Annotated in this window: 57 protein-coding genes and 3 pseudogenes (2 of these 60 running past the window's edge); 24 read left to right on the top strand and 36 right to left on the bottom strand. The window is 58.8% G+C overall.

The window, feature by feature from the left end; translation table 11 throughout:
- The 8 genes from modB to moeA all read right to left on the bottom strand — a co-directional run.
- A protein-coding gene (gene modB, locus H3L94_RS05830; RefSeq protein ID WP_182123053.1) for a molybdate ABC transporter permease subunit crosses the window boundary here: on the bottom strand, positions 1-480 show its 5' portion. The gene continues 192 nt to the left of window position 1, outside the view; the window shows 480 of its 672 coding nt (coding positions 1-480); the start codon lies at positions 478-480; its stop codon lies off the left edge, out of view.
- Positions 481-503: 23 nt separating this feature from the next.
- Positions 504-1,256, bottom strand: a complete 753-nt coding sequence (gene modA / locus H3L94_RS05825) for a molybdate ABC transporter substrate-binding protein (protein WP_182123052.1) — start codon at positions 1,254-1,256, stop codon at positions 504-506.
- 334 nt (positions 1,257-1,590) lie between these two features.
- Positions 1,591-2,028 (bottom strand): molybdenum cofactor biosynthesis protein MoaE, encoded by a 438-nt coding sequence (locus H3L94_RS05820; RefSeq protein ID WP_182123051.1) that lies wholly within the window; start codon positions 2,026-2,028, stop codon positions 1,591-1,593.
- Position 2,029: 1 nt separating this feature from the next.
- A complete protein-coding gene (locus H3L94_RS05815) occupies positions 2,030-2,290 on the bottom strand; it encodes a MoaD/ThiS family protein (RefSeq protein ID WP_182123050.1) in 261 nt (86 codons plus the stop codon).
- Positions 2,274-2,747, bottom strand: coding sequence for a cyclic pyranopterin monophosphate synthase MoaC (gene moaC, locus H3L94_RS05810; RefSeq protein ID WP_182123049.1), 474 nt, complete (start codon positions 2,745-2,747; stop codon positions 2,274-2,276). Before moaC ends, H3L94_RS05815 begins: the two co-directional genes overlap by 17 nt.
- Before the next feature lie 47 nt (positions 2,748-2,794).
- Positions 2,795-3,424, bottom strand: a complete 630-nt coding sequence (gene mobA / locus H3L94_RS05805) for a molybdenum cofactor guanylyltransferase (protein ID WP_182123048.1) — start codon at positions 3,422-3,424, stop codon at positions 2,795-2,797.
- 1 nt (position 3,425) lies between these two features.
- Positions 3,426-4,403 carry a GTP 3',8-cyclase MoaA gene (gene moaA / locus H3L94_RS05800; protein WP_182123047.1) on the bottom strand — a complete coding sequence of 326 codons (978 nt, stop codon included), beginning with the start codon at positions 4,401-4,403 and terminating at the stop codon, positions 3,426-3,428.
- Complete coding sequence (gene moeA / locus H3L94_RS05795; RefSeq protein ID WP_182123046.1) at positions 4,400-5,626, bottom strand: molybdopterin molybdotransferase MoeA; 1,227 nt, start codon at positions 5,624-5,626, stop codon at positions 4,400-4,402. The genes moaA and moeA overlap by 4 nt, the downstream gene beginning before the upstream one ends.
- 259 nt (positions 5,627-5,885) lie before the next feature.
- Here moeA and H3L94_RS05790 point away from each other — a divergent pair, with 259 nt between their 5' ends.
- The 3 genes from H3L94_RS05790 (at position 5,886) to H3L94_RS05780 (ending at position 8,352) form a co-directional block, all read left to right on the top strand.
- Positions 5,886-6,098, top strand: coding sequence for a hypothetical protein (locus H3L94_RS05790; protein WP_182123045.1), 213 nt, complete (start codon positions 5,886-5,888; stop codon positions 6,096-6,098).
- An 85-nt stretch (positions 6,099-6,183) separates the two neighbouring features.
- Complete coding sequence (locus H3L94_RS05785; RefSeq protein WP_182123044.1) at positions 6,184-6,966, top strand: cysteine hydrolase family protein; 783 nt, start codon at positions 6,184-6,186, stop codon at positions 6,964-6,966.
- A gap of 114 nt (positions 6,967-7,080) precedes the next feature.
- Positions 7,081-8,352 (top strand): O-acetylhomoserine aminocarboxypropyltransferase/cysteine synthase family protein, encoded by a 1,272-nt coding sequence (locus tag H3L94_RS05780; protein WP_220457326.1) that lies wholly within the window; start codon positions 7,081-7,083, stop codon positions 8,350-8,352.
- Between the two features lie 79 nt (positions 8,353-8,431).
- On the opposite strand, the gene H3L94_RS05775 is transcribed toward H3L94_RS05780, so the two are convergent.
- From H3L94_RS05775 to H3L94_RS05760, 4 genes are all read right to left on the bottom strand, one after another.
- Positions 8,432-9,133 carry an SIMPL domain-containing protein gene (locus tag H3L94_RS05775; protein WP_182123042.1) on the bottom strand — a complete coding sequence of 234 codons (702 nt, stop codon included), beginning with the start codon at positions 9,131-9,133 and terminating at the stop codon, positions 8,432-8,434.
- A gap of 128 nt (positions 9,134-9,261) precedes the next feature.
- Positions 9,262-9,990, bottom strand: a complete 729-nt coding sequence (locus tag H3L94_RS05770) for an amino acid ABC transporter ATP-binding protein (protein WP_182123041.1) — start codon at positions 9,988-9,990, stop codon at positions 9,262-9,264.
- On the bottom strand, positions 9,983-10,795 hold the full coding sequence (gene rsmA / locus H3L94_RS05765; protein ID WP_182123040.1) for a 16S rRNA (adenine(1518)-N(6)/adenine(1519)-N(6))-dimethyltransferase RsmA: 813 nt from the start codon (positions 10,793-10,795) through the stop codon (positions 9,983-9,985). The genes H3L94_RS05770 and rsmA overlap by 8 nt, the downstream gene beginning before the upstream one ends.
- 78 nt (positions 10,796-10,873) lie before the next feature.
- On the bottom strand, positions 10,874-11,281 hold the full coding sequence (locus H3L94_RS05760; protein ID WP_182123116.1) for a YqaA family protein: 408 nt from the start codon (positions 11,279-11,281) through the stop codon (positions 10,874-10,876).
- A gap of 34 nt (positions 11,282-11,315) precedes the next feature.
- On the opposite strand from H3L94_RS05760, the pseudogene H3L94_RS12425 reads away from it, so the two are divergent.
- Both H3L94_RS12425 and H3L94_RS05755 read left to right on the top strand, forming a co-directional pair.
- Positions 11,316-11,478 (top strand): annotated as a pseudogene (locus H3L94_RS12425) (lipoprotein signal peptidase).
- A gap of 90 nt (positions 11,479-11,568) precedes the next feature.
- Positions 11,569-12,408: an SDR family NAD(P)-dependent oxidoreductase gene (locus H3L94_RS05755; RefSeq protein WP_182123039.1), complete on the top strand. Its 840-nt coding sequence runs from the start codon at positions 11,569-11,571 to the stop codon at positions 12,406-12,408.
- Positions 12,409-12,455: 47 nt separating this feature from the next.
- Here the strand turns inward: H3L94_RS05755 and H3L94_RS05750 are convergent, their stop codons facing one another.
- Positions 12,456-13,340, bottom strand: coding sequence for a DMT family transporter (locus H3L94_RS05750; protein ID WP_182123038.1), 885 nt, complete (start codon positions 13,338-13,340; stop codon positions 12,456-12,458).
- 177 nt (positions 13,341-13,517) lie between these two features.
- Between H3L94_RS05750 and H3L94_RS05745 the strand changes: the two genes are divergently transcribed.
- The 3 genes from H3L94_RS05745 to H3L94_RS05735 all read left to right on the top strand — a co-directional run bounded on the left by H3L94_RS05745 (position 13,518) and on the right by H3L94_RS05735 (position 16,908).
- On the top strand, positions 13,518-14,144 hold the full coding sequence (locus H3L94_RS05745; RefSeq protein WP_182123037.1) for an RlmE family RNA methyltransferase: 627 nt from the start codon (positions 13,518-13,520) through the stop codon (positions 14,142-14,144).
- 104 nt (positions 14,145-14,248) lie between these two features.
- The gene (ftsH, locus tag H3L94_RS05740) at positions 14,249-16,249 is read left to right on the top strand and encodes an ATP-dependent zinc metalloprotease FtsH (RefSeq protein WP_182123036.1); all 2,001 of its coding nucleotides are present in this window, start codon (positions 14,249-14,251) and stop codon (positions 16,247-16,249) included.
- Between the two features lie 320 nt (positions 16,250-16,569).
- Positions 16,570-16,908 carry a GIY-YIG nuclease family protein gene (locus tag H3L94_RS05735; protein WP_182123035.1) on the top strand — a complete coding sequence of 113 codons (339 nt, stop codon included), beginning with the start codon at positions 16,570-16,572 and terminating at the stop codon, positions 16,906-16,908.
- 207 nt (positions 16,909-17,115) lie between these two features.
- Here the strand turns inward: H3L94_RS05735 and H3L94_RS05730 are convergent, their stop codons facing one another.
- The 4 genes from H3L94_RS05730 to H3L94_RS05715 all read right to left on the bottom strand — a co-directional run bounded on the left by H3L94_RS05730 (position 17,116) and on the right by H3L94_RS05715 (position 20,980).
- Positions 17,116-17,946, bottom strand: a complete 831-nt coding sequence (locus H3L94_RS05730; RefSeq protein WP_182123034.1) for a PHP domain-containing protein — start codon at positions 17,944-17,946, stop codon at positions 17,116-17,118.
- An 81-nt stretch (positions 17,947-18,027) separates the two neighbouring features.
- Complete coding sequence (gene serS / locus H3L94_RS05725) at positions 18,028-19,320, bottom strand: serine--tRNA ligase (RefSeq protein WP_182123033.1); 1,293 nt, start codon at positions 19,318-19,320, stop codon at positions 18,028-18,030.
- Positions 19,321-19,411: 91 nt separating this feature from the next.
- Positions 19,412-20,221, bottom strand: a complete 810-nt coding sequence (locus H3L94_RS05720) for a lysophospholipid acyltransferase family protein (protein ID WP_182123032.1) — start codon at positions 20,219-20,221, stop codon at positions 19,412-19,414.
- 9 nt (positions 20,222-20,230) lie between these two features.
- Positions 20,231-20,980, bottom strand: a complete 750-nt coding sequence (locus H3L94_RS05715) for a GNAT family N-acetyltransferase (protein WP_244958849.1) — start codon at positions 20,978-20,980, stop codon at positions 20,231-20,233.
- 328 nt (positions 20,981-21,308) lie between these two features.
- Here H3L94_RS05715 and H3L94_RS05710 point away from each other — a divergent pair, with 328 nt between their 5' ends.
- Entirely contained in the window at positions 21,309-21,935 is a 627-nt protein-coding gene (locus tag H3L94_RS05710) for a lytic transglycosylase domain-containing protein (protein WP_182123115.1), read from the top strand.
- Between the two features lie 85 nt (positions 21,936-22,020).
- Here H3L94_RS05710 and H3L94_RS05705 read toward each other — a convergent pair whose 3' ends face one another.
- Both H3L94_RS05705 and pssA read right to left on the bottom strand, forming a co-directional pair.
- The gene (locus H3L94_RS05705; protein WP_182123030.1) at positions 22,021-22,830 is read right to left on the bottom strand and encodes a sulfite exporter TauE/SafE family protein; all 810 of its coding nucleotides are present in this window, start codon (positions 22,828-22,830) and stop codon (positions 22,021-22,023) included.
- Positions 22,831-22,926: 96 nt separating this feature from the next.
- Positions 22,927-23,682, bottom strand: a complete 756-nt coding sequence (gene pssA, locus H3L94_RS05700; protein ID WP_009118187.1) for a CDP-diacylglycerol--serine O-phosphatidyltransferase — start codon at positions 23,680-23,682, stop codon at positions 22,927-22,929.
- Between the two features lie 132 nt (positions 23,683-23,814).
- On the opposite strand from pssA, the pseudogene H3L94_RS12995 reads away from it, so the two are divergent.
- A pseudogene (locus H3L94_RS12995) lies at positions 23,815-24,029 on the top strand (ATP-dependent exonuclease).
- A gap of 72 nt (positions 24,030-24,101) precedes the next feature.
- Here H3L94_RS12995 and H3L94_RS05695 read toward each other — a convergent pair.
- The 4 genes from H3L94_RS05695 to H3L94_RS05680 all read right to left on the bottom strand — a co-directional run bounded on the left by H3L94_RS05695 (position 24,102) and on the right by H3L94_RS05680 (position 29,640).
- Positions 24,102-24,371 (bottom strand): HU family DNA-binding protein, encoded by a 270-nt coding sequence (locus tag H3L94_RS05695; protein ID WP_009118184.1) that lies wholly within the window; start codon positions 24,369-24,371, stop codon positions 24,102-24,104.
- A 218-nt stretch (positions 24,372-24,589) separates the two neighbouring features.
- A complete protein-coding gene (lon, locus tag H3L94_RS05690) occupies positions 24,590-27,025 on the bottom strand; it encodes an endopeptidase La (RefSeq protein ID WP_182123029.1) in 2,436 nt (811 codons plus the stop codon).
- 113 nt (positions 27,026-27,138) lie between these two features.
- Positions 27,139-28,107, bottom strand: a complete 969-nt coding sequence (gene rfaE1 / locus H3L94_RS05685; RefSeq protein WP_182123028.1) for a D-glycero-beta-D-manno-heptose-7-phosphate kinase — start codon at positions 28,105-28,107, stop codon at positions 27,139-27,141.
- A 198-nt stretch (positions 28,108-28,305) separates the two neighbouring features.
- Entirely contained in the window at positions 28,306-29,640 is a 1,335-nt protein-coding gene (locus tag H3L94_RS05680; protein WP_182123114.1) for a replication-associated recombination protein A, read from the bottom strand.
- 181 nt (positions 29,641-29,821) lie between these two features.
- On the opposite strand from H3L94_RS05680, the gene H3L94_RS05675 reads away from it, so the two are divergent.
- The 6 genes from H3L94_RS05675 to mutY all read left to right on the top strand — a co-directional run bounded on the left by H3L94_RS05675 (position 29,822) and on the right by mutY (position 35,206).
- Positions 29,822-30,088 carry a hypothetical protein gene (locus tag H3L94_RS05675; protein ID WP_182123027.1) on the top strand — a complete coding sequence of 89 codons (267 nt, stop codon included), beginning with the start codon at positions 29,822-29,824 and terminating at the stop codon, positions 30,086-30,088.
- A gap of 57 nt (positions 30,089-30,145) precedes the next feature.
- Positions 30,146-31,558, top strand: a complete 1,413-nt coding sequence (gene thrC / locus H3L94_RS05670) for a threonine synthase (protein WP_182123026.1) — start codon at positions 30,146-30,148, stop codon at positions 31,556-31,558.
- A 170-nt stretch (positions 31,559-31,728) separates the two neighbouring features.
- Positions 31,729-31,995, top strand: a complete 267-nt coding sequence (locus tag H3L94_RS05665) for a hypothetical protein (RefSeq protein ID WP_182123025.1) — start codon at positions 31,729-31,731, stop codon at positions 31,993-31,995.
- A gap of 95 nt (positions 31,996-32,090) precedes the next feature.
- Positions 32,091-33,446 (top strand): prephenate-dependent tRNA uridine(34) hydroxylase TrhP, encoded by a 1,356-nt coding sequence (gene trhP, locus H3L94_RS05660; protein ID WP_182123024.1) that lies wholly within the window; start codon positions 32,091-32,093, stop codon positions 33,444-33,446.
- A 211-nt stretch (positions 33,447-33,657) separates the two neighbouring features.
- The gene (locus H3L94_RS05655) at positions 33,658-34,065 is read left to right on the top strand and encodes a DUF4870 domain-containing protein (RefSeq protein WP_083813955.1); all 408 of its coding nucleotides are present in this window, start codon (positions 33,658-33,660) and stop codon (positions 34,063-34,065) included.
- 88 nt (positions 34,066-34,153) lie between these two features.
- Positions 34,154-35,206 (top strand): A/G-specific adenine glycosylase, encoded by a 1,053-nt coding sequence (gene mutY, locus H3L94_RS05650; RefSeq protein WP_425325937.1) that lies wholly within the window; start codon positions 34,154-34,156, stop codon positions 35,204-35,206.
- A gap of 175 nt (positions 35,207-35,381) precedes the next feature.
- On the opposite strand, the gene speB is transcribed toward mutY, so the two are convergent.
- The 8 genes from speB to H3L94_RS05610 form a co-directional block, all read right to left on the bottom strand.
- Positions 35,382-36,353, bottom strand: a complete 972-nt coding sequence (speB, locus tag H3L94_RS05645; RefSeq protein WP_182123022.1) for an agmatinase — start codon at positions 36,351-36,353, stop codon at positions 35,382-35,384.
- A 90-nt stretch (positions 36,354-36,443) separates the two neighbouring features.
- Positions 36,444-37,091 carry a DedA family protein gene (locus H3L94_RS05640; protein WP_009118066.1) on the bottom strand — a complete coding sequence of 216 codons (648 nt, stop codon included), beginning with the start codon at positions 37,089-37,091 and terminating at the stop codon, positions 36,444-36,446.
- Between the two features lie 22 nt (positions 37,092-37,113).
- Positions 37,114-38,445 (bottom strand): phosphoglucosamine mutase, encoded by a 1,332-nt coding sequence (gene glmM / locus H3L94_RS05635; RefSeq protein ID WP_182123021.1) that lies wholly within the window; start codon positions 38,443-38,445, stop codon positions 37,114-37,116.
- Between the two features lie 177 nt (positions 38,446-38,622).
- Positions 38,623-39,480, bottom strand: a complete 858-nt coding sequence (folP, locus tag H3L94_RS05630; protein WP_182123113.1) for a dihydropteroate synthase — start codon at positions 39,478-39,480, stop codon at positions 38,623-38,625.
- An 83-nt stretch (positions 39,481-39,563) separates the two neighbouring features.
- The gene (gene tsaC / locus H3L94_RS05625) at positions 39,564-40,127 is read right to left on the bottom strand and encodes an L-threonylcarbamoyladenylate synthase type 1 TsaC (protein ID WP_182123020.1); all 564 of its coding nucleotides are present in this window, start codon (positions 40,125-40,127) and stop codon (positions 39,564-39,566) included.
- A gap of 247 nt (positions 40,128-40,374) precedes the next feature.
- Positions 40,375-40,800, bottom strand: coding sequence for a hypothetical protein (locus H3L94_RS05620; protein WP_182123019.1), 426 nt, complete (start codon positions 40,798-40,800; stop codon positions 40,375-40,377).
- Positions 40,801-40,833: 33 nt separating this feature from the next.
- Positions 40,834-41,244: a hypothetical protein gene (locus H3L94_RS05615; RefSeq protein WP_182123018.1), complete on the bottom strand. Its 411-nt coding sequence runs from the start codon at positions 41,242-41,244 to the stop codon at positions 40,834-40,836.
- Positions 41,245-41,410: 166 nt separating this feature from the next.
- Positions 41,411-42,190, bottom strand: coding sequence for a DeoR/GlpR family DNA-binding transcription regulator (locus H3L94_RS05610; protein WP_182123017.1), 780 nt, complete (start codon positions 42,188-42,190; stop codon positions 41,411-41,413).
- A 208-nt stretch (positions 42,191-42,398) separates the two neighbouring features.
- Here H3L94_RS05610 and H3L94_RS05605 point away from each other — a divergent pair, with 208 nt between their 5' ends.
- On the top strand, positions 42,399-43,772 hold the full coding sequence (locus H3L94_RS05605) for an NAD-dependent succinate-semialdehyde dehydrogenase (protein WP_182123016.1): 1,374 nt from the start codon (positions 42,399-42,401) through the stop codon (positions 43,770-43,772).
- Positions 43,773-43,890: 118 nt separating this feature from the next.
- On the opposite strand, the gene H3L94_RS05600 is transcribed toward H3L94_RS05605, so the two are convergent.
- Complete coding sequence (locus H3L94_RS05600; protein ID WP_182123015.1) at positions 43,891-44,829, bottom strand: hypothetical protein; 939 nt, start codon at positions 44,827-44,829, stop codon at positions 43,891-43,893.
- A 134-nt stretch (positions 44,830-44,963) separates the two neighbouring features.
- On the opposite strand from H3L94_RS05600, the gene H3L94_RS05595 reads away from it, so the two are divergent.
- From H3L94_RS05595 to H3L94_RS12420, 4 genes and pseudogenes are all read left to right on the top strand, one after another.
- The gene (locus H3L94_RS05595) at positions 44,964-45,212 is read left to right on the top strand and encodes an NGO1151 family protein (RefSeq protein ID WP_040659928.1); all 249 of its coding nucleotides are present in this window, start codon (positions 44,964-44,966) and stop codon (positions 45,210-45,212) included.
- 17 nt (positions 45,213-45,229) lie between these two features.
- A complete protein-coding gene (gene ygfZ / locus H3L94_RS05590; protein WP_182123014.1) occupies positions 45,230-46,090 on the top strand; it encodes a CAF17-like 4Fe-4S cluster assembly/insertion protein YgfZ in 861 nt (286 codons plus the stop codon).
- A gap of 38 nt (positions 46,091-46,128) precedes the next feature.
- Entirely contained in the window at positions 46,129-46,470 is a 342-nt protein-coding gene (locus tag H3L94_RS05585) for a hypothetical protein (protein WP_182123013.1), read from the top strand.
- A gap of 45 nt (positions 46,471-46,515) precedes the next feature.
- Positions 46,516-46,736 (top strand): annotated as a pseudogene (locus H3L94_RS12420) (hypothetical protein); the annotation flags it as partial.
- Positions 46,737-46,754: 18 nt separating this feature from the next.
- Here the strand turns inward: H3L94_RS12420 and prfA are convergent.
- The 4 genes from prfA to gmk form a co-directional block, all read right to left on the bottom strand.
- Entirely contained in the window at positions 46,755-47,831 is a 1,077-nt protein-coding gene (gene prfA / locus H3L94_RS05580; RefSeq protein ID WP_182123012.1) for a peptide chain release factor 1, read from the bottom strand.
- Between the two features lie 122 nt (positions 47,832-47,953).
- Positions 47,954-50,482, bottom strand: coding sequence for a RelA/SpoT family protein (locus tag H3L94_RS05575; RefSeq protein ID WP_244958848.1), 2,529 nt, complete (start codon positions 50,480-50,482; stop codon positions 47,954-47,956).
- Between the two features lie 21 nt (positions 50,483-50,503).
- Positions 50,504-50,710 (bottom strand): DNA-directed RNA polymerase subunit omega, encoded by a 207-nt coding sequence (rpoZ, locus tag H3L94_RS05570; protein ID WP_009118051.1) that lies wholly within the window; start codon positions 50,708-50,710, stop codon positions 50,504-50,506.
- 106 nt (positions 50,711-50,816) lie between these two features.
- Complete coding sequence (gene gmk / locus H3L94_RS05565) at positions 50,817-51,425, bottom strand: guanylate kinase (protein WP_182123011.1); 609 nt, start codon at positions 51,423-51,425, stop codon at positions 50,817-50,819.
- 173 nt (positions 51,426-51,598) lie between these two features.
- Here gmk and H3L94_RS05560 point away from each other — a divergent pair, with 173 nt between their 5' ends.
- From H3L94_RS05560 to glyA, 3 genes are all read left to right on the top strand, one after another.
- Positions 51,599-53,230, top strand: a complete 1,632-nt coding sequence (locus tag H3L94_RS05560; RefSeq protein ID WP_182123010.1) for a CTP synthase — start codon at positions 51,599-51,601, stop codon at positions 53,228-53,230.
- 171 nt (positions 53,231-53,401) lie between these two features.
- Positions 53,402-54,037, top strand: coding sequence for an alpha/beta hydrolase (locus H3L94_RS05555; protein WP_182123009.1), 636 nt, complete (start codon positions 53,402-53,404; stop codon positions 54,035-54,037).
- A gap of 131 nt (positions 54,038-54,168) precedes the next feature.
- On the top strand, positions 54,169-55,101 hold the 5' portion of the coding sequence (gene glyA / locus H3L94_RS05550) for a serine hydroxymethyltransferase (RefSeq protein ID WP_182123008.1). Its footprint extends 318 nt past the window's final position; the window shows 933 of its 1,251 coding nt (coding positions 1-933); it begins with the start codon at positions 54,169-54,171; its stop codon lies beyond the right edge, outside the window.

Genomic DNA, 55,101 nt, shown 5'->3' with positions numbered 1-55,101 from the left:
GCCCAATGCGCGGGCAAACGCCAACAACAGGCCCACCAACAGGCCGCGCCAGGCCAAAGGCAGGGTCACGCGCAGAAAGACGGCACTTTCCGATAAGCCTAGCGTGCGGGCAGCCTGTTCCAATTGAGGATTGACGCCTTCAAACGCGGCTCGGGCGGGTTTGAAGAGCAGAGGAAAAGTCACCACCATTGCGGCCAGGACTGCGCCCTGCCACGTGAAAATCAAACGGATGTCGAAGCTGTGGCTCAACCATTGGCCGATGGTCCCGTGACGGCCGAATAAAACCAGCAGGTAGTAGCCGAGTACGGTGGGCGGCAGCACCATGGGCAGGGTCAGCGCCGTATCGATCAGGTCGCGGCCGGGGAAACGCCGCCGGGCCAGCAGGAAACCGACGGCAATGCCCAGCAGCAAATTGAGGAAAGTGGCCCAGAAGGCCACTTTTAAGGACAGGCCGAGAGCCGGCCAAACATCTTGCCACATGTTTCAGGCTACCTGAAAAAAGTTTACGGGCGGCTGAAGCCGTATTTGTTCAATACTTGGCGGCCTTGGGGCGACAGCACGAAGTTGAGGAAACGCTGCGCTTCGACCTTGTTGCGGCTGTCGGTGCTGACGGCAATCGGATAGGAAACGGGGGTGTCGAGCGCTACGGTGGCGGTGACCCGCACTTTTTCCGGCATCAGTGCCGCATCGGTGCGATAGACAAAGCCGGCATCCACTTCGCCGCGCGCCACATAATCGAGGGAGTGGCGCACGTTTTGAGTGGTGATGATTTTCGGCCGCAGGGCGGCGAACAGGCCGGCTTTCTCCAGCGCGGCTCTGGCATAACGGCCCACCGGCACGCTTTCGGGATTGCTCAAAGCGATGCGGCTGACGGCGGGGCGGTTCAGGTCTTGTAAAGAGGGAGCGGACGTGTGGCTGTTTTTCGGTACGATCAACACCAAATCATTGCGCACAAAAGTGCGGCGGCTGACCCCGTCCACCGCATTCTTTTCCACTGCCATGTCCATGGTTTTTTGGTCGGCAAAGGCCACCACGTCCACCGGTGCGCCTTGCAGCAGTTGTTGCAGCAGGGCGCCCGATCCGGCAGTGTTCAGTTTCACATCTACCTCGGGATGCAGGCGTTCGTATTGGGCGGCGATTTCCTGAAAAGCGTCTTTCAGGCTGGAGGCGGCGGAAACGGTCAGGTCTTTGGCTTGCAGCGACAGGGTGACAAGCAGCAAAGCGGCCAAAGCCGTGATGCGGGGCAGACGCTTCATCTTGCGATCCTTGCAATGAAAAAGAATGAGAGGGGCAAGATAGCAAAAGCCTTATCCGACAGCTATTGGCGAAAGGAGTTAAACGGCCGCTTAATACCAAAGGAGTAGCCGTCACGGCGGCTAAAAAGAGACGGGTTGGGAAACGATGAGTAGCTGCAAGGGCAGGTGCGGTATGTTGGAGCGTATGTTGCCGTTTTAATCGGTCACGTTTGCTGTAGCCGGGGGGAAAAGGCTGCGGGCTACCTGAAAAGCATGGAGCGGAAAAGCAAAACCGCCACGGCTTGTAGTCGGACAAGGCGTGGCGGCAGTATGCCGTTTGCGGGAAGGGCGGTAACTATTCCGCCGGCAGTCCTTCGGGATTGGCCAGCCAGGCCGATGCTTGGCCGTCGCTGTAGAACTCCTGTTTCCAAATCGGCACTTCGGCTTTGATGGTGTCGATAATGAAACGGCAGGCGGCAAAAGCAGCATCGCGGTGTCCGGCGGTGACGCCTACCCATACCGCCATTTCGCCCACTTCCAGGTGGCCGTAACGGTGGACGCAAACGGCGTCTTCGATGGCAAACCGCTGTTTGGCTTGTGCCAATACCGCTTCGCCCTGTTTGCGGGCCAAGGCTTCATAGGTGCTGTACACCAAGTAATCCACCCGGCTGCCGTCGTTTTGGCGGCGTACCCAGCCTTCAAAACAGGTAAATGCACCGCATTGTTCGTTGTCGAGCAAATGCCGGCGCAAAGCAGTGGCGTCTATGGCTTGTTCGGTTAGATCAAAAAACATATCAGCCTCCGGCAATGGGGGGAATAAAGGCAACGGTATCGCCGTTTTGTAAAGTTTGCTGCCACGGGCAGAAGGTGTGGTTGACCGCGGCGCGCAGGCGGCTTTGCGGCAAGTCCCAACCGTATTCGGCGGCCAGTTCGGCGTAGAGGGCGGCCGCATCCGCGGCATGGGTGAGCCGCTCTTCCCGTTCTTTGCCGCTTTGCTCGCGCAGGGCGGCAAAATAGAGAACGGTGATGCGGCGGGGTTCAGCGCTTGAAGTCATGTTTGCCTCCGGATTTGTGAACCAGGCGGATTTGTTCGATGCGGATGTCGTGGCTGAGCGCCTTGGTCATGTCGTATACGGTCAGCGCCGCCACCGATACCGCCGTCAGCGCCTCCATTTCCACACCGGTTTTGTGCGATACCGCCACTTCGGCGCAGATGTGCAGCCGGTGGGCATCGTCTTCATAGTTTAAGTCCACCCGGCAGCGCTCCAGCATCATCGGATGGCACAGCGGAATCAGCTGGGCGGTGTTTTTGGCGGCCATGATGCCGGCCAGACGGGCCACCTCGATTACGGCGCCTTTGGCGGTTTGGCCGTTGGCGGCCTGGATTTGGGCATACACATCTGGCGGGAAAACTACCCAGCCTTCGGCGGCTGCCACGCGGCGGGTGCTGGCTTTATCGCCAACATCCACCATGCGGCTGCGGCTGTGTTCGTCTAAATGGGTGAGTGACATCCAATCCTCCGTTTTTTCAGGTAGCCTGATGCGGCTCGGGAAGTTTTTCAGGTAGCCTCGGGCAGCGCTTGGGCGGCTGCTAGGGCGTGTTCGAAATCGACAGGCGTATTGAAATTGGATACCGCCTGCCAAGTTTGGGGCATGGTAATGGTTTGGCAGGTCTGCGTATCCAGCCAGGCGCTGACTTTGCGGCCGCCTTGTGCCAGATACGCCTGTAAATCCTGCCGCACAGCCGCCGACCAATGCGACATCAGCGGATGAATACGGCCGCTGTCCGCATCGGCCAACAGGGTAATGCCCTGTTGCCAAGCAGGGCGGCCGGCGCCTTGGGCCAGCAGTTTGATGATTGCTTCGGGTTGCAGCAGGGTGTCGCAGGCCAGTACGTAAATGCCGGCTCGGCCTTGGCAGTATGTTTCTTGCAGTGCCGGCAAAATGGCGGCCAGCGGGCCTTGCCGTTCTGGCAGGGCGTCGTGGAGATAATGTGCGCGGCCGGTGTCGGCATAGCTTTGGCCGGCAGCGGCCAGCCAGATGGGGCGCTGGGGGTGGGTTTGCGAGACCAGTTTGTGTATCAGGGTGTGGCCGCGGAAGGGCAGCAAGGCTTTGGGCGTGCCCATGCGGCGGCTGAGGCCGCCGCAGAGAATCAGCAAAGGCTCGTATTGTGTAGCAGTGCCGGCCATCTCAACCGCCGATCATCGACAAATCGCGGATTAGGCCGAATTTGCGGTCGTGCAGGAAGTGATGTTCCGGTTTTTCCGCCATCAGATCGTGTAGGTGCTGGCGCAGGCCGGTTTGGTCGCCGCTGCGCAGCCAGGGACGCAAATCATAGGCGATGCCGCCGAACAGGCATAGGTGCATTTTGCCCTGTGCACTCACGCGCAGGCGGTTGCAGCTTTGGCAGAAATCTTTGCTGTAAGGCGCAATGAAGCCGATGCCGCCGGCAAAATCGCGGTGGCGGTATTCCCTGGCCGGGCCGGCATGCGCCGAACGCGGCACCAGCTGCCAGCCTTCGGCTTGTAGGCCGGCTTCCAGGGTGGCGGCCGAAAAATGCTGTTCGCCAAAAAAGGCCGTATTGTCCCGGGTTTGCATCAGCTCGATAAAGCGCAGGGTAACCGGGCGGTGGCGCACGAAATCCAGGGCATCGGGCAAGGTGCGCGCCATATAGCGGCGCAGCAGCAGGGTGTTCACTTTGATGCCGTAAAAGCCCTGTTCCAAGATGCCGTCCAAAGCGCGCACGATGTTGCTGCATTCCCGTTTGCCGGTGATTTGGTAAAACACTTCCGGGTCGAAACTGTCGATGCTGATGTTCAATTTGTCGATGCCGGCGGCGCGGTAGGCCGGAAACAGTTTGGCCAGCTTGTACGCATTGGTGGTCAGCGCCACGCTTTCGATTTGCGGTTGGGCGCGGCAGATGGCAATGATGTCGGCCAAATCACGCCGCAAAGTGGGTTCGCCGCCGGTGAGGCGGATTTTGCGGGTGCCGCTTTGGGCGAAGGTTTGAATCAAAGTCTCGATTTCAGGTAGCCTCAGTTCGTCAGGCTTGGCTTTGCCGGCATAGCCTTCGGGCAGGCAATAGGTACAGCGGTAATTGCACAAATCGGTTACCGACAGGCGTAAATAAGTGAGCCGCCGGTTGAAAGGATCGGTCAGCGGATTCATAAGAAAGCCTCGGTGAACGGTTGGACGGTAACGGTGCTGCCAGCCGGCAGGTTGCCGGATTCGGCCGGCAAAACAATATAACCGTTGGCTCTGCTGACGCCCCACACACGGTGGGAATCCTGCTCGCCGGCAGGCGCGGCTTCCCATGTGCCGTCGGCGGTTGGCGTGAGCACGGCGCGCTGGATGTCCATGCGGCCGGGCGATTTTTTTACCGCTTGGGTCAGATTAGCTTGCATACGTAAAGGCTGGGGAATTTCCTGCGCGCCGCACAGCTGCCACAAAGCGGCTTTCAAAAACAGATCGAAGCCAACATAGCCGGAAACCGGGTTGCCGGGCAGGCCGAAATACCAAGTTCTCAACATTTGGCCGAACACAAACGGCTTACCCGGCTTGATGGCTACTTTGTAGTGGTGGATGGCGCCCAAGCGGTCAACCGCTTCGCGCATATAGTCGTACTCGCCCACCGATACGCCGCCGGAAGTGATCACCACGTCGGCCAAGCGGGCGGCTTCGTCTAAAGTGTGCAGCACGCCTTCCAAGTCGTCGGCCGCCTGCCCCAAATCCAAAATTTCCACCGGCATGGTCGCCAAACGGGCCATCAGGGTGTGGCGGTTGCTGTCGTACACTTGTCCGCAGTCGGTAACCGGCGTGCCCGGCTCGTGCAGTTCGTCGCCGGTGGACAATACCGCCACTTGGATTTTGCGGTAAACCGGCACTTGGCCGATGCCGAGGGCGGCCAAAAGCATCACGTCGGCAGGGCGTAGAATGCGTCCGGCGCTGAGGACGGTATCCCCTGCGGCCACTTCCTCCCCGCCGTAGCGGATATTGGCGCCAGTGGCAACTTCTTGAGTGAGTAAAATAGCGTCGCCGTCGGTTTCGGTATGTTCCTGCAAGACCACGCAGGCGCAACCTGCCGGCACCACAGCGCCGGTCATGATGCGGATGCAGCCGTCTTCGGGCAGACTGCTGAAAAAAGGTTTGCCGGCAGCAGATTCGCCGACTACCCGCCAACGGCTGCCGGCTGCGGCACCGGCAGGCAGAGCATAGCCGTCCATGGCGGAGATATCGGTGGCGGGGATGTTGAGGGCGGACACCATGTCGGCCGCTAAAACACGCCCGATGCTTTGGGCAACGGGGAGATGTTCGGTTTCGGGCAAGCGCGGGGCGCGGGCAATGTGTTCGCGGATCAGGGTTTGCAGTTCGCTAACGGATGTGAGTGCCATGGTGTGTGTCTCCTGCTGCGGGCCAACTCTCGGTAGCCTGCCCGGGCTTGATTGATGCGGCCATACCGGCCTGATGTCCGCATGGTAAAGCAGGCCAAATCAGATTTGAATGCATACAAAGCATGGCAAAACGGCGAAAAGAGATAGCTAGACTACTACTTTCGACGTAGCCATCATGTAAAAGCACCCCAAGCGCACTCAAGATAAAAAATTATCCCGAATGTCCTTTGGGCCGCGGTTTGTTGTGGGTGAAGGTGGAATGGGTCTAATTGAAAGGAAAAATGCCGAGAAGCAATTTTGCGGTTTGGCATCTTGGGTCTTTCTGATTTTGTTTGATGCCGTTTTGAGCTGTGTCGCCAACAGGCGTGTGCTGTGGGCTTTTGAAGGTTCAGCCTGTATGGCAAAGCGTTTTGATGCTATGTGCACGCTCTTTAAAGATAGCGCTTTGCCTTTATTTGAGCAAATAAATTAAAGTCAATGCTTGTTTGCATATTAACTCTATTTAACTATAATATCGCTAAATTAACTATTATTTATATTACTTAAAGGAAGTAGTCATGTCGATTATCTCCATTGATATCAATGCCCAACGGGCTTTTTCGCCTTTTTGTCCGGATGAATTGCCGGTGGCCGGTGGGGATTTGATTGCTCCTGAGTTGAACCGTAACGCCGCTTTGGCACATTGGCGCGTTTTGACCCGAGATGCACACGGCCCCAATGCTGTGTGGGTGGTCGAGCAACCCGAGCAGATGGGGCGCAAATTGGATTATCCCAATGCGGATCAAACTTGGGTGCGCCATGCTGAAGTAGGGACGGCGGGCTTTCTGCCGCTGCCAGGCTTGCCCCAACCCGAAGAATATGATTTTTTGGTACACCAGGGCCTGGATAGAAATATGCATCCTTACGGCTGCTGCTTTCATGATACTGCGGAAACGTTGAGCACCGGTTTGTTGGAGTGGTTACAGGTGCGCCAAGCGGATTGTTTGATTGTCGGAGGTTTGGCAACCGATTATTCAGTCAAAGAAACCGTGGTGCAGCTGTGCCGTTACGGCAATTGGCAGGTTTTGGTGAATCTGGCGTCCTGCCGCGGTATTGCCGAAGATACCGTGGCGGCGGCTTTGCAGAAAATGCGTGAAGTCGGTGCGTTTTTATTGGATGATGCCAATGCCGTGGCCGATTGGCTCAAGCAGCACCATTGCCCATCGGCACTGCGACACTTGGATGATGCGCATCGCTTTGTTCCCCACCTCCCTTGCGCCAAATATGCCCCCAACCATCCGGAAAAATGTACCCACCGCATGAGCGGATGTAGTGACGGTTTGGATTGCGGCACGGAATAAACCATTAATTTTTGTTATCATCTGTGTATAGCGGCTTGTGCTTTAGCACACCTGCCAGATCCGAATACTGCCAGCGTATCATGCTGCTTATTTTTTGTTATGGAGACATTATTCGTGAAACTCGAAACCCAAGCCATTCACGCCGGCTACCAGCCCGATCCCACCACCAAAGCCGCCGCGGTGCCGATTTACCAAACCACCAGCTACGCCTTCGACAACACCCAGCACGGCGCCGATTTGTTTAACCTCAACGTGGCCGGCAATATCTACACCCGCATCATGAACCCCACCACCGCCGTTTTGGAAGCGCGGTTGGCGGCCTTGGAAGGCGGCATTGCCGCCTTGTGCGTGGCCAGCGGCATGGCGGCGATTACTTATGCCATCCAAACCATCGCCGAAGCGGGCGACAACATCATCGCCACCAAAACCTTATACGGCGGCACCTTCAACCTGTTTGCCCACACCCTGCCCAAACAAGGCATCGAAGTGCGCTTTATCGACCCGGCCAAGCCCGAAGACATCGCCGCCCACACCGACGCGCGCACCAAACTGGTTTACTGCGAAAGCATCGGCAACCCTGCCATCAATGTGGTGGACATCCGCGCCTTCGCCGAAGCCGCGCACGCGCAAGGCCTGCCTTTGGTGGTGGACAACACCGTCGCTTCGCCCGCCTTGTGCCGCCCGATTGAGCTGGGCGCCGACATCGTGGTGGAATCCCTCACCAAATACATCGGCGGCCACGGCACCAGCATCGGCGGCGCGATTATCGACGCAGGCAAATTCGACTGGACCAAAGGCGAACGCTTCAAAGTGCTGACCACGCCCGACGTGTCTTACCACGGCGTCAATTACAGCGAACACTTCGGCTCCGCCGCCTACATCGCCCGCGCCCGCGTGGTGCCGCTGCGCAACACCGGCGCCGCCATCAGCCCGATGAATGTTTTCTTGATTCTGCAAGGCCTGGAAACCCTGGCGCTGCGCATGGAGCGCCACAGCAGCAATGCTTTGAAAGTGGCTGAGTTCCTGCAAAACCACCCGCAAGTGGCTTGGGTCAACTACCCCGGCCTTTCAGGTAGCCCTTACAAGGCTCTGATTGAACGCGATTTCGCCGGCAAGGCCTCCGGCCTGCTCAGCTTCGGCATTAAAGGCGGCATTTACGCCGGCGGCAAGTTTATCGACGCGCTGCAACTGTTTACCCGCCTAGTCAACATCGGCGACGCCAAATCGCTGGCCACCCACCCGGCCAGCACCACCCACCGCCAGCTGAACGCCGAAGAACTGAAGGCTGCCGGCGTGAGCGAAGACATGGTGCGCCTGTCTATCGGCATTGAGCATATCGACGATTTGCTCGCCGATTTGGAGCAGGCTTTGGCTGCCGCCCGATAACACCGCTGGCGTTGAGAATAGGAAAATACCGCTTTCAGGCTACCTGAAAGCGGTATTTTGGTCTGAAGAACGGCCAAACCTATTGATACTGCACCCGACCGCTGGCGGTTTGGCTGACGGTGGTTTGCCCCGGGGTATCGAAAGCCTGCTCGGGAGCGGGCGGCGTGGCGGCGGCATAAGCCATGTCGTGCGCCCGGTAGGCCCGGCTGCCGGCCTGCATGGTTTGCACCAAGTCCACCTCCACCACTTTGTAGCTGCTGCCACCCATGGTTTGGCTGAGGGCTTGTGCCCGCTCTTGAAAGCGGCGCAGGGCTTCGGTGCTCAGGGTTTCGACAATCCGTTGGCGGGTAGCCGGTTTGAGCGAAAAGCTAACATTATCCACCACCGCTTCGCCGCTGCTTTGCGCCAGCAGCTTGCCTAAGGCTTGGAAGTCGGCACCGGACACGCTCAGTACGGCTTCGTCCTGCCAGATGCGCTGATTGCGGCCGTTTTGCCCGCTTTCGCTGCCGGGATAGGCGGAGCGGTATTGGAGTTGGCTTTCGATGCCGCTGAGCGCGCGCAGGTGGCTTTGCAGGATATTCAGTTTGCGGGTGGTGCCGGCCGCGGCTTGGGCGGCATCGACATGGCGGGTCTGTACCCGCAGGCGTAAGGTCATCCAGTCGTTGGGCACGTCGCGGCTGACGGTTTCGCTGAAGCGTAAGATTTGGTAGTGAAGCGGTTCGGCTGCGGCGGGCAGGCTGAGAACGGCGGAGAGGAGGAGTAGGACGGCGGTTTTCTTCATAAGGTTCTCCTTGGGCGGAAGCAGTCGGAATGGGAAACAGGCTACCTGAAAACAGTCGGTTTCGCAAAAGATTGCTTGGCCGGTTTTCAGGTAGCCTGTGTTGATTTCGCAGGAGGCGTTCAGCTGTTTTAGTGCGTCATCACCTGATTGAGGAATTGGCGGGCGCGCTCGCTTTGCGGGTTGGTGAAGAAGGTGTCGGGGTCGGCCATTTCCACAATCTGGCCGTGATCGACGAAGATCACGCGGTCGGCCACTTCGCGGGCGAAGCCCATTTCGTGGGTCACACACATCATGGTCATGCCGCTCATGGCCAAGTCTTTCATCACTTTCAGCACCTCGCCCACCATCTCGGGGTCGAGCGCGGAGGTGGGTTCGTCAAACAGCATCACATTCGGCTCCATTGCCAAGCCGCGGGCAATGGCCACGCGCTGCTGCTGGCCGCCGGAAAGCTGGCCGGGCATGGCGTCTTTTTTATGCGCCAGGCCCACGCGCTCCAGCAGTTCCAGGGCTTTTTTCTCGGCCTGTTCGCGCGATTGTTTTTTCACTTTGATCGGGGAGAGCATGATGTTTTCCAGCACGCTCAGGTGGGGATAGAGGTTGAAGTGTTGGAACACAAAGCCCACTTCGGCGCGCACTTTATTCAGATCGGTTTTGGGGTCGGCCACATTGATGCCGTCCACCCAGATTTCGCCTTCCTGAATGCGCTCGAGCTGGTTGACGGTGCGGATCAGGGTGGATTTGCCGCTGCCCGACGGGCCGCACACCACCACCACTTCGCCTTTGTTGATTTCGAGATCGACACCGTTGATCACGTGCAGGTCTTTAAACCATTTGTGTACGTTTTTGAATTTAATCATCTGTTTGCTCCTCTGTGATTGGTTTTGGCTTTATGTTTTGGCAGAGGTGGTTGCTGAGGGCCACATACTGCCTGGGAGGGATGTGCTCGGCCCGCTGCTGCGGATCGATGCCGACGGCGGCGAAATCGGTTTCGCCGGCCAAGTCTTTCAGATTATTGCGTATGGTCTTGCGGCGCTGGTGGAACGCTTGCTTAACCAGCTGTGCGAAATGGGCGAAATCTTGCGCTTCGCCGAGGCGGTGGCGCACCGGAATCATGCGCACCACGGCGGAATCCACTTTCGGCGCCGGCACGAATGCTTCGGGCGGCACTTCAAACAGCATTTCCATGTCGAAGAAATACTGCAACATCACGCTGAGGCGGCCGTAATCGTTGCTGCCGGGCGCGGCCACCATGCGCTCCACTACTTCTTTCTGCAGCATAAAGTGCATGTCTTCCACTTCTTGCGCCACTTCGCTCAAGCGGAACAGCAGCGGGGTGGAAATATTGTAGGGCAGGTTGCCGACGATTTTTTTGCGGCCGGGCACGCTGTGGAAATCGAATTGCAGCACGTCGCCTTCGTGAATCACCAATTTGCCGGCAAAAGGCAGGGTTTTCAGGCGGGCGATGATGTCGCGGTCGATCTCGCACACATGCAGGGTGTTCAGCTTCGCGGCCAGCGGCTCGGTAATGGCCGCCAAGCCGGGGCCGATTTCGATGACGGTGTCGTTCGGCTGCGGCCGCACGGCTTCCAAGATGTCGCGGATGATGCGGGTGTCTTGCAGAAAATTCTGCCCGAAGCGTTTGCGGGCTTTGTGTTCTTTCATGTGTGGCAGAATGACGGGAGGCCGACTCAAATGCGGCGGATTGTAACAGATTCATCGATGCTGTGAAGCCTGGTTGCGTCAGGAAAACAGCTGCCAGCCGCCGATCAGGAAAGCATAGCGCAAGCCTTTGCTGATCAGCAGCATCAGGGCGCACAGCCAGGCATTCATTCTCAACCAGCCGGCCGCCACCGGCAGGGCATCGCCGATAAAAGGCACCCAGGCCAGCAGCAGACAGACGCTGCCGTAGCGTTTCAGGTAGCCTGCCGCACGGCCGGGGTGCTGCTTGGGCGGCAGCAGACGGCCGAGAGTGTAGGACACCAGGCTGCCGGCGGTATTGGCTGCGGTGGCTACACCCCAAGCGGCGAGAACAAGGTCGGCCCGGCCGTGCACCACCGCCAGCAAGGCGGCTTCGGACGTGCCGGGCAACAGGGTGGCGGAAGTCAAGGCGGAGAAGGCCAAGCCGGTAAGCAGCCAGAAGGTATCCATATAAAGGGCGGTGTTCAGCGGCAGGCTGAGACCTTTGCAAAACCCCCATCTGCGGCGCATTTCTGCGTTGTGCGTTTATGCCCTATGGGTACTGCTCGCTCGCTTGCCTATCTATGTGATATGTCTTCGCTCGCTGCGCTGCTACGCCTTGAACTGCATCCACATCTGGAGGGTTGCAAAGGTCTCAGGCTACCTGAAAACAGAAGGCAGCGGGTAGATTGGGGCGCGATGGCAGCGGCATACACGCGGCATTATAATACGCGGCTTCTGAAAGATAAGGACGCATCATGAAATCCGTATTGATCACCGGCTGCTCCAGCGGCATCGGTTTGGATACCGCCCTGCAGATGAAGGCGCGGGGTTGGCGGGTGTTCGCTTCCTGCCGTCGGGAGGCGGATGTGCGCCGTTTGCAGGCGCAGGGTTTGGAGGCTTTGCTGCTGGATGTGGACGACAGCGCGCAGATTGCCGCTGCGTTTGCCGCCGTGGCCGAGCAAACCGGCGGCACTTTGGATGCCTTGTTCTGCAATGCCGGCTACGGCCAAACCGGCGCGGTGGAAGATGTGCCGCGCGAAGCCTTGCGCGCCCAGTTTGAAACCAATGTATTCGGCACTTGGGAGTGCATTGTCGAGGCGATGAAGCTGTTCCGCCGGCAGGGGCACGGGCGGATTGTGGTGAACAGCAGCATTCTGGGTTTTGCCGCCATGCCTTGGCGCGGGGCGTATAACAGCACCAAGTTTGCGTTGGAAGGTATGTGCGACACGCTGCGCCACGAAACAGCCGGCAGCGGCATTGAGGTGGTGTTGGTGGAACCCGGGCCGGTGGCCACCCGTTTCCGCCCCAATGCTTTGGCGAAATTCCGCCAATACATCGACATGGAAGGCAGCGTACACCGCGAGGCTTATCAGGCCCAGCTCAACCGTTTGCAGAAAGAAGGCGATGCGGCGCCGTTTACCGTGTCTTCCGCCGCCTGTGCCGCTGTGTGTGTGACCGCGCTGACTGCGCCGAAGCCGCGCCGCCGTTATTTGGTGACGGTGCCGACGGTGTTGTTTTGGTATCTGAAACGGATTTTACCCACCGCCGTGCTCGACCGCTTGCTGCGCGGGGCGGTGAAGGGGCAGGGCAAGTAGCCGGCAGCGTTGGCTGCAGATGGGGGTTTTGCAAAGGTCTCAGGCTTTCAGGTAGCCTGTTTGCCGAATGCGGAGCCCAAATAAATGGCGGCCAAGGTTAAGGCCGCGCCGGCCCATTGCCAGCCATCAATCGCTTTGCCGAGCACCCAGGCGTCAATCAGCAGGGCGGCCACCGGTTCGGACAGCAGCAGCAGGCCGGTGAGCGCCAGCGAGAGTTTCGGAATCGCATGGGCAATCAAGCCCCAAGCCAGGCATTGCATCACTGCGCCGTAAATCAGAATCAGGCCGATGTCGCGCGCCTGAGTGGGATAAAGCCGGCCTTGGTCGAACCACCAGGCCGGCAGCAGCATGGCCGCCATGCCGCCGAGGCTCACCAGCAGCATCAGCGGCAGCAGGGGCGTCGGCTCGGCTTCATGGGTTTTGCGTACAAACGTCATCGAAACGGCCAGCATGCTGCCGGAAACAATGCCGCTGATCAGGCCCCAAGCCGCGTGTTGGTTGCGCCCGAATTCGGGGCTGGCAATCAGGGCCACGCCCGCCACGGCCAGCAGCAGGCTGAACAGTTGCAGCCGGCTTTGCCGCTCGCCGAACCACACAAAGCCGATGGCGGCCAAAAAGAAAATCTGCAGGCTGTTGAGCAGGGTGGCGATGCCGGGGCCCACCGCATAAATGCTTTCGTGCCACAAGGCCAAATCCACGCCCAAAAACGTGCCCGACAACAGAGCAAACACGCGGGCGCGGCGGCTGGCCGGCAGACGACGCCCTTGCAGCCGCAGCAGTAAATAAAACACCACCGCGGCCACCGCCAGCCGCCAAAAGGCGATGGCATACGCCCCCACCGGCACCGCGGCCACAATCAGGCTGCCGAGGCCGAAAATAATGCAGCCGGCAATCAGGCCGAATGCGGCGGGGCGGGTGGAATAAGCGTTCATGGCATCAGCGATTCAAACAGGGCGTGTCGTCACAAAAAGGCGCCAAGGCTACCTGAAAGCCCTGCCGCGGTAAAGCGTTGCTATGGGCGCCTTTGAATTTGAAAATGCCCGTGCCCGCCTGCGCCATTTATAGGCTACAATGCCGCCTGTTTTGAATCCGCGACAATGCAGGCAGTGATGGCGGTGCGTTCCAAATCTTCCAAAGCGTGGCTGCACGAGCACGTGAACGATCCTTATGTGCATCAGGCGCAGAAAGACGGCTACCGCGCGCGTGCCGCATACAAGCTTTTAGAAATCAATGAAAAAGACAAATTAATCAAGCCGGGCACGGTGGTGGCCGACTTGGGCAGCGCCCCGGGCAGCTGGTCGCAGGTGGCGGCCAAGTTGGCCGGCAAAAGCGGGCGCGTGTTCGCTTTGGACATTCTGCCGATGGAGCCGGTGGAGGGCGTATCGTTTATTCAGGGCGACTTCCGCGAAGATGCGGTGTTGGCCGAATTGGAAGCCTTGTTGGACGGGCGCAGTTTGGATCTTGTAATTTGCGATATGGCACCCAATATGTCGGGCCACGCAGTCAGCGATCAGGCGCGCAGCTATCACTTGTGCGAGTTGGCCTTGGACTTTGCCGCCAACCATCTGAAGCCCGGCGGCAATATGCTGGTGAAGGTGTTTCAGGGCGCGGGTTATCAGGAATATGTGCAGGCCATGCGCGAAGTATTCGCCCAAGTGCAGGTGCGCAAGCCCAAGGCCTCGCGCGACCGCTCCAGCGAAACCTATTTGTTGGGGCGCAACAAACTCGGGGAATAATCCAGGCTACCTGAAAACAAGCCATGCGGGTTTTCAGGTAGCCCAAACTTAACCCCACCCTGTATTTATTCTGCTCCACTTTACATCAATAGGAGCTTGTTACCGTGCGTAACACCGTAAGAACGCTTTTGGTCTGGCTGGTTTTGGCCGGGGTTATTTTCGCCTCGGCACAAGCCTTGTTGGGCGAGAAGGAAAACAAACAGCAAATCAACTACTCGCAGTTTATCCAGCAGGTAAACAAAGGCGAAATCAGCAGCGTGCACATCGAAGGTTCGGTGGTGACCGGCTATGTGATCAAAGGCGAGCGCACCGACAAAACCCAGTTCTTCACCAACGCCCCGCTGGACGACAAGCTGATCGAAACCCTGTTGGGCAAAAACGTGGACGTAAAGGTAATCCCCGAAGAGAAACCCAGTATGCTGGGCAGCCTCTTTTTCAGCCTGCTGCCCGTATTGCTGTTGATTGCCGCCTGGTTTTACTTCATGCGCATGCAAACCGGAGGCGGCGGTAAAGGCGGTGCCTTCTCCTTCGGCAAAAGCCGCGCCAAGCTGTTGGACAAAGATGCCAATAAAGTCACCTTTTCCGATGTGGCCGGCTGCGACGAAGCCAAAGAAGAAGTGCAGGAAATCGTGGATTACCTGAAAGCGCCCAACCGCTACCAAAGCCTGGGCGGACGTGTGCCGCGCGGCATTTTGCTGGCCGGCAGCCCCGGTACCGGCAAAACCCTGCTCGCCAAAGCGATTGCCGGCGAAGCAGGCGTGCCCTTCTTCAGCATCTCCGGTTCCGACTTCGTGGAAATGTTTGTCGGCGTGGGCGCTTCCCGCGTGCGCGATATGTTTGAGCAGGCCAAGAAAAACGCCCCCTGCATCATCTTTATCGACGAAATCGACGCCGTCGGCCGCCAGCGCGGCGCCGGCTTGGGCGGCGGCAACGACGAACGTGAACAAACCCTCAACCAGCTGTTGGTGGAAATGGACGGCTTTGAAAGCAACCAAACCGTGATTGTGATTGCCGCCACCAACCGCCCCGATGTGCTCGACCCCGCCTTGCAACGCCCCGGCCGTTTCGACCGCCAGGTGGTGGTGCCGCTGCCCGATATCCGTGGTCGCGAACAGATTTTGAAGGTGCACGCCAAAAAAGTACCGCTGGATGCTTCCGTGGATTTGGTGTCTTTGGCACGCGGCACGCCCGGTTTTTCCGGTGCCGATTTGGCCAACTTGGTCAACGAAGCAGCGCTGTTTGCCGGCCGCCGCAACAAAACCAAAGTCGATCAGAGCGATTTTGAAGACGCCAAAGACAAAATCTATATGGGCCCCGAGCGCCGCAGCATGGTGATGCACGAAGACGAAAAACGCGCCACCGCCTACCACGAATCCGGCCACGCTATTGTGGCGGAAAGCCTAGAAGGCACCGACCCGGTGCACAAAGTCACCATCATGCCGCGCGGCCGCGCCTTGGGCCTGACCTGGCAGCTGCCGGAGCGTGACCGCATCAGCATGTATAAAGACCAGATGCTGAACCAGATTTCGATTCTGTACGGCGGTCGGATTGCCGAAGACATTTATGTCGGCCGCATTTCCACCGGTGCTTCCAACGATTTCGAGCGCGCCACCCAAATCGCCCGCGAAATGGTCACCCGCTACGGCATGAGTGATAAAATGGGGGCCATGGTGTATGCCGAAAACGAGGGCGAAGTGTTCCTCGGCCGCAGCATCACCCGCTCGCAGCATATTTCCGAGAAAACCCAGCAGGAAGTGGATGCCGAAGTGCGCCGCATTCTCGATGAGCAATATGCGGTGGCCTACAAAATCTTGGACGAAAACCGCGACAAGATGGAAACCATGTGCCGGGCATTGATGGAGTGGGAAACCATAGACCGCGACCAAGTGCTGGAAATCATGGCCGGCAAACAGCCCAGCCCACCGAAAGACTACAGCCACAACATCCGCAAAGAAGACGGCGAAACCGGCGAATCTGACGAAACGCCCGCCGTGCCCACACAAGAACAGGAAAACGCCGCACAGCCGGTTGAAGCGGCGCCCGCTGCAGAAGCCCCCGTAGCCGGAAAGCCGCACAACACCGAACAGGACAAACGCGAACCCTAAGGGCTTTTTCCTGATCATGAAAAGGCTACCTGAAACCTTATTAGCTCCGCAGTTTCTGCGCAGTGAAAAGGGTTCAGGTAGCCTTTAACTATATTCAATAGCTGCTGAAACACACGAAACCTTGGCAGCACTTGGGTGTGCAGTGCATATCGAGCGGTATGTGGGTGATATGCCTGTCTTGCAAGAATTTCTTGCGTCTAAGCCGTTGCACGCCTATGCCCTGAGGGCATCTGCTGCGAATGGTTTGGCGCAGTAACGACAGGTAGAGCCGCCAAGTGGGTAAGTTGATTGAGTGGTATGCAGGATGCGGGAAATAGGATATGGATCAATCGCTTGATTGCGGGAATACAGCCGCAGACGTATGCAAAGCCGAAGCGGCCAATCAGTGGTGCGTGTACCTGATCCGCTGTGCCGACGACACTTTCTATTGCGGCATCAGTAACCGGCCGGCCTTGCGTTGGGCGGCGCATTGTGCCGGCCAAGCGGCCCGCTATACCCGTTCGCGCGGGGTGAAGGAAATGCGTTTGCTGAGCGTGGGTTTGAGCCGTTCGGCAGCAGGCAGGGAAGAGTGGCGCATTAAGCAGCTGAATCGGCAGCAAAAGCAGTTATTGTGGGCGGCGGTGGTGGAGACGGACAGAATTTGGCGCCAAGAGGCATAAGGGGCGGCAGATGGTTTTGCCCGGTTTCAGGTAGCCTGGAATGCGGGCAAAACCATAGGCACTTGTTGGCAGGCAAAACTGATTGTCGGGTTTGTCTGGCGCGATAAAAAGGCCTCAGGCTACCTGAAAAGCCCGGCTCAGGCTGTGCCGATGAACAGGTTCTAAAGCGGGACTGCTGCGGTTTGGACGGGCTATTCAACGTGGTATTTAACCGAAGGCTTCCCAAACCGGACGGCAGTTGGCGGGCAGGGGCGGGCAGGCGCCGAGTATGCCGCTGCCGTAATCGCCGGTACGGTGGAAGTCGCTGCCGCAGGAGGCCAGCAGGCCGTAGCGTTCGGCCAGCAGGGCGTAGTTTAGGCGGTCGTTCAGGTTGCAGGCGCCGCTGTGTACTTCCATGGCGCGCCCGCCGCAGGCGGCGAAGGCTTCAATCAGGTGGCGTTTGGCGGTGGCGGAGAGCGGGTAGCGCATGGGGTGGGCGATCACGGCCATGCCGCCGGCTTGGGTGATGGCGCCGACGGCGGACTCGAGGCTGGCCCATTCGTGACGCACGGCGGCGCTTTTGCCGTCACCCAGATATTTGGTGAAAGCCTGCTGTTTGTTGCGCACATGGCCTTGCGCCACCAGCCATTGCGCCAAATGGGTGCGGCTGGCCATTTCGGGATTGGCGGCCAGCGCCAAAGCACCTTCGTAGGCGCCGGTTATGCCTTTGGCGGCCAGCTTGTCGGCAATGCGGGCGAAGCGCTCGAGGCGGCCTTGCCGCAGTTGGGCGAGCAGATTTTGCAGGCCGGGATCGGGCTCGTCGAAATTGAGGCCGACAATGTGGATGGTGCGGCCGCGCCAGCTGACGGAAATTTCTACGCCGTTGATCAGCCGTAAGCCCAAACGGTCGGCCTCCTGCCGCGCTTCGGCCAAACCGCCGGTGTGATCGTGGTCGGTGAGGGCCAGCAGGGTACAGCCGTTGGCGTGGGCGAGGCGCACCACTTCGCGCGGCGGCAGGGCGCCGTCGGAAACATGGGAATGGCAGTGCAGATCAATCATGGTGGATGATGGCAAAGGCTACCTGAAAGGCGTGCCGGCATGGAGCAGCTGTTTTCAGGTAGCCTTTTGTGCGTTGGCGGTTTAGGGCACCAGTTTTTCGGCGCCGCCCAAATAGGGGCGCAGGGCGGGCGGAATGGCGATGCTGCCGTCTGCCTGTTGGTGGTTTTCCAGCACCGCCACCAAGGCGCGGCCGACGGCGAGGCCGGAGCCGTTGAGGGTGTGCAGCAGGCGGTTTTTGCCGTTTTCGTCTTTGAAGCGGGCTTTCATGCGGCGGGCTTGGAAGTCTTCACAATTGGAGCAGCTGGAGATTTCGCGGTAGGTGTTTTGCGCGGGCACCCACACTTCGAGGTCGTAGGTTTTGCTGGCACCGAAGCCCATGTCGCCGGTGCACAGTACGATCACGCGGTAGGGCAGCTCAAGCAGCTGCAGGATTTTTTCGGCGTGGCCCACCATTTCTTCCAAGGCGGCGTAAGACGTGTCGGGGTGGACGATTTGCACCATTTCCACTTTGTCGAACTGGTGCTGGCGGATCAGGCCGCGGGTGTCTTTGCCGTGCGAGCCGGCTTCGCTGCGGAAGCAGGGCGAGTGGGCGGTGAGTTTGATCGGCAGCGCCTCTTGCGGCACGATACGCTCGCGCACGGTGTTGGTGAGGGTGACTTCGGCGGTGGGAATCAGGTATTGGCCGAGTTTGCTTTCGTCGCCGCCGCGGGTAACGTGAAAGAGGTCTTCGCCGAATTTCGGCAGCTGGCCGGTGCCCAAGAGGGTGCTGTCACTGACGATATAGGGGGTGTAGCACTCGGTGTAGCCGTGCTGCTGGGTATGGGTGTCGAGCATGAATTGCGCCAGGGCGCGGTGCAGGCGGGCGATGGGGCCTTTCATCAGGCTGAAGCGGGCGCCGGAGAGGGCGGCGGCGGTTTCGAAGTCCAACCCCAGCTTTTCGCCCAAGTCAACGTGGTCTTTGACTTCGAAATCGAATTGGCGCGGGCTGCCGACGCGGCGCACTTCCACATTGTCGTTTTCATCGCGGCCGGCGGGCACGCTGTCGTGGGGCAGGTTGGGGATGACCAGCAGCCAGTCGTCCAGCTGTTTCTGCACCGCTTGGTAGTCGGTATCGGTTTGTTCCAATTCGCTTTTGATGGCCGCCACTTCGGCCATGGCCGCTTCGGCTTCCGCGTGTTTGCCTTGGCCTTTGAGGGCGCCGATCTGTTTGGACACGCTGTTGCGGCGCGCCTGCAAGTCTTCGGTTTTCACTTGCAGGGCTTTGCGGCGGCTTTCCAGCTCTTCAAAGGCGGCGGTGTCAAGAGCGAAGCCGCGGGCGGCCAGCTTGGCGGCGACGGCGGCAGAATCGTTGCGAAGGCGTTGGATGTCTAACATGATGGGCGCGAATAAACGGAAAAAATAAAGCGCGTATTGTAAACGCGCCGCAGCATAAAGGCTACCTGAAAGGCTTTCAGGCAGCCTGTTTTCAGGTAGCCTCTGCCGGTGCGGGGGAGCGGCCGGAGGCGGCCATCAGTTCGGCAACGGATTTGCCCTGCAGTTCGGCCAGTTTGGCGGCCACTTGGGCTTCGGCTTCGGCACAAATCTGCTGGCGGGTTTTGCCGGCCACGGCAATCGGTTCGAGAAAATACAGCGCCACTTCGCTTTGCTTTTGCGGCAGGATGCGGCAGAACGACTGCCACATGCTGAGGTCGCCGAAGTAGGCCATATCGGTGTTCGGGCTGCCGTCTGCTTTCGGGTAATAAAGGGCAATCGGCCACACGTCCTGCCCGCTTTGTACGGCGGCTTCAAACAGATTGCTGCGGAAGGGTTTGAGCTCGGTGCCGTCTGTGCTGGTGCCTTCGGGGAAAACCACGGTGTAGTCGCTTTCGGCCAAAATCTGCAACAGGATGTCGCGCACCTGTTGCGAGGAGCGGCGGTTGTTGCGTTGGATGAACACGGTTTCCGCCCGTGCCGCCAGCCAGCCGACGGCAGGCCAGCTGCGCACTTCCTCTTTGGCCACAAAGCGCACCGCATGCACGGAATTGACGGCGAAAATATCCAGCCAGGAAACGTGGTTGCCCACCATAAACAGGCCGCCGGAAGCAAAAAAACGCTCGGCGCCGTAAACGCTGAGTTTCACGCCGCACACGCGCATGCACTGGCGCGACCACTCGCGCACGCGCCGCTGGCGGCCCGGACGGCCTTCGCGTTTGAAAAACAGGGCTACCTGAATGCAGCCCCAAGCAATCACGCCGCCGATGCCGATCAGGCGCAGCCACAAACGAAGGGTGCTCATGCGGCTGCCTCAACGGACAAAATGTTTGGCATAGCGCGGATGGATGCGCCACATCGGCATCATCACCAGCATATCGGCGGTTTTAAAATCCTGATCCCAGTGCGGCTCGCCGCAAATCCATACGCCGGCACGCAAATAGCCTTTTAAGAGCGGCGGGGGAGTCACCGGCAGGTCTTGCCGCAACTCGTCCAGCGGCAGGGGGTGTTTGGGGAAAACGCGGTATTCTTCCGGCGCGTAGTGGTGCTGTTCGATGTAGCGGAACAGGCTGGCGGCTTCATGCCCGCCGTCGGCCATGGCCACGCTGCCGCAGCCGATCATGTAGTCCAGATGGTTCAGCTTCATAAACTGGGTGAGCCCCATCCAAAGAAGGGAGATGGTGCTGCCGGAGCGGTAGTCGGCATGCACGCAGGCGCGGCCGAGCTCGACCGCTTTGGGCAAAATACTCTCGATGCGGCTCAAATCGAATTCGGAAGCGGAATACCAGCCGCCGTTGGCTTCGGCGGCTGCTTGGGTGGTGAGGCGGTAGGTGCCCACAATTTCACCGCTGTGTTTGTCGCGTACCACCAAGTGGCGGCAGAAGGCATCGTAGCGGTCGATGTCGCGGCCGTCATGGCCGGCAATATTGGCGCCCATTTCGCGGGCGAAAATGTCGTAACGCAACCGTTGGGCCGCTTCGACAGTGGCTTCGTCTTGGGCAAGCAAGACCTCCAGCCGGCTGCTTTCGATGGCGGGCCAGGATTCGGTTTTCGTTCGCTGCATAAAAGACTCCCGAAGGTGTACTGTGGCGAAGGCCGAACTGTAAAGCCCAACGCGGGCAAAGGCAAGCGGATTATCGGGCAAATCGGCACAAACCCGGCCATCGGGCAAGCCGGGCTGAGACCTTTGCAAACCCTCCAGATGTGGATGCAGTTCAAGGCGTAGCAGCGCAGCGAGTGCAGACATATCATATAGATAGGCAAGCGAGCGAGCAGCGCACAACGCAGAAATGCGCCGCAGATGGGGGGTTTGCAAAGGTCTCGGGCTGATGTTTTTCCCGGTCCGCCGTTTTATAATCACGGCCTGTTTGTAAAGGAATGGTTTGGTGAAGATGTCTGAGGAACAGCCGCAGAGCCCGCAACGCCGGCATTGGCTGCTGTCTGCCGCCGCCTGCTCGGCCGTCTGCCTGCTGCCGGCCGTGGCGAGAGCCGGCGCCCAGCGTGAAGAAACCCTGTCTGACGACGTGGCTTCGGTGATGCGCCATTCGGTCAACAATGTCAACCCGCCGCGGCTAGTGTTTGCCGATCCTTATGATGCGCCGCGTTGGCTGAACGATATGTCGCTGCGTTTGGCGCGCTATGTGCCCGATGTGCTGGCGCGGCGGCGTTTGTTGATCAACATCCAATACGAGTCGGTGCGGGCGGGTTTGGACACGCAGATGGTGCTGGGTTTGATTCAGGTGGAGAGCGCGTTCCGCCAATACGCCATCAGCGGCGTAGGCGCGCGCGGCCTGATGCAGGTGATGCCGTTTTGGAAAAACTACATCGGTAAGCCGGAACATAATCTTTTCGACATCCGCACCAATTTGCGTTACGGCTGCACCATTCTGCGCCACTACCGCAATGTGGAAAACGGCAATCTGCAGCGGGCATTGGCGCGCTACAACGGCAGCTTGGGCAGCAGCCGTTATCCCGATGCGGTTATCGGTGCGTGGAAAAACCGTTGGGATTGGGCTTAGCGGTTTTTGTTCCAGCGAAAAGTTTTCAGGTAGCCTGCACTCTGCATACAGGCTACCTGAAATTCATTGGGGGCATGGATCTGCTTTATGCCATCCACCATTTCCACAACATTTGCGAAGCAATCAGCAAAAGCAAAATGCCGAAGGCGGTTTTCAGCGCATCGGGCGGCAGCCTGTGGGCGGTTTTCACGCCCAGCGGGGCAAATAACACCGTGCAGGCGGCCAATACCGCCACCGCAGGCAGATACCAGAAGCCGAATGCGCCTTCTGGCAGACCGGCCACCGACCAGCCCGATACCAAATAGCCGACCGCGCCGGAAACCGCCATCGGCCAAGCCAAACCGCTGGACGTGCCGACGGCTTGATGCGGCGGCACATTGCAATAAAGCATAAACGGCACCGACAGCGAGCCGCCGCCGATGCCCACCCAGCTCGACAATAAACCGAACAGCCCGCCGGTGGCAGTCAGGCCGCCTGTGCCGGGCAGTTGGCGCGACGGCTTGGGCTTGAAGCGCAGCAGGGTTTGTACCGCCACCGCATAGGCAAACACAATGAAGAAAATCTGCAGGCCGCGGGTGGGCAGGTAGGACGATACCGCCGAACCGATCAGGCCGCCGGCCACCATGGCCGGCGCCATGCGTTTGACCACGTCCCAGCGCACCGCGCCTTTGCGGTGCTGCGCCAGCGCGCCCGAAAACGTGGTGAACACCATCACGGCAAAAGATGTGCCCAAGGCCAGATGCTGGGCGTGGGCGCCGCCGATCTGCTGCTGATCCAGCAGCCACAGCACAATCGGCACCACCACCATGCCGCCGCCGATGCCCAAAAGGCCGGCCAGAAAGCCGGCCAAAGCCCCCACCGCCATCAGCGGCAGCAATACTTCCATGCTCCACATTGTGTTTTATCCTCAATCTCACTCATCTCGGGCCGGCAATTGCGCGGCCATAAACAAAGCGGCCGCTGCCGCTTTGTGCTGGGGCGGGCGCGGGTTTCAGGTAGCCCGCCGTTTGGCCCGCCATTCCAGCAGCCACATCACATAACCCGACAGGCTGTAGGCCAAGAACAGCAGGAACAACACCAGCGAAGGCTCCAAAGCCACCACCAAAAGCGCCGCCACGGCCAGAATCATCACAAAAAACGGCACTTTGCGGCGGACATTGATTTCTTTGAAACTCCAAAACTTGATCTGCACCACCATCGACAAACCGGCAAACAGGGTCACCAGCAGGCACAGCCATTGCACGGCGGGCAGGCGGCCGAAGCTGTGGTCCACCCACACCAGGCCGATCACCAAAGCTGCGGCCGTCGGGCTGGGGATGCCGATAAACCATTTTTTGTCCACTTTGCCGATGAGGGTGTTGAACAGGGCCAGGCGCAGCGCGGCACAGGCGCAATAGACGAAAGCCACCGAATAGCCGATGCGGCCGAATTCGTTCAGTTGCCAGTTGTAGGCGATCAGGGCGGGGGCCACGCCGAAACTCACCATATCGGCCAGGCTGTCGAGCTGTTCGCCGAACGCGCTTTGGCTGTTGGTCCAGCGGGCCACACGGCCGTCCATGCCGTCGAGCAGCATGGCGATGAAAACGGCGATGGCGGCGGTTTGGTATTGGCCGTGCATGGATTGGGTAATGGCGAAGAAGGCACAAAACAAGGCCGCCAGCGTGAAAGAATTGGGCAGCAGATAAATGCTGTTGTTGCGCAGGGTGTCGCGGCGGGTAGGGCGTGGTTCTGTAGGCGGCAGACTCATGGCATTCTCGCTGGGCAGAAGGAAGACGCACTATATCACAAGGCGGCGGGGCGAAAAACGGCAGGGTTGGGCGCGAGGCGGGCAATTGCTTGTGTGGGGAGGCGGGAAGCCTTTTCAGGTAGCCTGAGACCTTTGCAAAACGTCCATCTGCGGCGCATTTCTGCGTTGTGCGTTTATGCCCTATGGGTACTGCTCGCTCGCTTGCCTATCTGTATGATATGTCTGTCCCACAGGGATTCCTGGCGTTCACGCTCGCTGCGCTGCTACGCCTTGAACAGCATCCACATCTGGGGACTTTGCAAAGGTCTCAGCTTCAATCGGTTTGTGCGTGGAATCAGGCTACCTGAAAACGGCAAGCAAAAAGACAGGCGATAGGCCTGTCTTTTCAGATAATGCGGCGTATGTGTGTACCGAATGGTTTACAGGGCATCTTTCAATGCTTTGCCGGCACGGAATTTCGGCGATTTGGCGGCCGGAATGGTCAACTCGGCGCCGGTTTTCGGATTGCGGCCTTTACGTTCGGCGCGTTCGCCGACGTAGAAAGTACCGAAGCCTACCAAGGTAACGGTGTCGCCTTGTTTCAGGGCGGCAGTGATGGCATTGGTCATACCGTCCAGCGCTTTACCGGCAGCGGCTTTGGAGATGTCGGCCTCTTTGGCAATTGCTTCAATCAATTCAGACTTGTTCACAATAAGTCCCTTTCTGTTGGAGGAATAATCAACAATATGCCGACTTCAAGCAGCCGGTGTATTGCACCCTTTAACGGTAGGCGCTTTATATCAAGCTCAAAATCGCCGTGTCAAGCGAATATATAGGGCCGGCGGGCGTTTTACCGCAATTGGCGCCGTGCTTTGCCCTTCCCGCAACAAAAAACCTCCGCCAAAGCGGCGGAGGTTTTCAGGTAGCCTCAATGCTTGGTGGCACGGCTGCCGCCTTTGCCGGTTTCAGGTTCGGCCGGTTCTGTGGGAGCCTGCCAAGGCTCGGGTTGGTATTCCAGGCTGAACGACAGCACTTCGTCTATCCAGCGCACGGGATGGATGGCCAGCCCTTCTTTGACGTTGTCGGGGATTTCTTCCAAATCTTTGACATTGTCTTTCGGAATCAGCACATGTTTGATGCCGCCGCGCAGGGCCGCCAGCAGTTTTTCTTTCAGGCCGCCGATGGGCAGCACTTCGCCGCGCAGCGTGATTTCGCCGGTCATCGCCACATCGGCGCGCACCGGAATGCCGGTGAGGGCGGAAACCATGGCCAAGGTCATGGCGATGCCCGCGCTGGGGCCGTCTTTCGGCGTGGCACCTTCCGGCACGTGCACGTGGATGTCGTGTTTTTCGTAGAAATCCGGTGCGATGCCCAGCACTTCGGCGCGCGAGCGTACCACACTCCAAGCAGCTGAAATCGACTCCTGCATCACGTCGCCGAGTTTGCCGGTACGCACGATATTGCCTTTGCCTTTCAGTGCCGCGGCTTCGATGGTCAGCAGCTCGCCGCCCACTTCGGTCCAGGCCAAGCCGGTCACTTGGCCGATGCGGTTTTCGTTTTCGGCCACGCCGTAGTCGAAGCGGCGCACGCCCAGGTAGTCGTTTAAGTTGCTCGCATCCACCACCACGGTTTGGGTTTTGGCGCTGCGTTTGGCGCCGGCGGCTTTTTTGTTTTCCGCCAATACTTGTTTCATCAACACTTTGCGGCAGATTTTGGCGATTTCGCGGTCGAGCGAGCGCACGCCGGCTTCACGGGTGTAGTAGCGGATGATATCGCGCACCGCGCTTTCCCGAATGTCGATTTCGCCGGTTTTCACGCCGTTGCGCTCGATCTGCTTGGGCACCAGATACTGCATGGCGATGTTGACTTTTTCGTCTTCGGTATAACCCGACAGACGGATGATTTCCATGCGGTCGAGCAGGGCGGGCGGGATGTCCATGCTGTTGGAGGTGGCGATGAACATCACGTCGCTGAGGTCGAAATCGACTTCGATGTAGTGGTCGGCGAAAGAATGGTTTTGCTCGGGGTCCAGCACTTCGAGCAGGGCGGCGGCCGGGTCGCCGCGGAAATCGCGGCCGAGTTTGTCGATTTCATCGAGCAGGAACAGCGGGTTTTTTACGCCCACTTTGATCATGTTCTGCATGATTTTGCCCGGCATCGAGCCGATATAGGTGCGGCGGTGGCCGCGGATTTCGCTCTCGTCGTGTACGCCGCCCAAGGCCATGCGCACATATTTGCGGCCGGTGGCTTTGGCAATCGACTGGCCGAGCGAGGTTTTGCCCACGCCGGGCGGGCCCACCAGGCAGAGAATCGGGCCTTTGAGCTTGTTCATGCGTTTTTGCACGGCCAAGTATTCCAAAATCCGCTCTTTCACTTTTTCCAGGCCGTAGTGGTCGGCGTTCAGCACCAAATCGGCCTTGGCAATGTCTTTGCTGACCTTGCTTTTCTTACGCCACGGCAGCTCGATCAGCGTGTCGATGTAGTTGCGCACCACGGTGGATTCGGCCGACATCGGCGGCATCATGCCGAGCTTTTTGTATTCGGCCAGTGCTTTTTCTTCGGCCTCTTTGCTCATGCCGGCTTCGCGGATTTGCCGTTCCAGCTTTTCCAGCTCTTCGCGCTCGTCGCCTTCGCCCAATTCTTTTTGAATGGCTTTGACCTGCTCGTTGAGATAGTAATCGCGCTGCGATTTTTCCATTTGGCGTTTCACGCGGCCGCGGATGCGTTTTTCCACCTGTAGGATGTCCAATTCCGCTTCCAGTTGGCCCAACAGGTGTTCCATGCGCTCGGCCACGCCAACGATTTCCAGAATTTCCTGACGCTGCTCCAGCTTCAGCTGCAGATGGGCGGCGATGGTGTCCACCAGGCGGCTGTTGTCGGCAATGCCGTGAATGGTGCCCACCATTTCGGCGGGGATTTTTTTGTTCAGTTTGCTGAACTGGTCGAACTGGGCCAGCAGGGTGCGGCGCAATGCTTCGTAATCGCTGCCGCTGCCGTCTTCGTCTGCCAGCGCTTTGACGGCTACCTGAAAATAGTCGCCGTCTGCTTGGATGTCCACCACTTCGGCGCGCTGGGTGCCTTCTACCAGCACTTTCACGGTGCCGTCGGGCAGTTTCAGCACCTGCAGCACATTGGCCAGCGTGCCGATGCGGTACAAATCGTCGGCGCTGGGGTCTTCGTTATTGGGATTTTTCTGCGCCAGCAGGAAAACCGGCTCGTCTTTTTCCATAGCGGCGTCCAAAGCCGCAATCGATTTGGCGCGACCGACAAACAGCGGCAGCACCATATGCGGGTACACCACCACATCGCGCAGGGGCAGCATGGGCAGGTGGAAAAAATCACGGTTTGTGTGGGTGTCAGCCATGATGGTCTCGATTCTTACATTCGGTCTAACTCAGGATGTGCGCCATTTGGGGACGCAGTGCAGCATTTCAAGGCCGCGCCGGCGAATAAAAAGCGGCTCAAAAGCCGCCTGAGTCAGCCGTTTTCCTCCCGGGCCAAAGCCTGCAGCAGCTCGTTGTGCTGGCAGACGGCGGTGCCGAGCTTGGCCACCACCACGCCGGCGGCGGCATTGGCCAGGTGCATGGCCTGCTGCAAATCCAAGCCGGCGGCCAGCCCCAAGCCCATGGTGGCGATGACGGTGTCGCCGGCGCCGGAAACGTCGTACACCTCTTGGGCGCGGGTGGCCTGGTGGCTGATGTGGCCGGCTTCAAACAGGCTCATGCCTTCTTCGCTGCGGGTGAGCAGCAGGGCCTGTAATTGCAGGTGGCGGCGCAGGGCCTGCGCTTTGTCGGACAACTCTTCTTCGCTGCGCCAGCTGCCGGCGACTTCACGCAATTCGCTGCGGTTGGGCGTGAGCAGGGTGGCGCCGGCGTATTTTTCGTAGTCGTCGCCCTTGGGGTCGATCAGCACCGGTTTGCCGGCGCGGCGGGCGCAGTCGATCATGTCGGCCACCCGGTTCAGGCTGCCTTTGCCGTAATCGGAGAGGATAACCGCATCGTAATCGGGCAGCAGGCTGCGGAAACGGTCGCGCACATTGTCTACCGTGCTGCAGGCGGGGGCTTCTTCAAAATCGAGGCGGATCAATTGCTGGTTGCGCGCCATGACGCGCAGCTTGACGGTGGTGGCGATGCCGGCGTCGCGCTGCAGATGGCAATCCACGCCGTCGGCCTGCATCAGTTTCGCCAGTTGGTCGGCGGCTTCGTCATCGCCGGTGATCGACACCAAGGCGGCTTGCCCGCCCAAGGCGGCGATGTTGCGCGCCACGTTGGCCGCGCCGCCGGCGCGTTGGTCGATGCGGCCGATTTTGGCCACCGGCACCGGTGCTTCGGGGGAGATGCGGGAAACGTCGCCGAACCAATAACGGTCGAGCATGACATCGCCGGCCACCAGTACGCGGGCTTGACGGAACAGTTCGGTGAGGCGATCGGGCAGGGGGTGGGACATGGCGGTTTCCTGTGGCATGGGGCGGTTTATGGTAGGGGAAATGGCCGGGGCGGGCAAGGCGGCTTTCAGGTGGCCTCGCAGTGTGGGCGGGCGGTAAGGGAAGCTGGTTTGCTTTGTCGGCAGCCCGTTTGGCAGATACGGTAAATGGCGGCGCAGGAGCAGGCCGCTCAAGGGCTACCTGAAAAGCGGTTTGGGTTTTCAGGTAGCCTGTTTGGGCGCGGCGGGGTCGGTTTCTACTGCCGCTTCGTCCAGCGTTTTCAGCCAGGCCAGTTTTTCGGCGATTTTGATTTCGAGGCCGCGCGGCACCGGTTGGTAGAAATCGGGTTCGGCCATGCCCTCGGGCATATAGCTTTCGCCGGCGGCATAGGCGTGCGGCTCGTCGTGGGCATAGCGGTACTCGCGCCCGTAGCCGAGGTTTTTCATCAGTTCGGTGGGGGCGTTGCGCAGGTGCACCGGCACTTCGGCGCTGCCGTTTTCCTGCACGAAGCGGCGCATTTGTTTGAAGGCGAGGTAGCCGGCGTTGGATTTGGCGGCCGAGGCCAGATAGAGCACGGTTTGCGCCAAGGCCAGTTCGCCTTCGGGGCTGCCCAGGCGTTCGTAGGTGGTGGCGGCATCGGTGGCTACCTGAAAGGCGCGCGGGTCGGCCAGGCCGATGTCTTCCCAAGCCATTTGAATCAGGCGGCGCGCCAGATAGCGCGGGTCGGCGCCGCCGTCGAGCATGCGGCAAAACCAATACAGGGCGGCGTTGGGGTGGGAGCCGCGCACCGATTTGTGCAGGGCGGAAATCTGGTTGTAAAAGCTGTCGCCGCCTTTGTCGAAACGACGGATCTGGCTGCCGAGGCTGTCGGCGAGAAAGGCCTCGTCAATCAGCGCGGTGTGCCGGGTTTGGGCGGCGCGGATCAGTTGTTCGAGCAGGTTGAGCAGGCGGCGGGCGTCGCCGTCGGCGGTTTGCACCAGCAGGGTTTCGGCGGCGGGCGACAGCGCCACGCCGGCATACTCGGGCAGGGCGAATACTTTGGCGCACAGGCGGCGCAAGTCGTGTTCATCCAGAGCGGTCAGGGTATAGACCTGGGCGCGGCTGAGCAGGGCGGGGTTGACTTCAAAAGACGGGTTTTCGGTGGTGGCGCCGATAAAGGTGAACAGGCCGCTTTCCACATAAGGCAGAAAGGCGTCTTGCTGCGATTTGTTGAAACGGTGCACTTCATCGACAAACAAAATGGTGCTGCGGCCCTGTTGCAGGGCGATTTCGGCTTTGTTTACCGCTTCGCGGATGTCTTTGACGCCGGAAAATACGGCGGACACGGGCAGAAATTGGGCGTGGAAGCTTTGCGCCAGAATCCGCGCCAGCGTGGTTTTGCCTACGCCCGGCGGCCCCCACAGCAGCATGGAGTGGGGCTTGCCGCTTTGCACGGCGGTGTGCAGCGGTTTGCCTTCGCCGATGAGGTGTTGCTGGCCGATGACATCATCCAGGCTTTGCGGACGCAGGCGCTCGGCCAGCGGGGCGTCGGGTTGGCGGGTAAACAGGTCTTGCATGGCTGGGGCCGTGGGGTGGAGGGGAAGGGCGATTATACTGGTTTCAGGTAGCCTGCAAGCCATTTTCTGCTTGTCTGCCGTCCTGTTTCTCAAGGATAATGCCGCCTTTTGTTTGAGCGGACGACGGCGCTTGCCCAAGCGGCCTTCCGGCTCTGAGTGTTCTATTTTTTGCAGGAGTGTGATGATGAAGTCGGTTTGCTTGGCGGCGGTGTTGGCCATGTGTTTGGGCGGGTGTGTCCATACGCCGGCGGCCGCGCCCGAAGCGGCTCCGTCTGCTGCGGCTCCGACGCCGCCCACCCGCATGACGCCCGAGCAGCAGCAGTCTTTCCGCGCCCGCTGCGAAAGCCGGGGCGGCGAAATCGACTGGCTGGAATCGCGGGTGGAAAGCGGCATTTACCATATGGGTTGCCGTTTGCCCAACGGCAGGGCCTACGGTTTCAGCGGCTGAAGGCTACCTGAAAGCCTTGGTTGGTCTCTCACTTACACATAAATCCGAAAGCGCGACATGAAATACATCAGTACCCGCGGCCAAACCGCCGCCAAACCGTTTAGCGAAGTGTTGTTGATGGGCCTGGCTCCGGACGGCGGTCTGATGCTGCCGGAAAGCTATCCGCAAATCGACGAGATGACGCTGCACCGCTGGCGCAGTCTGAGCTATCCCGATTTGGCTTTTGAAATCATGAGCCGGTTTATCGACGACATTCCCGCCGAAGACTTGAAAGACATCATCGGCCGCACCTACACCCAAGAGACATTCGGCAGCGCCGACATCACGCCGGTGCGCACTTTGGGCGACGGCATCAAAATCCAAGCCCTCTCCAACGGCCCCACGCTGGCGTTCAAAGACATGGCGATGCAGTTTTTGGGCAACGCCTTCGAATATGTGCTCAAGCGCGAAAACCGCGAATTGAATATTGTCGGCGCCACCAGCGGCGACACCGGTTCGGCGGCCGAATACGCCCTGCGCGGCAAGCACGGCATCCATGTGTTTATGCTGTCGCCCGAAGGCAAAATGAGCCCCTTCCAGCGCGCGCAGATGTACAGCCTGCCAGACGAAAACATCTACAACATCGCCATCGAAGGCATGTTTGACGACTGCCAAGACATCGTGAAAGCGCTGCAAAACGACGCTGCCTTCAAAGCGCAATACCACATCGGCACGGTGAACAGCATCAACTGGGGCCGCATCGTGGCGCAGGTGGTGTATTACTTCGCCGGCTATTTCCGCGCCACTGCCACCAACGAGCAAAAGGTAAGCTTTTGTGTGCCCAGCGGCAATTTCGGCAACGTTTGCGCCGGCCACATCGCCCGCATGATGGGCCTGCCCATCCACCGCCTGATCGTGGCCACCAATGAAAACGACGTGCTAGACGAATTTTTCAAAACCGGCCGTTACCGCCCGCGCAGCGCGGCAGACACCTTCGTGACCTCCAGCCCGTCGATGGACATTTCCAAAGCCTCCAACTTCGAGCGGTTTGTATTCGACCTGATGCAGCGCGACGGCAGCAAAGTGCAGGCGCTGTGGGCGCAGGTGGAGGGCGGACAAGGCTTCGATTTGGCCAGCGAGCTGCCGCGCATCCACGAAGGCTTCGGTTTCGTATCCGGCAAAAGCAGCCATGCCGACCGCCTGAACACCATCCGCCGCGTGTTTGCCGAAGACGGCGAGTGGATCGACCCGCACACCGCCGATGCGGTAAAAGTGGCGCGCGAAGTGCGCGAAGCGGGCGAAACCGTGGTGTGCTTGGAAACCGCTTTGGCCGCCAAGTTTGCCGACACCATTGCCGAGGCCGCCGGCGAAGCCGTGGAAGTGCCGCGGCCGGCCGCCTTGGCCGGCTTGGAAGACCTGCCTCAGCGTGTGATCGTGCTGCCCAACGATGCGGAAGCGGTCAAACAGCTGATTCGCGAAGCACTGGGTTAAACCCTGTTTCCCCACCGTTACCCAGCTTTCAGGTAGCCCGCGCCAAGCGGCAGGCTACCTGAAAGCCGTTTCACTTCTGGCAGTTGTGCCTAAGTTGTCTTGGCGTTGATAATTACATTCCTTGTCAACTGGGTCGATGAGATATTTGCAGAAAATTTGTAAAGTTCAAAATGCTTGTTATTTTATTCTTGCTTATATTCGGATTTTCCCTTGGAGCATTAATATGTTATTTTGGGTTAACTTCTCCTGGTTATCTCATTGAAGTTGTTGCTATTACATTCATTGGTGGGGTGGGAGAGGTTTTGTTAGTAAAAAAACTTGCGGAAACTCTAACTTATTTCCGTGTACTAAAATTGGATGGGAATTTTTTTCCTTTCTTTTTTATAGGTGTTGGCATGGCTATTTTAATTTTCTCAAAGAGAGGACCGATTATATAAAGTGTTAATTCAGTTTTTTCTGCTATAACACGTCTGATGCCGGCCTGCTGTTTTCAGACCGTCCCCATAATGATTCACACCGAAGCACCCACACCATGAAATCACCCGAACTCCTTCTTCCCGCCGGCGGCCTCGAGCGCATGCGCGCCGCCTTCGATTACGGCGCTGATGCCGTGTATGCCGGCAGCCCGCGCTATTCCCTGCGCGCCCGCAACAACGAATTTGCCAAACTGCCGGTGCTGGAGCAGGGCATTGCCGAAGCGCATGCGCGCGGTAAAAAATTCTTCCTTACCGTCAATACGTTGCCACACAACAGCAAGCTGAAAACCTTTATGGCCGATATGGAGCCGCTGGTCGCCATGCAGCCCGACGCGCTGATCATGGCCGACCCTGGCCTGATCATGCAGGTGCGTGAACGTTGGCCGGACATGCCGATTCACCTTTCCGTGCAGGCCAACACCACCAACTATTGGGGCGTGCAGTTTTGGCAGAAAATCGGCGTGGAGCGGATTATCCTCTCGCGCGAACTGAGCATGGAAGAAATCGCCGAAATCCGCCAACAATGTCCGGACATCGAATTGGAAGTGTTTGTGCACGGCGCTTTGTGCATCGCCTATTCCGGCCGCTGCCTGCTTTCCGGTTACTTCAACCACCGCGACCCCAACCAAGGCACCTGCACCAACGCCTGCCGCTGGGATTATAAAGTGCATGACGCCGAAGCCGACGAAATGGGCGACGCCCGTTTGTTGCAAGGCTTTAATTTCAACCAAGCACAAGAAGAAGCCAATGCCGCGTTTGAAGGCATCAACGGCCAGGTGCGCCACCCCGAAGCCAATAAAGTTTTCCTGATTGAAGAAGCCAACCGTCCGGGCGAGCTGATGCCGATTATGGAAGACGAGCACGGCACCTACATCATGAATTCCAAAGACCTGCGCGCCATCGAGCAGGTGGCCAAACTGGCCGAAATCGGCGTGGACAGCCTCAAGGTGGAAGGCCGCACCAAGTCGGTGTATTACGTTGCCCGCGTGGCGCAGGCCTACCGCAAAGCGATTGACGACGCGGTGGCCGGCAAACCGTTTGACTACAGCCTGCTGGCCGAACTCGAGGGCTTGGCCAACCGTGGTTATACCTCGGGCTTTTTGGAGCGCCATCAAACCCAGGAATACCAAAACTATCTCGCCGGCCACTCGCTGGCCAAACAAAGCCAGTTTGTCGGCCAGATTACCGACATCGATGCCGACGGCTGGGCCACGGTGGAGGTAAAAAACCGCTTTGCCGTGGGCGATACACTGGAAATCATCCACCCGCAAGGCAACCAAACGCTGGTGTTGGCGGCGATGACCCGCAAAGGCGAGGCGGTGGAGGCCGCGCCGGGCAACGGCATCCAGGTGAAGATTCCGAATATGCAGGGCAAAGACAAGGCCTTGATTGCGCGGATTATGAACCCCTAAGGGCTTTCAGGTAGCCTGTAATGCCACATGGGCAGCCGATGAATCATGCAGATTCAGCCATCTGTTTTGCGACGGCACGCCATGGCATCAATATTCGGACAAACCGCTGCTCTGTCGCTGCGATGCAGCAATTGTGATATAAACAGTCTCGCCTGTGCAGCAGAAGGCCAGAGTGATGGTTTGATAAAGATGATTGATTAAGGAGCTGAAAATGTCTGAATACGAACAAAATTCCCAAGTCGAAAACCATGTGCCAGCGGCGGTACAGCCAGTCGAGCCGCCGGCGCCGGCAGTGTCGGACGATGATTTGAATTTGGCCATGTTGTCCCATTTGCTGGGCATTGTGCTCGGCTTTCTGCCCAGCTTGATTATTTGGCTGATGAACAAAGACAAAGCCGACAAGGCGTTTGTGAATGACCAAGCCAAAGAAGCGCTGAATTTTCAGATTACCGTGATCATCGGCTATGTGGCCGGCTCGATTTTGTCGGCGGTGCTGATCGGCTTTTTGGTGATTTTCTTGGTGGTGGTGGCCAATTTTGTGCTGTGCATTGTTGCCGCACTGGCGGCCAAAAAAGGCGAAGCCTATCGCTATCCGTTTACCCTGCGCTTGTTGAAATAAGCCCGCACTTGCTCTTAAGACAGCAAGCGTTTTCAGGTAGCCCAAAGGCTACCTGAAAGTTTTTGTTGCCAATGATTTGTCCGATATGATGCCTGATGCTTTTTCCCCGCAAGATTTTGCTGAACGCCTGATTGCCTGGCAGCGGCAGCATGGCCGCCACGACCTGCCCTGGCAGGTACGCGATCCTTATGCGGTGTGGCTGTCGGAGATTATGCTGCAACAAACCCAAGTGGCCACGGTGCGGGATTACTACCCCCGTTTTTTGGCCGCCTTCCCGACGGTGCAGGACTTGGCGGCGGCGGAAGAAGATGCGGTGCTGGCCTTGTGGGCGGGCTTGGGTTATTACAGCCGTGCGCGCAATCTGCATGCGGCGGCCAAGCAGGTGGTGGCGCAGTTCGGCGGCGTGTTTCCCGATACCCGCGAGACTTTGGAAAGCTTAAAAGGGGTGGGCCGCAGTACGGCGGCGGCGATTGCGGCTTTTGCTTTCGGCCGGCGCGAAACCATACTCGACGGCAATGTGAAACGGGTGTTGTGCCGCGTATTCGCCCTCGACGGCGATCCTGCCGACAAGCGGTTCGAGCGGCAGTTGTGGGATTTGGCTGAGAGCCTGTTGCCGCAGGCCGCGGAGGATATGCCAGCCTACATTCAGGGGCTGATGGATTTGGGCGCCACCGTGTGCAAGCGCAGCAAACCGCTATGCGGGCCATGCCCGATGGCGCAACATTGTCTGGCCAAAGCGCAGGACCGGGTCGGCGAATTGCCGCGCAAAAAAACGGCCGCCGCCGTTAAAAGCGTGGCTGTGTATTGGCTGGTACTGCGGAACAAAGCCGGTGAAATCTGGTTGGAAAAACGCCCGGCCGGCGGTATTTGGGGCGGCTTGCATTGCGTGCCCTGTTTCGAGCACTTGGCGGATCTGTATGCCTACGCCGCCGCTTTCGGCGTGGCAGCCGAAGCCGTCGAGGAAGATGCCCCGCTTACCCACCGTTTAACCCACCGCCTGCTGCTGATCACCCCGCTGCGGGCGGAGACAGGTTGCCTGACGGGAGGCGGTCAGCCTGGTATCTGGGCGCAAAAAAACAGCTTCGGCTTGCCGAAGCCTTTAGCGGCTTATTTGGATACCAAGCCATTCTCGCAGAGATAATCAGCAAGGCCAACAGGCTGAGATTTTTGTAAAACCACCATTTGCGTCGCATTGCCGCATTTCTGAGTGGTGTAACAGTTTCGGTCTCAGGCCACCTGAAAAATATTTGGATCAGAAAAACTACCGTCCTATCCAAATAGGGCGGTAGTTCGTTTGAAATCGGCAGGCGTTCGGCCTACCACTGACCGTTCACTTTTTTATTGCGCATCAGACACAGCATATCGGCGGCCACGTGGGCGGCGGCGATGGCGGTGATTTCGGCGTTGTCGTAAGCCGGCGCCACTTCCACCACGTCCATGCCGACGATGTTCAAATCGCCCAGGCCGCGGATGATGGACAAGGCGGTGTGCGAATTGAGGCCGCCGGGCACGGGGGTGCCGGTGCCGGGGGCGAAAGCGGGGTCGAGGCAGTCGATGTCGAAGGTGAGATAAACCGGGTTGTCGCCCACCACTTCGTGAATCCGCTTGATGGTGGCCTCGACACCGTTTTCGTTGATCCACGGTGCAAACAGCATGTTCATGCCCATAAAGTCGCTGTTCCAGGTGCGGATGCCGACTTGGGCCGAGGTTTTCGGATCGATGAGGCCGTTTTTCACCGCTTTGTAGAACATGGTGCCGTGGTTGAGCGATTCTTCTTCATCATCGGGCCAAGTGTCGCAATGGGCGTCGAAATGCAGCAGGCTCAGGGGTTTGCCGTATTTTTCGGCATGCGCTTGCAAGAGCGGATAGGTGATGTAGTGGTCGCCGCCGAAGGTGAGCATTTTGGCGTTGCTGTTTTGGATGATGTCCAGCGCGTGCTGTTTGATGGTTTCACGGATGGTCCACGGATTGTGGGCGTCGAACCAGCAGTCGCCGTAATCGATGACAGCCAGATCGTCGAAGGGGTCGAATCCCCAGGGAAACAGATTCAATTCCGCCAATTGTACGCTGGCGGCACGGATGGCGGCGGGGCCGAGACGGGCGCCGGAGCGGAAGGTGGTGGCCAAATCCAGCGGCACGCCGGACACCACCACGTCCACGCCTTCCAGATTGCGGGTGTAGGTGCGGCGCATAAACGATAATGCACCGGCATAGGTGTTTTCGACAATGCTGCCCATGACGCCGTCGCGGCGGAAGGCGCCGTCGCCGTAGATTTTGTTTTGGCTCATGATGTGTTCCTCTATGTTATTGCTTGCGGTAGGGGTGGGAATGAGTTTTCAGGTAGCCTTAAAGGCTACCTGAAAGCTGCTGAAAGCGGTTTAGCGTTGGCGTTTGCGGCGCAATTCTTCGCGTTTGGCGTAGAAGAAACGGCGGCGTTGGCGTTTGCGCCACCAAAAATAAAACAATACGGCGGCACCGATGCCGATGAGGGTAAAAAGGCCGTATTGGAATTGATGGGCTTTTTCCAGCAGCCAGTCTTTGTTGGCGGCGCCGAAATAGCCCAAATACACCCACAAAGGCACAGAAATCAGGGCGGCGAAGCCGTCCATCGCCAGCCAGCGCCAAAACGATATTTTGCCGCTCATGCCGGCACTGATGAAAATGGGGGTACGCAGGCCGGGCAAAAAACGGGCCACAAACAATACCCAGTTGCCGTATTTGGCGAATTTTTCCTGCACTTGCGCATAGCGGTAGGGTGTCATCACCTTGGAGACGAAACGCACTTTCAAAATATTGGGGCCGAAGCGGCGGCCGAGCAGGAACATCATGCCGTCGCCCACCAATACGCCCAACAGGCCGACAAGGTTCATTACATGTACATTGGTGTGGCCGAGGCCGGAAATCACGCCGCCGGCAATCAGGGTAATGTCTTCGGGAATCGGCACGCCGAAACCGCAGGCCACCAGCACCAAGAAGACGGCGGCGTAGCCGTATTCGGAAAAAAAGGCTTCTAAAATATCCAGCATCTTATTTGTCTGTCTCCGTCGGTCAGGATGGGCGGATGGCTTGGGCAATGCGCTCGGCGCACTGTTGGGCCAGGCGGGCGTTTTGCGCTTCCACCATCACGCGCACCACCGGTTCGGTGCCCGATGCGCGCAACACGATGCGGCCCTGTCCGGCCAATTCGGCTTCCGCCTCAGCCAAGGCTTGGGCCGAAGCCTTTTCCCAATCGCTGTCTTTTTCGATGCGCACATTGATCATGGTTTGCGGGAAAGGCTGCCAATCCACGGCGCTGACCAAGTCTTCGTCCAGGGTTTGCAGGGCGGCCAATACCTGCAGGGCAGAAATGGTGCCGTCGCCGGTATTGTGTTTGTCCATGCACAGAATATGGCCGCTGGCCTCACCGCCGATCAGCCAACCGCGCTGATGCAGCTGCTCCAACACATAACGGTCGCCCACTTTGGCGCGGCAAAACGCCACGCCTTGCTCCTGCAATGCCAGCTCCATCGCCATATTGGTCATCACGGTGCCCACCACGCCGCCGATCTCGACGCCGCTTTTGGCACGGGCTTTGGCAATCACATAGATCAGGCTGTCGCCGTCATACACTTTGCCGTGGCGGTCAACCATAATCAGGCGGTCGCCGTCGCCGTCTAAAGCGATGCCGTAATCGGATTCATGCTGCAATACCGCGGCTTGCAGGGCTTTCGGGTGGGTGGCGCCGCATTTATTGTTGATGTTGAAACCGTTGGGCTGGTTGCCGATCTCCACCACATCCGCGCCCAGTTCGTGAAACACTTTGGGCGCCACGTGGTAGCCGGCACCGTTGGCGGTGTCCACCACCAGCTTCAAGCCGCGCAGGTTCATATTGGCGGGGAAGGTGGATTTGCAGAATTCGATGTAGCGGTCGTCGGCACCGCTGACGCGGCGGGCGCGGCCCAAACGGTCGGAAGGCACGGTCTGCATCGGCTGGTCGATTTGCGCTTCGATTTCCTGTTCCAGCTCGTCGGAAAGTTTCACGCCGCCTTCAGCAAAAAACTTGATGCCGTTGTCGGCGTAATGGTTATGGGAAGCGGAGATCATCACCCCGGCCGACAGGCGCAGGGCGCGGGTGAGATAAGCCACGCCCGGCGTAGGCAGCGGGCCGGTTTGAATGACGTTGACGCCGGCGGCGGTGAAGCCGGCCACCAAAGCGGTTTCCAGCATATAACCGGAAATACGGGTGTCTTTGCCGATGAGCACGGTAGGCTTGTGTTCGCCGTCGTGTTTGACCAGCACTTGTCCGGCCGCATAGGCCAATTTCAGTACGAAATCGGGCGTGATTGGAAATTTGCCTACTTCACCGCGTACGCCGTCGGTACCGAAATATTTTTTTGCCATATACGGGGTCCTTAATTGTCCAAATGTCGGGGAAATGCGGCTGGGCCGAGCAGTGGCGAATTGTAAAGCAGCGGCCGGGCTTGTGCCAGTTTCTGTGCCGTTAAATCGGGAAAATCAGGCCGCGGGCCGGGGGCAGGGGCGTTCTTCGGCACTTTGCTTATTTCGATTGTGTCCGTTTCAGCCGGCGGCGCTGATCCCCACGGCCTGCCATACCTTGAGGGCATCGGCGGTGGCTTTGACATCGTGCACGCGCAACACCGCCGCACCGCGCGCCGCGGCGGCCAAGGCGGCAGCCACGCTGCCGTGTATGCGGGCGGTGGCATCGGTTTCGCCGGTCAGCTCGCCGATCATGCGCTTGCGCGACACGCCCACCAGCAGCGGCAGGCCGGTGTCGGCAGCCAGCTCGGGCAGGCGCTGCATCAGCTCGATATTGTGGGCCAGGGTTTTGCCGAAACCGAAGCCGGGGTCAAGCATCAGGCGTGCTCGGCTTATGCCTGCGGCCTCGCATTGCGCCACCCGTGTTTTCAGGTAGCCTGCCACTTCGGCAGCCACATCGCCGTATTGCGGATTCTGCTGCATGGTTTCCGGCAGCCCCTGCATGTGCATCAGGCAAATGCCGGTGTCGGCATATTCGGCCAACAAAGCCACCGCACCTTCGTCTTCTAAAGCTTGAACGTCGTTGATGATGTCGGCCCAGCCGTTTGCCAAAGCTTGGCGCATCACGGCCGTGCGGCGGCTGTCCAAGCTGACAGGCACCTGCCAGGCGGCCAATTCAGCCAAAATCGGCGCCACGCGGGCCCATTCGGTTTCGGGCGAAACATAGGGCGCGCCCGGCCGGGTGGATTCGCCGCCGATGTCGAGTATATCGGCGCCTTCGGCCAGCAGGCGTTCGGCGTGCGCCAAGGCGGAGCGTGTGTTGGCGGAATACGTGCCGCCATCGGAAAAGGAATCGGGGGTGAGGTTGACGATGCCCATGATTTTGGGGGCGTCGAGCGTGAGGCGGAAACGTCCGGCCTGCCAGACGGAGTGCGGCATAGTGGGGCTACCTGAAAGAAAACGGGAGGGATTGTATCGCATACTTTGCCTTGATTCAGAGCAAAGTATGCGGAAAGAGCGGTTTAGCGCAGGCGGCGGCCGCTTTCGGCGTCGATGATGCGGCTGGGCGTTTTGGCGCCGCCGCAGCGCCCACGGATTACAGCGACTTGGCGGCCGAATTGGCGGCGCACTTCGCGTTCGCTGCGGCAGGGCCGCCGGCCGGCGAAGTTGCACGAGGTGGACACCAAAGGCGTGCCGAGCAAGCGGCACAGCCCTCTGGCCGCCGCATGGGCAGGAACGCGCACGGCCAGTTTGTGCCGGCGGCGGCCACGCAGGGCGGCAGGCAGGGCAGGGTGGGCGGGCAGAAGCAGGGTAACGGGCGCCGGCCATGTTTGTGCGGCCAATTGCCGCTGCGTTTCAGGTAGCCTGCCGAGCAAAGGCAGCAAATCGGAGAGGCTGCTGCCGATGACAATCAGTCCTTTGTGTTGGGGCCGTTTTTTCAGGCGGATCAGGCGCCGTAGCGCGTGCGGGTGTTGGGGCAGGCAGCCCAAACCGTAACTGGATTCGGTCGGATAAGCCACCAGTCCGCCGCGCTTGAGGTGGCTGCGTAGGCGGCGGGCTTCGGCGCCGGACAGAATGCGGGGCATAAGAGGGGAAACAAGCGCTGGAAAGTAAAAGAATCAACAGGAAGCAAAGATATGCAAGGCGGTTGGCTACCGCATCTGTAACGCGGTAAAGGTTGAGACACTTGCCACACCGCCATCTGCGGCACATTTCCGCATTGTGCGTTTATGCCCGAGGCTTATTGTCAGGCTCATATGCCTACGCGCTCGCTGTACTGTGCGGCCTTGAACGACATTCGTATCCGGAGGTTTCCGGATATTGCCTTGTCTGTTATTGCCCGCTGTTTTGAGGATGAGGGACTAAGTTTTTCATACACTCCTGATATTCCAGCATCCCGTAATCATGTGCCAGTTTGGGGTGTTCGGATGCAGGCAGGATGTCGCCGCTCATGTCTCTCATCAGATGGAATGTTCGCCCAACGATGTTTTCGATTCTTTTTTGAAAAATTTCACGGGTGTAGTCGTTGGTGGCTGCCGGTAAGAAGCGAGCTTGCAGGGTTTGCACAGTTTCCTGTTGGCTGTTGCCGTCCAGTTTCGCTTGCATGGCATCTCGTGCCATACCGCCAAAACCCCGACAGATTAATTCTTTCAGTTTTTCTGTTTCCGCCGGCGGTAGGGGTTCGGCGTAGGCCGGCACTGCGGTCGGAATCAGAAGCAGGAAAACCAAAGCGGCTTTGACTATGATGCTGGGGCGCATAGATGCCTCCACAATATTGGGTTTGATCTCGGGTTACGATACCGGCAAGGCTTTGCGGCGGCCTTGCCAAATCCAAGCGTAACCGCCGATCACCGGCAGCAGGGCCAGCGCCGCTTTAAACGGCCAAGAGGCGTACCACGGACGCTGCAGGATGATGGTGTCGCCATGCAGGCTGGAGAGGGGGATGTCTTTAATCGCCAACCAATCAAGAAACGGCCACCAGCAGGCCACCAAGAGGCCGAGAAACAGCGGCCACAGCCACGTGATGCGGTTGCGTTGCCACAGCAGGAAGGCCGGCACCAAAACAATCAGGGTGAGAGCGCTGATCAGCAAAACCCGTTCCCAAGGCGCGCCGAAATAACGGGCGCAGAAGTAGGTGAGCACCACCCATAAGGCGCAGATAACGGCCATGATTACTTCTTCCGGGCGCTTTAAAACAGACATAATTCGGTTCCTCTGGTGGTTATTTTTTGGGGTTTCAGGTAGCCTGGGGCGGTGTGATGATAACAGCATTCGGCGGCTTGGGGCGGTCTGATTGCAGGCCGGACGGCATTTGTTTTAGAGCTGGGATTCGCTTCAAAAGACCGTGCCGGCAGTCCGCCAAGCAGACCTACTCGTCTTCTTTGTCGGCCAAATACCAGCGCACGCCGGCGTCATCCAGTTTTTTGCAGATGCCGTCGCCGGGTTGCTCGTCGGTAAACAGGGCGTGGAATTCGGTGATGTCGCCCATACGCACCAAAGCGTTGCGGCCGAATTTGCTGTGGTCCACGGCCAAATAGCGGTGGCGGGAGTTGGCCATCATTGCCTGCATCACGCTGACTTCTTTATAGTCGAAATCCAACAAGGACCCGTCCGGCTCGATGCTGGAGGCGCCGAGCACGGCATAATCCACTTTGAATTGGTTGATAAAATCGATGGTGGCCACGCCGGTGATGCCGCCGTCCACCGGCCGCACCACGCCGGAGGTGATCATCACGGTGTAGTCTTGGCGGCTGGAAACAATAGAGGCCACGTGAATATTGTTGGTAATGATGCAGAGGTTTTTGTGGTTTTTGATCAGCGCCAGCGCCACCGCTTCGATGGTGGTGCCGATGCTCATGAACAGCGAGGCATTGTCGGGAATGTGCTCGGCAATCAAATCGGCAATGTGGGCTTTTTCACTTTGCAGCTTGTTTTTGCGTGAGAAGTAGTCTTCGTTCTCCACGCTGCTGCCCAAAGCGGCGCCGCCGTGATAGCGGCGCAGAATGTTTTGTTCGCACAAGGTGTTGATGTCGCGGCGGATGGTTTGCGGGGTCACATCCAAGTCGCGGGCCAGTTCGTCGATGGGCATGAAGCCGTTTTCGCGCACGAGTTGGATGATTTTCTGATGGCGGGGGATGCGGTGCGGCATGTCGGTTTGTGTTCTGAAGAAGTAAGAAAGTGAAAACGATTGTGCCAAAATGTTCGTTTTCGCGCAAGCATGCCGGAGAGGCTACCTGAAAGGCCGTTTGCGTCTGCCGCAGTAGCCAAAACCGATTCCAGCCTCTACAATCCGCCCTGAATTTTTATAAGCGGTGCCGCTTTCCGGCACCGGAGTCTGCATCAAGGAGCATATCAAGATGGCTTATCAAACCCGCAATCCCTATACCGACGAAGTGGTGAAAACCTTTACTCCGCACACCGATGCCGAGGTAGAGGCTGCCTTGGCCGCCGGCCACGCGCTGTATAAATCAGACTGGGCCGCGCCCGCCAATATGGCGGCACGCTTGGATACCCTGCGCCGTTTGGCCGATGTGATGACCGAGCGCAAAGAAGAGCTGGCCCGCTACATCAGTATCGACATGGGCAAGCTGATCGGCCAGAGCCGCGGCGAAGTGCAGTCGTGTATCGACATCGCCCGCTATTACGCCGATAACGGCGCGCGCCTGCTGGCGCCGGTACCGTATCCCGATGTCTTGGGCGAAGCTTGGGTGGAACACCACCCCATCGGCATCATTTTGGCGGTGGAGCCTTGGAATTTCCCGTTTTACCAGCTGATCCGCGTGGCCGCACCCGCCATGGCCGCCGGCAATCCGGTGGTGGTGAAACACGCCAGCAACGTGCCGCAGTGCGCACAGGCCATGGAAGACGTGATTCGTGAAGCCGGCGCACCTGAAGGCGCTTACACCAATCTGTTTATCAGCCCCGATCAAGTGGCGGCCATCATTGCCGACGACCGCGTGCAGGGCGTGGCGCTCACCGGCTCGGAATACGCCGGCAGCATTGTGGCCGGCCAAGCCGGTGCCAAACTGAAAAAAGCCACCATGGAATTGGGCGGTAACGATGTGTTTGTGGTGTTGGACGACGCCGATGTGGCCCGCGCCGCCAAAACCGCCGTCGGCGCGCGCCTGTATAACGCCGGCCAGGTGTGTACCGCTGCCAAGCGCTATATCGTGCAGGCCGGCGTGGCCGAAGAATTTACCCGCATTGTGCTGGAAGCTTTCCAGTCGGTGGTGATGGGCGACCCCTTGGACGAAGCCAGCACCTTGGCGCCGATGTCGTCCAAACGGGCCAAAGAAGATTTGCAGCAGCAGCTCGACCGTGCGGTGGCCAACGGCGCCAAACTGTTGTGCGGCAATGCGCCGGTGCCGGCGCAGGGTCAGTTTTTCGCGCCGGCGGTGCTCACCGACATCAGCCGCGACAACCCGGCTTATTTCGAAGAATTTTTCGGCCCGGTGGCGCAGCTGTATGTGGTGGAAAACGATGACGAAGTGGTGGCTCTGGCCAACGATTCGCACTACGGCCTGGGCGGCACCATTTTCTCGGGCGATGTGGAGCGCGCCAAACGCTTGGCCTCGCGCATCGAAACCGGCATGGTGTTCATCAACCAAGGCGGCGATTCGGTGGCCGAGCTGCCCTTCGGCGGCGTGAAACGCTCGGGTTTCGGCCGCGAACTGGGCGACTTGGGCATCAAAGAGTTTGTGAACCAGAAACTGGTGGTGGTGGCCAAATAAGGCATACGCCCGGTTAACCATCTGCTTCTAGCCAAAACAGGCTACCTGAAACGCTTTAGCTTCGCAGAAACTGGCGGCGCTTGTTTTCAGGTAGCCTGTTTGTTGTGGTGCGGATCAATCAGAGCTGTTCGCGCTTGACCGCATTCAAAGCCCGGCCAAGGTTGTGGCGCAGAATGTCGTCCACCAGCTGCGGCACTTCGTCTAAAAACGACTGCTGCATCTGCTGCAGCATGACGGCGGTTTGCTTTTGCACGGCGGTTTTCACCATGCCGGCCACGGCGTCGGCCAGATGGGGGCGCAGTTTTTCCGCCAAGCGCTCCAGCAACACTTGCTCGCTCAAGCACAGCATTTTGCGGCCGGCCGCTTCAGGCGGGGCATAAATGTTGAGCAGTACGATTTTTTCGGCGGCGGCGGCCAAAGTAGCGGTGGCGTCGCCGTTTTCCGGCTGGGCAGGCAGGTCGGCCTGAAGCGTCGCCGCTGCGGCCTCGCTTTGACCTTCAGCCTGGGGCTGGGCAGCCGCTTCCAAGGCTTGCAGTTTGTCCAAAATGGTTTGGCCTTCGCTTACCCTCGACGGGCGGCGGTTGTTCAGCCAAACGGTGGCTTGGGCGGCGGCCTCATCATGGCGGCCCACATACAAGGAGTTTTGCGCGTTCAGCCAGTCTTCCTGAAACAGAATCTGCGGGTTGTCCAAATCGCCTTCCGGCTGGCGGCTGTTGTGCTGTTGCTGCCAATGTGCCAAGTAAGCCTGATAGGTCTGTTTTTGTTCGTCCAAACTCAGTTTGCGCCGGCGGCCGGCTTCGGCGATATGGGTTTTGTCAGCGGCAGGGGCAGGCTTGGGCGGCGGGGGCGGAACGGGTTCTTCCAGCGTAAACATCTGACGGGAAGGTTCGGCGGCGGGCGCGCTGTCCGGGCTGTTCAGGTAGCGTCTTTTCTGTTGTAGGCGCTGCAGGCCTTTTTCCCAATCTTCCATATCGGCGGTGTCTGCGGTGGAAGGGGTAGCGGGGCCGTCGTCGTTGAGAGTAAATACCAGCGGGTTTTGCGGATGGTCTTGATTCATGGCAGGGAGTGTGGATAGGGGATCGGAACCGTCGGTATTATAGCCGAATCGGGCGCAGGCGGTCTTTTTGTCAAACCAGCGGCGGCGGGTTTATAATGGCCGCCCTTTACCCTTACTGTTTTTTAAGGCATACGATGGAAGATTTGCATCAAAGAATCAGCTATTTGGAAGAGTCAATCGACATCCTGCGCACGCAAAACCTGGTATTAGCCACTGCCTTGCGCAGCTTGGTGCGCGCCCTGCCTGCCGATATGGTGCAGGAAGTGGCCGAATCGGTGCGCTTGGGCTTTGATGACGAATTGGCGCGCTTGGAATACGAAGACAGCCCGATGACCGATGTGTTTCACGATGCCGTCCACGCCTTTTTCGGCGAACAACGCTGACCCAATAGGAGATGCCGATGCCTGCTTTATGCCGTTTGCCCTTTTTCCAAGTCATTGCCGTGGAAGGCGACGATGCCGCCGAGTTTCTGCACGGCCAGCTTTCCAACCACATCACCGATTTGGCCGTGGGCGAAGCCTGTTTTGCCACCTACAACACACCCAAAGGGCGGGTGTTGGCCAATATGTTGGTGTGGCGGCTGGAAAACTGCTTTTTGCTGCTGATGGCGGCGGATTTGGCGGCGGCGGTGGTTAAGCGCCTGCGCATGTTTGTCTTGCGCAGCAAAGTGGTGTTCGATGAAGCTGCCGGCTGGCAGGTGTACGGCCAGAGCGGCATGAGCGGGCCGCAGCCGGCGGCCGATGCTTTGAAACTGCCGTTTGCTGAGGCAGAAGGCGTGCTGAGCGGTGTGTTGGCCGGCGGCAACGGCTTGCTGTTGAGTCGGGAAAGCCTGCCGGCGGCTGACACGGCGGTAGCCGAATCGGCTTGGTTTGCCGGGGAAATCCGCGCCGGTCGGCCTTGGATATCGGCCGCCACCAGCGAGGCGGCGGTGGCGCAAATGCTGAACCAACACCGTTTGGGCGGCGTGCATTTCAAAAAAGGCTGCTACCCGGGGCAGGAAATCATTGCCCGGGCGCAATATCGTGGCCAAGTGAAGCGCGGCTTGGCGCAAACCCGCAGCGAATCGGCTGTGGCACCGGGCAACAAAATCGACGTGGCCGGAGAAGAGGCGGGCATCGTCATCAACAATGCCGCCGATGGAAACGGTTTTATCCAGCTCTCAGTCATCAAATTTGCCGCCGCGGGGCAGAGTTTGTCTTGCGAAGGGCAGGCGCTACGCTTGGAAAAGACTTGGTTTGAGGCGGAGGACGAGGCGTCTTAAAGCCCTTGTGATGTGCCGATAAAACAGAAAGGGGCGGCATGATTCTGTTCAGCCCGATGTGGCAGCATGAGATCGAAAGATTGGGCTGGCGGCGTTGCAGCCCGGCAGGCTATGTGTTGCTCAATGTGTCGGATGGGCTCAGTTGGCTGGCCTTGATACTGTGGATTGCCGGCTTGGCTTGGTTTGACTGGCCTTGGGGCTGGCCGGCTTGGCTGGTTTGGATGCTTGGCCGCGCTTGCTACGGCGTATCGATGTGGTTGTGGCTGCGGCGGCGTTTTGTATATGACGCACAAACCTTGAGCGTGTCTTGGCAAAACCAAAGCGGCGAACTATGCCGTTACAGTTGGGCGGAGCATTTGCGGGACGAAGGCGCGTCATAGGCCAACCGCCGATACAAACAGGCTACCTGAAAACAGGCCAAGCAGATGACTGCTCAGCCGAAGTTTTCAGGTAGCCTGAGACCTTTGCAAAACCCCCATCTGCGGCGCATTTCTGTGTTGTGTGTTTATGCCCTATGGGTACTGCTCGCTCGCTTGCCTATCTTCATGATATGTCTGTCCCACGGGGATTCCTGGCGTTGACGTTCGCTGCGCTGCTACGCCTTGAACGGCATCCACATCTGGAGGTTTGGCAAAGGTTTCAGCCTGTTTGCTTGAATGCGGCTTTATTCGCCCATCGCCGCCAATTGCTCGGCCTGATGTTCGGCAATCAGGGCGGCGGTGATTTCGCCCATGTCGCCGTCCATCACAAAATCAAGCTTGTGCAGGGTGAGGTTGATGCGGTGGTCGGTCACGCGGCCTTGCGGGTAGTTGTAGGTGCGGATGCGCTCGCTGCGGTCGCCGCTGCCGATCAGCGATTTGCGCTCGGCCGCTTCTTTGGCCTGGGCTTCGCGTTTTTGGATGTCGTTGAGGCGGGCGGCCAGCACTTTCATGGCCTGGGCTTTGTTGGCGTGCTGGCTGCGGCCGTCCTGGCACTCCACCACCAGGCCGCTGGGCAGGTGGGTGATGCGTACGGCGGAATCGGTTTTGTTGATGTGCTGGCCGCCGGCGCCGGAGGCGCGGAAGGTGTCGATGCGCAAATCGGTGGGATTGAGCTCGATGGTTTCCAGTTCGTCGGCTTCTGGCATTACCGCCACGGTGCAGGCCGAGGTATGGATGCGGCCCTGGCTTTCGGTGGCGGGCACGCGCTGCACGCGGTGGCCGCCGCTTTCGAATTTGAGCTGGCTGTAGGCGCCGTGGCCGACGATGCGGGCGATCACTTCTTTATAGCCGCCCAAATCGCTTTCGTTGGCCGACACGATTTCCACCTGCCAGCGCTGGCGCTCAGCAAAGCGGGTGTACATGCGCAACAGGTCGCCGGCAAACAGGGCCGCTTCGTCACCGCCGGTGCCGGCGCGGATTTCGATGAAGATGTTTTTGTCGTCGTCGGCATCTTTGGGCAGCAGCAGTTTTTGCAGCTCGGTGTCCAGCATGTCGATTTTGGCTTTGGCATCGTCGATTTCTTCGGCGGCAAAGTCTTTCATTTCCGGGTCGGACAACAGCTCTTCGGCGGCGGCCAAGTCGCTTTGCGCCTGCCGGTATTGGCGGTAGGTGTCCACCACCGGGGTGAGTTCGGCGTGTTCCTGGTTGAGGCGGCGGTAGTGGTCGATGTCGGCGGTGGCTTCGGGCGAGCCCAAGAGGGCGGTCACTTCTTCCAGCCGCTCGGAGAGGGCGTGCAGTTTGTCGAGTAAAGAAGGTTTCATGATGTGGCGGGTGTTCAGGTAGCCTGAAGGCAATAAGCGCGGTGGGTGTTTTGTTTATCGGCATCGGGCTACCTGAAAGCGGCAGCCCGATGAAGGCAGCAGTGCGGAAAGGGTGTTCGGCGCTAGACGCGTTCCACTTGCCGTACCTGCGGTATCGATTGCAGGGCGTGGCTGATTTTTTGCAGTTGCTCGCAGTTTTGCACCTGCAGGGAGAAACGAAATTCGATGAATCCTTCGGTGCCGTCTTGTTTGCGCGATAGGGTATCGACCGATTCGATGTCGGCGCCGTTGGCGGAAATGGTTTGCGCCAAGGAAGCCAGCAGGCCGTGGGTGTCGATGGAGGCCACGCGGATGCCGGCGCGGTATTGCCGTTTTTCCAGTTTGTCCCAATTGGCATCCAGCTGCTGCTCGGGGTCGGTTTTCAAAACATTGGGGCAGTGGTCGCGGTGGATGATCAGACCTTGGTCTTTGATCAACAGGGCTTTGATGCTGTCGCCGGGAATCGGGTGGCAGCACTGGGCGAAACGCACCCGGCCGCTTTCGCTGCCGCTCACGCTGATGGGGGCGATTTTGACTTCGCTGCCGCCATGTTCGCCGGCCAGGGCGGCAATGTGCATGGCCACGGAAACGGGCAGCAAGCGGCCCATGCCCACTTCGTAGAGGATGTCTTCGAAACTGGTGTTGCGGCTGCTCAGGTCGGCCAGGTATTGGTCTTTGAGTTCTTCCGACAACAGGACGTCTTTGGGCAGCAGGCCGGAGAGGGCCTTTTGCAGCAGGTTTTCGCCCAAAGCCACGGCATCTCGGCGGTCGGTGTGTTTGAGTTGGTTGCGGATGGCGCTGCGGGCACGGCCGGAAACGACGAAGTTGAGCCACGCCGGATTGGGGCGGGGTTTGTCGGAAGTGATGATTTCCACGCTGTCTCCGGTGCGCAATCGGGTGCGCAGCGGCACCATATTGTGATTCACCTTGGCGCCGACGCAGCGGTGGCCGATGTCGGTGTGCACGGCGTAGGCGAAGTCGATGGGGGTGGCGCCTTCAGGCAACACGAGAATGCGGCCTTTGGGCGTGAACACATAGACTTCGTTGGGGAACAAATCCACTTTGACATGCTCGAGAAATTCGATGGCATTGTCGCCCTGGGCTTGGAAATCGAGAATGTTCTGCAACCATTGGTGGGTACGCAGCGTGGCGGCATTGTCGGCGCCGCCGGGGGTTTTGTAGAGCCAGTGGCTGGCCACGCCTTCTTCGGCCACTTTGTCCATTTCGCGGGTGCGGATCTGCACTTCGATGGGCAGGCCGAAAGGGCCGACCAGTGTGGTGTGCAGGCTTTGGTAGCCGTTGGCTTTGGGAATGGCGATGTAGTCTTTGAGCTTGCCGGGCTTGGGTTTGTAAAGGCTGTGCAGGGCGCCGAGGGCGGCATAGCAGTCGGGAATGCTGTTCACGATCACCCGGAAGCCGTAAATGTCCATCACCTCGGCAAAATGCAGCTGTTTATCCTGCATTTTTTTATAGATGCTGTAGAGGTTTTTTTCGCGGCCTTTGATTTGCGCCTCGATGCCGGCTTCATACAGGCGCACATTAAACGCGCTCAACACCTTGCCCACTACGTCGCGGCGGTTGCGGCGGCTGGCCTTACGGGCTTTTTCCAACACGGAATAGCGGTTGGGGTAGAGGTGCATGAAAGACAAATCCTGCAGCTCGCGGTAAGCATGGTTGAGGCCGATGCGGTTGGCCAGCTGGGCATAGATTTCCATGGTTTCCTGCGCAATGCGGCGGCGGCTTTCGGGCTTTTTCGCATCCAGCGTGCGCATATTGTGCAGGCGGTCGGAAAGCTTGACGATAATGACGCGGATGTCTTTCACCATCGCCATGATGAGCTTACGGAAACTTTCCGCCTGATGCTGGGCCTGGTCGTTGTACTCCAGTTTTTCCAATTTGGAGAGACCGTCCACCATATCGGCAATGGCGTCGCCGAATTCGGCGGCCAACTGCATTTTGCTGGTGCCGGTGTCTTCCAGCACATCGTGCAGCACGCCGGCGCACAAGCCTTGGATGTCGATCTGCCAGCCGGCGAGCTGGGCGGCCACGGTCATCGGATGCGTGATATAAGGCACGCCGCTGTTGCGGAACTGGCCTTCATGTGCGCGGATGCCGAAGTCGCAAGCGCGGTTGAGCAGGGCACGTTCTTCCTCGTTCAGGTAGCCTGCGGCCTGTAACAGCCGCGCACGCTCCCGCTCAATAATGAGGCTGTACACCTCGTTGATTTGACGACGGCAGAGGGCGAGTTGCTCTTCCGTCGTGGTGCCGCTGCGGGTGTTGAGGTGGGCGATGATTTCAGTACAGACATCGCCGAACAGCGGCTGCAGTTTATCCAACTCGGCTTGGGTGCCAAGGTCTTCCATGGCGGTTTGGATAAGCACCGCACACAGAGCGTGCACCCGCTGCTCTTCCTTGGCCAGAGCGGTGCACAAGGCAAACGCGCGCGACAACTGCTCGGTTTGGCCCGACTTGGCTGCCGTTTCGAAAACGTAGGCACAGGCGGCCTCGAGCATGGCCCAGCGCTCTTCTTTTTTCAGGTATTGGACGCGGGCGAACAACCCTGTGCGCAGGCTCAGGGTGGCGGTATCGTAATCGGCAGTCGGGGCAATCATGGCGCGGACAGGTGCAATTATTTATTTGTTGCGCGAGAGGATTTCTTCGCCGATTTGGCCGGCGGCGATTTCGCGCAGGGCGGTCACAGTGGGTTTGTTGTTGCGGATGTCGTCCACCAGCGGCGCGGTGCCGTTGGCCAGCTGGCGGGCGCGGTAAGCGGCGGCCAGGGTCAGGTTGAAATGGTTGGGGATGCGGGTGATGCAGTCTTCTACGGTAATGCGGGCCATGTGGGTTTCCTTTTGTTAAAACGATTGGGGATAAGGGGGAAGGCAGGCTACCTGAAAAGCGGATGAAGGTTTCAGGTAGCCTGCAGTCAGCGGCCTATTGTAAGGCTTATCGGGTTTCTGCCAAGAGGCTGTTTAAGGTTTTTTCCTGTGCCGAGCTGAGGAAACGCTTGGCGCGGATGATGTTGAGCAGGGCGGCTTCGGCGTTGTCCAAATCGTCGTTCACCACCAAGTAGTCGAACAGCGGCGCCTGCTCGATTTCGTTGCGGGCCTCGGCCAAGCGCTTGGCAATCACTTCCGGCGCATCGGTGCCGCGGCCGCGCAGGCGGGATTCCAGTACGGCAAAAGAGGGCGGGGCAATGAAAATGCTGGCGGCCTGCGGCAAGGCTTGGCGTACTTGTGCGGCGCCTTGAACATCAATCTCTAGAATCACGTCCACCCCTTGTCGGGTCAGCTCTTCCAGCTGGCGCATACTGGTGCCGTAATAATTGTCGTACACGCGGGCATACTCCAAGAAACCGGCATCGCCAATCATGGCCTCAAACTCGGGGATGCTGACAAAATGATAGTGGCGGCCGTTTTCCTCGCCTTCCCGAGGCAGGCGGGTGGTGTGCGACACGGAAGCGCGGATGTCGGGATGTTTTTGCAGCAAGCGGGAAACCAGCGTGGTTTTGCCGGTGCCCGATGCGGCGGAGATGATGAAAATATTGCCAAGCATGATGCGGTTGCAGCCGTATGGGAAAGTCGTATTATCGCATAGCGGCAAAGGCTTTGAAAGTTATGCAAGCCATAGAATGCGGCTATTTCAGGTAGCCTCAAATCGAAAGCGGGGCGCTTTTGCTTTTTGCCGAAACAAGGTAAAATCGCGCTTTCCGAAACAGGCAGCACATCATGACCAAGTTTATTTTTGTAACCGGCGGCGTTGTATCTTCTTTGGGTAAAGGTATCGCCGCCGCTTCCATTGCCGCCATCCTCGAATCGCGCGGTCTGAGCGTGACCATGCTCAAGCTTGATCCCTATATCAACGTCGATCCCGGCACCATGAGCCCCTTCCAGCACGGCGAAGTGTTCGTGACCGAAGACGGCGCTGAAACCGATTTGGACTTGGGCCACTACGAGCGTTTCATCAATGCCACCATGTACAAACGCAACAACTTCACCAGCGGCCAGGTGTACGAAACCGTGATCGCCAAAGAGCGTCGCGGCGACTACTTGGGCGGCACCGTGCAGGTGATTCCGCACATCACCGACGAAATCAAGCGCAAAGTGCATGAAGGTGCAGCCGGTTACGATGTGGCTATTGTTGAAATCGGCGGCACCGTGGGCGACATCGAATCGCTGCCGTTTTTGGAATCCATCCGCCAGATGCGCAGCCAGCTGGGCCGCAACAACACTCTGTTTGTGCACCTTTCCTACGTGCCTTATATCGCCGCGGCCGGCGAAATCAAAACCAAGCCCACCCAGCATTCGGTCAAAGAGTTGCGCGAAATCGGCATCCAGCCCGACGTGCTGATCTGCCGCATGGACCGCATTCTGCCGGAAGAAGAAAAACGCAAAATCGCCTTATTCTGCAATGTGGAAGAGCGCGCCGTTATCGGCTGTTACGATGCCGACAGCATCTATAAAATCCCCGAAATGCTGCATAATCAAGGCATTGACAACACCATTTGCGAGCAGTTGCAGCTCAATGTGCAGCAGGCCGATTTGACCCCTTGGAAAAAAATCGTCCACGCCATCGAACACCCCAAGCACACCGTGCGCATTGCCATGGTGGGCAAATACGTGGATCTCACCGAATCTTACAAATCGCTCACCGAAGCGCTGAAACACGCCGGCATCCACACCGAAACCGATGTGCAGATTACCTATGTGGACAGCGAAGCCATCGAAACCGACGGCCCCGGCTGCCTGAAAGGCATGGATGCGATTCTGGTGCCCGGCGGCTTCGGCGCCCGCGGTGTGGAAGGCAAAATCGCCGCCGCCCGCTATGCCCGCGAACACAACGTGCCATATTTGGGCATTTGCCTGGGCATGCAGATTGCGTTGATCGAATTTGCCCGCCATGTGGCCGGTTTGGCCGGTGCCAATTCCACCGAGTTTGACCTGAAAGCCGAGCATCCGGTGGTGGCCTTGATTGACGAATGGCAAACCGCCGACGGCAGCGTGGAAAAACGCGACGAACACGCCAATTTGGGCGGCACCATGCGTTTGGGCGCGCAGGAAGTAGAACTGAAAGCCGACAGCCTGGCGGCTCAAGTGTACGGCAGCACCCGCATCAAGGAGCGCCACCGCCACCGTTACGAAGTGAACAATCATTATGTGCCGCAGTTGGAAGCCGCCGGTTTGGTGGTGGGCGGATTATCGTGCGGCCGCGAACGCTTGGTGGAAACCATCGAATTGCCGACGGAACAGCATCCGTGGTTCTTTGCCAGCCAGTTCCATCCCGAGTTTACCTCCACGCCGCGCAAAGGCCATCCTTTGTTTACCGCCTTCATCAAAGCGGCGTTGAGCCACAAAGGCTGATGCAGGCTACCTGAAAGTTCAGAGGGAGCTGCCCAAGTCACAACCAGGGCGGTTCCTGTATGAAAACAGCCGTGAATAAATTGCCTCAAAACGCCCTATTCCAACCCGAATAATACTTCCCATAATCACAGTTATGGGAAGTATTTGATTCAACCGAACGGAAATCGTTGTATGCTCACTCCGCAAAATCTGCTGTGGATTGACGGCCCGGCCGGCAAACTGCAAACCATTTATCTGCCGGCCGAAAGTGAAGTGCGCGGCGTGGCGGTGGTCAACCATCCCAATCCGCTGCACGGCGGCACCTTTACCAACAAGGTCATCCAAACTGCGGCCAAAGCTTATGCCAAGCTCGGTTTTCATTGTTATCTGCCGAATTTGCGCGGCGTGGGCGAAAGCGACGGCACCCATGATTACGGCCGCGGCGAAACCGACGATTGCGTGGCAGTGATAGATTTTGCCCGTGCGCAGCACCCCGAAGCCGCCAAATTATTGTTGTCCGGTTTCTCCTTTGGCGGCTATGTGGCCACATTTGCCGCCCAACAGCGCGAGCCGGATGCTTTGGTGCTGCTGGGGCCGGCGGTGGGCATTTATTCCATAGCAGCGCCTGCCGTACCGGATGTTGCCAAAACCCTGTTGGTACACGGCGAAACCGATGATGTGGTGCCACTGCAGAATGCCTTGGATTGGAGCGCACCGCAAAATCTGCCGCTTACCGTGCTGCCGCAGGCTTCCCATTTTTTCCACGGCAAACTGATTCCCCTGCGCGATACCTTGCTGCGTTTTGTGCCGGCCTTATTGGCCGAATAAAACCTGTTCGCCAGATGACGGTTCCGGCTTTCAGGTAGCCCGAAAGGCTACCTGAAAATCCGCCAACCGCCGCAGCAAACTCGGTTACAATAAGGCCCGTTTTCACCCCCTACCCCGCAAAAGGAAAAAACATGTTCTCCAAGAGCGTGACGATTGAGCAATACGATCCCGAACTGGCGGCCGCAATCGCCAAAGAAGTGCAACGCCAGCAAGACCATGTCGAGCTGATTGCTTCCGAAAACTACGTCAGCTGCGCCGTGATGGAAGCGCAAGGCAGCCAGCTGACCAACAAATATGCCGAAGGCTATCCCGCCAAACGCTATTACGGCGGCTGCGAATACGTGGACATCGCCGAACAACTGGCCATCGACCGCGTGAAAAAACTCTTCGGCGCCGAATACGCCAACGTGCAGCCGCACTCCGGCTCGCAGGCCAACCAAGCCGTGTATGCTTCGGTGCTGAAACCCGGCGACACCATTCTCGGCATGAGCTTGGCACACGGCGGCCACTTGACTCACGGCGCATCGGTTAACATTTCCGGCAAACTCTATAACGCCATCACTTACGGCTTGGACGAAAACGAAGTGCTGGATTACGCCGAAGTGGAACGCTTGGCTTTGGAACACAAACCGAAAATGATTGTGGCCGGTGCTTCCGCCTATGCCCTGCAAATCGACTGGGCGAAGTTCCGCGAAATCGCCGACAAAGTGGGTGCATACTTATTTGTGGATATGGCGCACTACGCAGGCTTGGTGGCCGGCGGCGAATATCCCAACCCCGTGCCTTATGCCGACTTCGTCACTACCACCACCCACAAAACCTTGCGCGGCCCGCGTGGCGGCGTGATTCTGTGCCGCGACAACACGCACGAAAAAGCCCTCAATTCCGCCATTTTCCCGAGCCTGCAAGGCGGCCCGCTGATGCATGTGATTGCCGCCAAAGCCGTGGCCTTTAAAGAAGCGTTGGAGCCTGAATTCAAAGAATACGCCAAACAAGTGAAAATCAATGCCGCAGCCATGGCGGAAGAGTTGGTGAAACGCGGTTTGCGCATTATTTCGGGCCGC

This window comes from Neisseria shayeganii, assembly GCF_014054965.1.
GTDB lineage: Bacteria > Pseudomonadota > Gammaproteobacteria > Burkholderiales > Neisseriaceae > Eikenella > Eikenella shayeganii.
The sequence above is the reverse complement of the archived record's forward strand: the minus strand, read 5'-3'. Positions and strand labels throughout refer to the sequence as shown.

Coding starts and splice junctions, on each gene's coding strand:
- modA (WP_182123052.1), bottom strand. CDS start 1,256: ATGAAGCGTCTGCCCCGCATCACGGCTTTGGCCGCTTTGCTGCTTGTC.
- H3L94_RS05820 (WP_182123051.1), bottom strand. CDS start 2,028: ATGTTTTTTGATCTAACCGAACAAGCCATAGACGCCACTGCTTTGCGC.
- H3L94_RS05815 (WP_182123050.1), bottom strand. CDS start 2,290: ATGACTTCAAGCGCTGAACCCCGCCGCATCACCGTTCTCTATTTTGCC.
- moaC (WP_182123049.1), bottom strand. CDS start 2,747: ATGTCACTCACCCATTTAGACGAACACAGCCGCAGCCGCATGGTGGAT.
- mobA (WP_182123048.1), bottom strand. CDS start 3,424: ATGGCCGGCACTGCTACACAATACGAGCCTTTGCTGATTCTCTGCGGC.
- moaA (WP_182123047.1), bottom strand. CDS start 4,403: ATGAATCCGCTGACCGATCCTTTCAACCGGCGGCTCACTTATTTACGC.
- moeA (WP_182123046.1), bottom strand. CDS start 5,626: ATGGCACTCACATCCGTTAGCGAACTGCAAACCCTGATCCGCGAACAC.
- H3L94_RS05790 (WP_182123045.1), top strand. CDS start 5,886: ATGGGTCTAATTGAAAGGAAAAATGCCGAGAAGCAATTTTGCGGTTTG.
- H3L94_RS05785 (WP_182123044.1), top strand. CDS start 6,184: ATGTCGATTATCTCCATTGATATCAATGCCCAACGGGCTTTTTCGCCT.
- H3L94_RS05775 (WP_182123042.1), bottom strand. CDS start 9,133: ATGAAGAAAACCGCCGTCCTACTCCTCCTCTCCGCCGTTCTCAGCCTG.
- H3L94_RS05770 (WP_182123041.1), bottom strand. CDS start 9,990: ATGATTAAATTCAAAAACGTACACAAATGGTTTAAAGACCTGCACGTG.
- rsmA (WP_182123040.1), bottom strand. CDS start 10,795: ATGAAAGAACACAAAGCCCGCAAACGCTTCGGGCAGAATTTTCTGCAA.
- H3L94_RS05760 (WP_182123116.1), bottom strand. CDS start 11,281: ATGGATACCTTCTGGCTGCTTACCGGCTTGGCCTTCTCCGCCTTGACT.
- H3L94_RS05755 (WP_182123039.1), top strand. CDS start 11,569: ATGAAATCCGTATTGATCACCGGCTGCTCCAGCGGCATCGGTTTGGAT.
- H3L94_RS05750 (WP_182123038.1), bottom strand. CDS start 13,340: ATGAACGCTTATTCCACCCGCCCCGCCGCATTCGGCCTGATTGCCGGC.
- H3L94_RS05745 (WP_182123037.1), top strand. CDS start 13,518: ATGGCGGTGCGTTCCAAATCTTCCAAAGCGTGGCTGCACGAGCACGTG.
- H3L94_RS05735 (WP_182123035.1), top strand. CDS start 16,570: ATGGATCAATCGCTTGATTGCGGGAATACAGCCGCAGACGTATGCAAA.
- H3L94_RS05730 (WP_182123034.1), bottom strand. CDS start 17,946: ATGATTGATCTGCACTGCCATTCCCATGTTTCCGACGGCGCCCTGCCG.
- serS (WP_182123033.1), bottom strand. CDS start 19,320: ATGTTAGACATCCAACGCCTTCGCAACGATTCTGCCGCCGTCGCCGCC.
- H3L94_RS05720 (WP_182123032.1), bottom strand. CDS start 20,221: ATGAGCACCCTTCGTTTGTGGCTGCGCCTGATCGGCATCGGCGGCGTG.
- H3L94_RS05715 (WP_244958849.1), bottom strand. CDS start 20,980: ATGCAGCGAACGAAAACCGAATCCTGGCCCGCCATCGAAAGCAGCCGG.
- H3L94_RS05710 (WP_182123115.1), top strand. CDS start 21,309: ATGTCTGAGGAACAGCCGCAGAGCCCGCAACGCCGGCATTGGCTGCTG.
- H3L94_RS05705 (WP_182123030.1), bottom strand. CDS start 22,830: ATGTGGAGCATGGAAGTATTGCTGCCGCTGATGGCGGTGGGGGCTTTG.
- pssA (WP_009118187.1), bottom strand. CDS start 23,682: ATGAGTCTGCCGCCTACAGAACCACGCCCTACCCGCCGCGACACCCTG.
- lon (WP_182123029.1), bottom strand. CDS start 27,025: ATGGCTGACACCCACACAAACCGTGATTTTTTCCACCTGCCCATGCTG.
- rfaE1 (WP_182123028.1), bottom strand. CDS start 28,107: ATGTCCCACCCCCTGCCCGATCGCCTCACCGAACTGTTCCGTCAAGCC.
- H3L94_RS05680 (WP_182123114.1), bottom strand. CDS start 29,640: ATGCAAGACCTGTTTACCCGCCAACCCGACGCCCCGCTGGCCGAGCGC.
- H3L94_RS05675 (WP_182123027.1), top strand. CDS start 29,822: ATGATGAAGTCGGTTTGCTTGGCGGCGGTGTTGGCCATGTGTTTGGGC.
- thrC (WP_182123026.1), top strand. CDS start 30,146: ATGAAATACATCAGTACCCGCGGCCAAACCGCCGCCAAACCGTTTAGC.
- H3L94_RS05665 (WP_182123025.1), top strand. CDS start 31,729: ATGCTTGTTATTTTATTCTTGCTTATATTCGGATTTTCCCTTGGAGCA.
- trhP (WP_182123024.1), top strand. CDS start 32,091: ATGAAATCACCCGAACTCCTTCTTCCCGCCGGCGGCCTCGAGCGCATG.
- H3L94_RS05655 (WP_083813955.1), top strand. CDS start 33,658: ATGTCTGAATACGAACAAAATTCCCAAGTCGAAAACCATGTGCCAGCG.
- mutY (WP_425325937.1), top strand. CDS start 34,154: ATGCCTGATGCTTTTTCCCCGCAAGATTTTGCTGAACGCCTGATTGCC.
- speB (WP_182123022.1), bottom strand. CDS start 36,353: ATGAGCCAAAACAAAATCTACGGCGACGGCGCCTTCCGCCGCGACGGC.
- H3L94_RS05640 (WP_009118066.1), bottom strand. CDS start 37,091: ATGCTGGATATTTTAGAAGCCTTTTTTTCCGAATACGGCTACGCCGCC.
- glmM (WP_182123021.1), bottom strand. CDS start 38,445: ATGGCAAAAAAATATTTCGGTACCGACGGCGTACGCGGTGAAGTAGGC.
- folP (WP_182123113.1), bottom strand. CDS start 39,480: ATGCCGCACTCCGTCTGGCAGGCCGGACGTTTCCGCCTCACGCTCGAC.
- tsaC (WP_182123020.1), bottom strand. CDS start 40,127: ATGCCCCGCATTCTGTCCGGCGCCGAAGCCCGCCGCCTACGCAGCCAC.
- H3L94_RS05620 (WP_182123019.1), bottom strand. CDS start 40,800: ATGCGCCCCAGCATCATAGTCAAAGCCGCTTTGGTTTTCCTGCTTCTG.
- H3L94_RS05615 (WP_182123018.1), bottom strand. CDS start 41,244: ATGTCTGTTTTAAAGCGCCCGGAAGAAGTAATCATGGCCGTTATCTGC.
- H3L94_RS05610 (WP_182123017.1), bottom strand. CDS start 42,190: ATGCCGCACCGCATCCCCCGCCATCAGAAAATCATCCAACTCGTGCGC.
- H3L94_RS05605 (WP_182123016.1), top strand. CDS start 42,399: ATGGCTTATCAAACCCGCAATCCCTATACCGACGAAGTGGTGAAAACC.
- H3L94_RS05600 (WP_182123015.1), bottom strand. CDS start 44,829: ATGAATCAAGACCATCCGCAAAACCCGCTGGTATTTACTCTCAACGAC.
- H3L94_RS05595 (WP_040659928.1), top strand. CDS start 44,964: ATGGAAGATTTGCATCAAAGAATCAGCTATTTGGAAGAGTCAATCGAC.
- ygfZ (WP_182123014.1), top strand. CDS start 45,230: ATGCCTGCTTTATGCCGTTTGCCCTTTTTCCAAGTCATTGCCGTGGAA.
- H3L94_RS05585 (WP_182123013.1), top strand. CDS start 46,129: ATGATTCTGTTCAGCCCGATGTGGCAGCATGAGATCGAAAGATTGGGC.
- prfA (WP_182123012.1), bottom strand. CDS start 47,831: ATGAAACCTTCTTTACTCGACAAACTGCACGCCCTCTCCGAGCGGCTG.
- H3L94_RS05575 (WP_244958848.1), bottom strand. CDS start 50,482: ATGATTGCCCCGACTGCCGATTACGATACCGCCACCCTGAGCCTGCGC.
- rpoZ (WP_009118051.1), bottom strand. CDS start 50,710: ATGGCCCGCATTACCGTAGAAGACTGCATCACCCGCATCCCCAACCAT.
- gmk (WP_182123011.1), bottom strand. CDS start 51,425: ATGCTTGGCAATATTTTCATCATCTCCGCCGCATCGGGCACCGGCAAA.
- H3L94_RS05560 (WP_182123010.1), top strand. CDS start 51,599: ATGACCAAGTTTATTTTTGTAACCGGCGGCGTTGTATCTTCTTTGGGT.
- H3L94_RS05555 (WP_182123009.1), top strand. CDS start 53,402: ATGCTCACTCCGCAAAATCTGCTGTGGATTGACGGCCCGGCCGGCAAA.